Here is a 57,671-nt window from a genome sequence, read left to right on the forward strand (position 1 = left end):
GGCCACTTCTACATCCATAATGGCGACGATTCAGCCTTCGTTTGCGAACGCGGCTGAGTTCTTCAACAGCCTGCTAGTGCTCACTAACCGATCAAAGCAACGCCCCATCTTCCCATCCACATACTTGATGTGGCCTGGCAAGACTTCATCCGTCTTGCCTTGTAGCCCGGCAAAAGCGCAATTTTCGGATGCAAAGAGCACGAACCCATCATTCGTGTGCATAGCCTCCAAAGGTCGCACACCACATCGATTACGGAAGGCAATGAGATTGCCCCCTCCGTCCAGACATAGCGCACTGATGGCGCCATCGACGCGCTCATCAATCTCACGAAAGATGTTTTCGTAATCGACGGGCAGATCGTGCCGCCAATAGTTGCGCTCGCAGGATCGTTCTATCAATTTGAGCAAGAGCTCAGCATCTGTGGTGATGCCTGAGGTATGCCCCTCCGCAAGCAACTCTTCCTTAAGTTCACGGGCATTGACCAACGCACCGTCCAAAGAAATCGTCAGGTGACGGGCGCTGGGCCCATCCTTGTGAACCGGCTGAAAGTCGCCATCACCGTTGCTGCTGCGGCGGAGACTACGAATATGCGCGATTGCAACATGGGGTCTGAAATTCTGATCCCGCTCATTGCACTCAGTCGGTGCCAATTTGGCGGTTGATTGCAAGGATCTTGCAAATCGAAGACCTTTCTCGTGCATGAAAGCTGCAACACCGAAACCCGCTTGTCCGCGAAGTGCAAGCTTCGGAACCATATCCTTGAGACGATCGTAAACCGTGACCTGTGAACTGCTTAAAGGCGGGAGAAAAGCGGCAGCAACACCGGACATACGAACACTCTCGCTAAACACTCCATGTCCTCAGGAAGCGCGAGTATTGAGCTAACGCTATATGGGGACATGGTTTTGACTTCTTTAAGCAAGCCTCGTACCAGCGCTTAACAGACTCTGTTCGAGCCATCCGATCAGATAAGATCGAGAAACATCGTCAATTTGGCTAGCGGCGATGATCTCGGCTCGTCGGAATCGCGGCACGGATGTCTGGAGAACGACGCGTTCGTTCGAAAGTCGCCAAGCATTGGAGGTCAGTGCATTTCGTGGCGGGGCGCCGATGGCCAAACGATCTGCGCGCACATCAGGTTCGACCGCGCGACGAAATATTGCTCAGTGAAAGACACGAAGATCAAGGACGGATATTCTCTCACGGCATCATGCGGTGGTTAACCCGGCAAGGTCCATGACATCCGACTTGCCGGAAAGCTTCTGTCTCGTCTTAAATCCGGTTCACTCTTGCTTGCCGACCGTGGCTACGACGCCGACTGCATCAAAGAACTCGCCACGAGAAAAGGGACATGGGCTAATATCCCGCCGAAAATCAATCGCAGCAACCCGATCTGCTTCAGCCCTTATCTCTACCGAGCTCGCAACCAGGTCGAGTTGTTCTTCAACAGGATCAAACAATATCGGCGGGTAGCGACGCGCTACGACAGACTTGCCGCCAACTACCTTGCCTTCGTTCGACTCGCGTCGATCAGGCTATGGCTGCGCCTTCATGAGTCCTCTTCGTCTTAGTCGCTTCAATCGCAGCGCAGTACATGAGCGACTCCACGTCTTCGCGCCTCACTAGTCCACGTTCGATGGCGATCTCAAGAAAAGGTCGATGTTCATTGATCGCCGCTCTTACAGCCGCGGCGACACTGGCGTACCCGAACTCAGGTACCAGTGCTGTCGCTAGCGCACTCGACGCCAGCAAATTCTGCCGGGACCGCTCTTCATTTACCGTAAGCGAGCACACACACCGCTCGAGGAAGATCGTCGCCAAACGTTGAAGGAGGATGATGGACTCGATCAGGCGATCGCAAACCAGCATGTCGTAGCAATTGATCTCCAGCAGGCCGTGCTGGCAGGCCATCGCGATGGCAGCATCGTTCCCCAAGATCGCAAATGCTGCTTGGCAAACCGCTATAGGAATAACTGGGTTTACCTTGCCGGGCATAACCGAAGATCCAGCCTGGATCGCGGGCAAGGCAATTTCTCCGATAGCGCCGCCGGGACCCGACGAGAGCACAATGAGGTCATTTGCAATCTTCCAGAGGGAATTCGCTGAATTTCGAAGTTCGGCCGATAACCGCGCACACGCGTCTAAATTCTGCATCGCATCGAATGTATCGGTAGCTGGCTTGATTTCGTTACCAATCAAGGTCGACAAGTGTCGGAACACCGCCTGTTTGTAGCCAGGTTTAGAGTTAAGTCCGGTGCCAACTGCGGTACCACCGAGTGGAAGGACCAGGAGTTGGCGCCGCAACTCCTCCACTTGCTTCGCATGACGCTGTAGGACCGCCTCATATGCCCCGAATGTCTGACCGAACAACATCGGAACAGCATCCTGCAAACATGTGCGGCCAAGGCGCAAGGTTTCGGAATACTCCTTCTTCTTTTCCGAGAAGGCAGCGGCCAATTGCATCAAGGCAAGCGAAGTACCTTGCGACACACGAAAGATCGCGAGCCTTATGGCCGTCGGAAGCACGTCGTTGGTGGATTGACCGAGATTGACGTGATCGTTTGGATGGATGAAGGAGTAGTCGCCAGCTGGTTTTCCGCTCAGCCGCGTGGCCACGTTTGCGACCACTTCATTGACATTCATGTTGGAGGATGTACCACCGGAGCCTTCGAGCACATCGACAATCAAGTGAGCATCGTGCTTTCCCAAGAGGATCTCCTGGCACGCTTTGATGATGGCTTCGGCTCGCTCCGCTGAAAGCGCGCCGATCTCTTGATTGGCTCGCGCCGCAGCTTCCTTAATCATCGCCATTGCTGGGACGAACTCAGGCAGCGTCGCGATGGTACGGCCCGTTAGCGGAAAATTTTCCACAGCCCGAAGAGTATTGATGCCGTAGAGTGCGTCCGCGGGCAGCTCTCTCTCACCGAGAAGGTCTTCTTCGATGCGTATCTGCCCCATGACGACAACGCTTTCGTTTTCTTCGAGTGGCTATTGATATCAATGATGTTCATCGCCCAAGCAATTTGCGCCACGGCCGCGATCGGACAAAGGTCAATTCGTAGAGCGGCTCCGGTGAGCACCGCATTGATGATGCTTCATCGAAACCGGCCATTGTGCTCGTCCAGACAAAATGCAAGCCTTGCCGAAACTTTTCCGTCTTCCCTTGCCTGACGACAGGGGACCAGCAACATCGAACAACTCCGGACAAATGGCGCTTGCCGTCTGACAGCCTGCGGATCCTATCGCGACAGGTGTCCGCCTTAGCGTAGCGAGTATAGCGGACTCCGCAATTTTGCGATGGTTCTTCATAGGTTGATCTATGAGCGTCGACGCTCTCTTCGCGGTTAGAAGAATATCGACGTGGAGACCAACAGATTCAACGCATGTCCCGTTCGGGGGGTGTATGTGATGCTTGTCGGGTTATTGATATAGGTCAGTCCTATGCTTGAATATATGCCGGGTGCCAAATGCGCGGTATATGTTCCAGAAATCGCCGTACTGTCGCGATGCACAAGGTGTCCCTTGGCCAAGGCTGCATCCACTGCAAAGTTGCTCCACGCGGTGTTTGTGGCAACCACAGCAATCTGATCGTGTGGCCGGCTGTCAAACAGTCCTTTCGCATAAAGACGGAGCTCGTAGTACTGACTGACCCTGTTTAAGTCAGGCGGCGCGTACATCACAGAAAATCCGCCATAGATCCCGCGAGCCGCCGAGCCTTGGGCATCAGACTGCCAGAGTTGCCTGTCCGCCGCGACGTAATAAACGCTATTTGCGTTAGCTCTCGGTTGCGTCGGATACTGCAAGTCTTTGTAGCTGCTATTGTTGAAACCGGCACCTGCCCGCAACCAAGTCTCGGGCGAACCCGGCACGGCTCGGTTCTTGTAACCGGTTTCGTCAAGTAGAAGAACGCCCGCGTTGGTCGTGTCCCAATTTAGGCCGGTCGGATTTTCGGCGATCTGGGCAGATTGGCCGTCTGGACTGAGTGAACGCTGCAACGAGATCTTATTGTAGAAGCGATCACCAAAATTGTACTTCAGATTGATAGCTGGCGTTGGCGCGGCATTGTTGCTCATGCCTGCTTGGTATAGGATATTCGATGAGGCCCCAAAAACGTTTACTGCTGCGTTTCCTCCGACCACAGTTCCCACGAACTCATTTATGTTTCTGAGATAACCCATCTTGAGTTCAAGCTTGCCATCGAAAAACGTCTGATAATAGGCAAGCGTGTTAATCCCAAATCTGTCTGGGCCCCCAGGCTTCCAGGTCCAATATTGCTGCTGGGCACCTACGATAATCTGGCCATCGGGAATCCCAAAGCGGCTGAGATCATAGGTCACGATCATGAAGTTTAGGGTATTAAATGTCGGATTCTGGCCAATATATAGCTGATCGCGGATGGTGCTTCTGGCTGCATTCGGCAGGTGATTGGCCACGAATGTGTTTACTGTCCCGCCGACATAACCGATCCCGACTTCGGCCAACGCAGATCTGACGCCGCCGTAATCTTCGTCGATCGTATCGGCGGGGCCAGGAATGTTGAGCCACATGCCTTTTTCGCGCAGGTTCTCGAACCTTGCAAATGGATCGACTTTCAATTGAGTTGCTGTGTTCTTTGCAAGGACAACCGCGCTGCCAGACTTTGACGTAAGAGCGATCACTTTCTGTACGCGTGCAGAGCTACCGACGGGATGCACTACTTCTTCGGACCGGTAGCCTCGGGGCTTGATAGCATGATAGTCCTTCTTTTGAAGTCCTCCCTGAGCAATCTGAGTCGGAGTGCCGCCTTTGGGGTTAGGCACGTTGGCAGCGTGTGCCGGCGCCAAGCCGCCGATGGGACTCGCCGCGAGGGACAGCGCAACAGCAAGCCATCTCTGCGCATTGGCTTCATGAAGCGTCGTTTGTAGCGCGCTAGCCGCAAGACGATGCAATTGACCGGCCCGAAGCCTTGAGATCTTTGAAGCCTGAATACTCGAGACGGCGGAGATCGCATTGGGAGTAGACCTTCTAGATGCAGATGACGAGATAGTAGATCCCTCAGGCCCGACGGCGCAGCCAGATCTATAATGCATCCCGACTTCCTTAACGCGTGAAGAACGACTTGTTGCTGAACCACGATTGCCATGTGTTTGACGTTTGCATCAATTGCTAGGGTTGGTAGGTGACACCGGGCTCGCGAGCCATTGCTGCGCGATTCCGCTCCTCAACGCTCGAAGCTGTCGCCGCGACCAATCGTTACTCGTTTCGCTGGGATCTCGCGCGTGGATGAAAAGCTAATTCAGGTCCTGGGCTCGTCTACCGACAAAGGCACGCGCAAAGCCCATCCGACACCGTCGCCACGAGGTCAAGAAGACTGGAGTGGACCATCTGCTGGACGGGTATAACGACCGCGCTCGCCCACGCTTCTCAAGGTTAGACGCGCCTGTCGGGAGGCACTTTCAAAGCGGCAAGCCGCCATTGCTGATGGGGACGACGGCATCTTGCGACAAAGCCGATATGGCCTCACAAGAACCGGCCCTGCTTTTTATTTGAGAACGCGCGGCGCGCCGCTCGAAGACATCGTGGAAATGCGATAACGAAGCAAGCCGAATGCTGCATGCAGCAAATTGGCGAACAAAGGTAGGGTGTGCATCGACCGGATCCCGCGGCCACCCTTGTGAGGCGTTAGGCAACCTTCGGTTCCTTGGCTGCCTTGATGCGTGTTACGCTGCTCTGACCATCGATGCTGACGGGTACTTCACCGGCGACGGTGGCGCGACGAACGAGGCGATGCTGGTCGCCGTAATCGTTCACCGCGTAATGCTGCGTAGCCCGATTGTCCCAGATCGCTATATCGCCTTCCCTCCAGCTCCAGCGGACGGTATTTTCGAGAGCCGTGATATGAGACTGAAAGACATCAAACAGCTTCTGGCCGTCGTATTTTGGGATACCAACGAAATTTTGCACCAGAGCGCCGAGCACCAGCGCGCGTTCGCCGGTCTCGGGGTGCACGCGCACCACAGGATGCTCAGTCTGATAGATCGTCCTAGTGAAGACTTCGTCCAAGTGCTTTTTGTCGAGCTCGCTGACACGGTCCAGTATTGCGTAGTCAAAGGAGTTGCTGTGAACGGCCCAAAGCTTGTCTGCAAGCCGCTGCAACGGCGGTGCTAGGTCGAGGTAGGCCGCAACGGTGTTTGACCAGGCTGTGTCGCCACCGAAGGGTGGTATTACAACGCCTCGTAGCACCGCAATTTTGGGGTAGGCATCGACGAAGGTTCCATCGGTGTGCCACAAGTCGGCCCGGCTACCGGCGCGGGCAGAGTCAAGCTCGATGGTCGACGTCGTTCCCTTTATGGCACCGAGCGTTGGATGAGGTGCCAGACTTCCAAAACGAAGGGCAAAGCGCTCCTGCTCAGCATCGTCGAGATGACCCTGGTCGCGAAAGAAGATAACCTTGTGCTCCACCAGGAGCTCATTGATCGCGGCGATCGTCTGGTCCGGCAAGTCTCCCGACAGCTTGACGTTTCGGATCTCTGCGCCGATGCGCGCTGCGCGTTTGACGATGTCGGCACGAGGAATGATGCTATCCGACGATCCGGCTGCATCCATGGTGACACTCTCCAATTTGCAGGTTGTTCGCCAGACCAAGCTATTCAACTGCGACAGGAGTCGACGAACGCTAAATTGCGGACCGCAAAGCGCAAATCCGCCATAATGCGTGGCAACAGCGACGAGCTCTTGTGCTCTTCAGGCGACCTCGTAAAATTGACCGGGTCTGTCAATCCGATCAATTGCTAGCATTGGTAGTTGACCGGCCCAAAATGTCCGCACTTCGCTGGGACGTTGATGCAGATGTTGCAGTTCAGCGCCGACGAACAAGAAAACCGTCCGCCTTGGAATCGACAACGACGCTCCTCAAGGTCTCGTTGGCCGAGATCTATTTTGCTTCCTTCGTACTGTTCGATCGATGGCGATCTTGACGGCGGCGGAGGTCGACGCCATGAAGGTATAAGACGCACTTTACGACGCACTCGCACGTGTTAGGCGCGAGCTCGTCGAGCAGATCCTGCCGCGTGAAGCTTTGCGCGACGATTGCTCCGGACAGATGCGAAGGGCTCGATGCTTTCTTCGTTAAGACAGACCTGCCCGGCCAGAAGCCGCAGCAAAGGTAATCCGCAGAGGTTGACGTTACCCCTCTGGTGCAGATAATCGAAGTTGTCGAGGTTCTCCAGATCTCTCTTGATCTGGAGCTAAGAGGGAAGCCGGTGCGTCCTCGATCCGTTCAGGATTGAATCAATGCCGGCGCTGCCCCCGCAACTGTAAGCGGCGAGCCCGCATCCATACGTGTCACTGAAGCAGGCGCTTCGGGAAGGCCGGATGCAGGCGATGACTCGCGAGCCAGGAGACCTGCCCCGACAACATAATCGACCACGGGCGGGGTGTCCGGTGGTACGCCAAGCAGCAGGGCGCTTTCGCGGCCCTCCTGCCTGCGTCTCCGCCATAGCCTTTGCTCCAACCACAATGGGGTTAAAGCTATGTCTCTTCCCTCACTTCCTGTCGCAACCCTCGGCATGCCACGTATCGGGCCACGCCGCGAACTCAAACTGGCGCTCGAAGGCTACTGGGAGGGCAAGATCAACGACCGGCAGCTTCTTGAAGCTGCGGCCGGTCTTCGTGTCGCTAACTGGGCACGGCAGAATTCGCTTGGCGTCACCGTCATCCCATCGAATGATTTCTCACTCTATGACCAGGTTCTCGACACGAGCGTCATGGTTGGCGCGATTCCTAAAGCGTACGGCTGGGAGGACGGTCCGGTCTCGCTGACAACCTATTTCGCCATGGCACGGGGCTCGCAAGACCAGGAGCACGACGGTCAAGCCCATCATGGCCATGGCGCCGCTGCGCAGGAAATGACCAAGTGGTTCGATACCAATTACCACTACATGGTGCCCGAATTCCATAAAGGTCAGACCTTCAGGCTTTCCTCCCGTAAGCCGATCGAGGAATATGAGGAGGCGAAAGCCCTTGGCTATCAAACACGGCCTGTCCTGATCGGACCAGTCACCTTCCTTAAGCTCGGCAAGAGCGCCGACTTGGCGTTTGATCCGATTTCGCTGCTCGATAGCCTCGTTCCGGTCTATGTCGAGGTCCTCCAAGAACTGGCGAAACGTGGAGCCGAGTGGGTCCAGCTTGACGAGCCCTGCTTGGTGCTCGATCTGGACGAGACCACACGAAGCGCGCTGCAGCGTGTCTATCGGCGTTTCGCCAAGGAGGTGCCCGGCATCAAGATCATGCTTGCCACTTATTTCGGTGCAATTGGCGACAATCTGGCGACAGCTCTGGGGCTGCCAGTCGCCGGATTGCACGTCGATCTGGTGCGCGCTCCTCAACAATTGAGCCAGATTGAACCCGGCGCCCGCGCGGACCTCGTGATTTCACTCGGCATCATCGATGGCCGCAACGTGTGGCGCTCCGACCTGTCGGCACTCGTGGAGCGGTTCAGGCCCGTCATTGCAACGTTCGGCAAGGATCGCGTGCAGCTGGCGCCGTCCTGCTCACTCCTTCATGTCCCAATCGACCTTGAGCTGGAGACCGATCTCGATTCTGATGTAAAGAGCTGGCTTGCCTTCTCGGTTCAGAAGATCGGCGAGCTCGCGACCTTGGCAAAAGCGCTCGCGGTCGACGGAAAGGTCGTTGCCGCCGCGTTTGCCGAATCGGACTTTGCGGCGACGGCCCGCCGAGCTTCGCCAAAGATCCATGACACGGCCGTTGCCCAGCGTACGGCGGCGATTGATGCGGTTATGCGCCGCCGCAATAGCGCTTTTGAGAGCCGCGCCGAGCTTCAGCGCAAGCGTTTCGGCCTGCCGCTTTTCCCAACGACCACGATCGGGTCGTTCCCGCAGACGGCAGAAGTCCGCACTGCTCGCGCCGCGCGTGCCAAGGGAAAGTTAACAGACGCGCAATATGAACAATTCCTGAAGGATGAAACGGCTCGCGCCGTCCGATGGCAGGAAGACATCGGGCTCGACGTGCTCGTACACGGCGAGTTCGAGCGCAACGATATGGTCCAGTATTTCGCTGAGCAGCTCTCCGGGTTCCTATTTACTAAGCACGGCTGGGTGCAATCTTATGGCTCCCGTTACGTTCGCCCTCCGATCTTATTCGGCGATGTCTCCCGGCCGAAGGCGATGACCGTCGAATGGTGGAGCTACGCGCAATCGCTGACCAGGAAGCCTGTGAAGGCCATGCTTACGGGGCCGGTGACGATCCTGAATTGGTCGTTCGTCCGTGACGACATTCCGCGCAGCGAGGCCTGCCGTCAGATCGCGCTCGCGATCCGGGACGAGGTCGCCGACCTCGAAAAGGCGGGCGCGACCATGATCCAAATCGACGAGGCAGCGCTACGCGAAGGTTTGCCGCTCCGTCGATCCGACTGGAAGGCCTATCTCGACTGGGCCGTGGAGAGCTTCCGCATCTGCTCCTCTGGTGTTGCCGACGCAACGCAGATCCATACCCATATGTGCTATTCGGAGTTCAATGCCATCATTGATGGAATCGCCGCGATGGACGCTGATGTCATCTCGATCGAAACCTCCCGTTCTAAGATGGAACTGCTCGATGCATTCACCGCCTTCAAATACCCGAACGACATCGGCCCCGGCGTCTATGACATCCACTCGCCGCGCGTGCCCGAAGCCACTGAGATGAAGGATCTCATCGCGCTGGCCCGCCAACGGCTGTCGGACTCACAGCTCTGGATCAATCCGGATTGCGGTCTGAAGACTCGTCAATGGGAGGAAGTCCGTCCGGCGCTCATCAACATGGTTGCAGCGGCCCGCGAACTACGCGAGGCGGGCTGACGACAGCGTGACCTTGCGCCTGCAACAGCTCCTGCAGCAGCTTCTCCGGCGGGATTGGCGGCCGTCCAATCGACGAATAGAGCGCGACACACTCGCGCTCAAGGCTCGAACGCGTCTCCTTGACCATCCTCCGGGTTACTCGCAGCGGATGATCACGTCGCCCTCGCCTAGCTCTTACTGGCTCGACGGATAAGGCTGAATACTTCCATGGACATCGACGAAGGCGGGCCTTTTCTTGCTAGGCGGCGCTTAATGGAGGTTAGCGGCCGCTCCGCTAGCACAAACAATTATAGATCAGATTGTATATTCACTAAAACGTCGCCGGCCACGATTTCGGGGTCTCCAAGCTCAAGGTCATGCAGGCTCGCTTGAACAAACTCCAACACCTTCTGATTGGCCGCAATGGCGCTTTCGCGATCCTCGAAGATCATAACAGCGACACAGATACCTTCGCCTGCATCCAACACGTAGTAAGATCTGAAACCATGCGCTTCCCTTAGGATCTGACCGATACCGCTTTTGGCGCGGCGAGCAGCATCCGCAACCGAACGAACTTTGAGGTACTTGCGAATGACCATGTACATCGAAGCGCCTCGACTTTCAGTTCCACCTCACCCATCAAAGCCCATCGAGCCGCGCTTGGACGAGCTCCCACTCCCGCTGTGGCCACAACGCCCGCCCAAAGGGCCTGCGCTAGGGATTGTTAGTGGGCGACTGAGAGTGAGCCGACCCGCCTCGTTGCCGTACATGATGGCCCAGAGCTGCGGACAGCTCAACCAAAGCCGGCCGGTTACGTGTCAGCCGCTCGCAACTGAAGAACCCCATCATTCTGCCTCACAGAGCTAAAATTCCAGACGTTGATCACAACTCAACCTGTTAGCGCTATCACAATCCACTACCCGTTTAAATTGCCTACGTAAAGTTTTATGATTGAGCCGCTCCGCTACTGGAGCGATATGGAGTCGGAAATGTCTCAAGCAAAGTGGAAATTGACGAACTGGATGGCCGCGGCCTGCCTAGGCCTGTTCCTGGCGGCGCCTGCATCGGCGCAGCCGATCTGGACCTGGACCAACCAATACGGCTCGACTCTGGCGGTTGACAATTATAATGCCAACACAGGTGCGATTTCCGGCACTTACACCAACAATGCGAGCAATAGCTGCGATGAAGGTGCCCCTCAGGCGATGACGGGCTGGCTTGCGCGGTCTAATAGTGGCACGGCGATCAGCTTTTCGGTGAATTTTGCGGGCTGCGGGTCGACAACCGTATGGACGGGACAGCTGAACACTGCATCGGGATTTCAGGGGCTCTGGCTACTTTCACTCGCCGAACCGGTGATCTGGAATGGCATCAGCGCAGGCGCGGACACTTTCACCTTCGCAAGCGGCGACAAATCGAAATTGCTGTCCGCCGTCGGAGAGACGGCCAAGAGCGGTTCAGGCGAGAAGCTCTCGAATACAAAGAATCGCAAATGACCTGATCTGCCACGTGGCGAAGGAAGGAATGCCAAAACCCTGATCTTTCCCGCCCTCCTCTGCGCCGACGTTCGCTCTGGCTCAACCACGCATTTGGTATGGATCTCGAGATCGAAGTCTTGCCGAGCCTGAATGCCTGAACTGTTCAGGCTCGGCTTTATTCATTGGAGATACGCGCCGACTGAGCGTATCGTAGATCCAATGTGCGAACTAGTCTGCGAGAAATGGATCATTGGTTGCAGCTCAAACCGCCACCAATTAGCAAGACGCAGGAGCTGGCCGCATTCTGAATTTCCGTCCCAATCTAAAGTTTCCAGATTGCAATACGTTCGCTTGCATCGGGAGCGGGCATCGAGATCGCCTTCAAATTCGCGTGTCGCCAGGATCGAGTTGCGTCAGAGGACGTCGGTCCAAAAGCCGGTCAAGCCAAGACGGTCATAGCAAGAGCGTTCCACCAAATAGAATGAATTCATGTGCCTAGCGGTTCGTTGCCGGCACGCCATTCCTTGCCACCGATATGTCCTCGATCAGTTTACCACTCCGATCAACGTAGGCGATCCAGGATTCGCGTGCGATCTCATTCAGCGGGTCCTTCACCGCAGACACCGCATTTCGGTACACTTTAACGGGAAAGTCCTCTATAGGCGCTCGGTCAGCGAGCAACGTCAGTATGGTACAGGACCACCAGTCTAAGGCTGCCGGCGATGCCCGTTGCAACAATTAGCACGATTGCCATTGCGACCAAGCCAATGTCAAAGGATCCCGTCCTATCCTTAAGGAAGCCGACCATGTATGGGCCAACGAAGGCTCCAAAAGCACCAATGGAATTGATGAATGCGATGCCTCCGGCGGCAGCGGCGCCAGTAAGGAAACTCTGCGGGATCGTGTAGAGGATTGTTCGTGCCGAGATCGTTCCGATCAGAGCGAGCGTCATGCATATGAGCGCCGGCACGAGCGAGGTGAGTACGACCGAAAAGACGAGTCCGGTGGCGCCAAGCATCAATGCGGCGATCAGATTATAGATTTTTTGCCCCTTACGATCGACAAGGCGCGCCCAGAACAACATGCCTATTGTCACAAATAAATAGGGCACTGCCGAGAGCCAACCGACCTGCATATTGCTCAAGTTGCGGCTCTTTAGGATCAGAGGGAGCCACATACCGATCCCATAAGTGCCGATCGTGAAAGCGAAGGTAATGCCCGTCAACATCAGCACGCGGACGTCCTTCATCGCCGCCAACAGATCCTTTTTGACCTTGCTGTACTTCTCCCTTGCGAGTTCATCCAGCAGCGCGTCCCGCTCTCGGGGCGTCAGCCACGAGGCCCTGTCAGGCGTGTCGGCTAGCAGAACGAGACATAGGACTCCGAGCAGACAGGCCGGAAGACCTTCGATCAGGAACATCCACTGCCAGCCGGCCAATCCCCACACTCCATCCATTCCCAATAGCGAAGCCGATAGTGGATTGCCGATCAACGAAGACAGCGGTGTTGCTGCCATGAACCAGGCGAGGACGCCTGTCCGCGATCGCTCTGGAAACCAGATGGAAATGTACCAGATGACACCGGGGAAAAAGCCTGATTCGAACAGGATCCCGTAGAAGCTGTATGGTCCTACGGCGAATGCCGTCGCCGCGGCTGCAAGACCCCAGGTTATCATGATGCGGGCGAGCCAACGGCGCGCACCGAAGCGGTACATCATCATGTTGCTGGGAACTTCCAGCAGGCAGTAACTAAAGAAGAGCGTCCCGGCACCCCAGCCGAACTGGGCGGCACTTAAGCCGATGGCTTCGTTCATCTGCAGCGCAGCGATGCCGACGCTGGTCCGGTCGAGGTCGTTGACGAAATAACCCAGGCCCAAAAGTGGCACGAGCCGCCGCGTGTTCTTGCTGACAGCGCTCGCGACCAAACCAGACCTTGCCTCGTCATGACACTGGGGGGCAGCGGCGTCCAACAATTCGTTCTGCTCCTGCAATTGGTCACTGACCAGACGCCGATTCTTGCTTAGGTGCTTGAGCTGCACGGCGAAATCAGCCCAAAACTTTGGGAATCACTGCCGCAATCGAGAGCATCGGATCGGCTATCCGCGCTATTTGCGTGGCGCGAGCCCAAGCATTGCCCGAGCTTCCACTGCGGTGGCGGGCTCGTACCCAAGTTCTCGGATAATCCTAACCGTCTTCTCGACCAGCCGCACGTTCGTGGCAAGTATGCCTTGTTCGAGATAAAGGTTGTCCTCCAGGCCGACACGAACGTGGCCGCCTGCGAGCACCGCATGAGTTGTTGCGAGCACTTGTGCTCGACCGACGCCGCTAACGCAAAACATAGCTCCTTTGGGAAGATTCCCGATGAGCATATTGAGGATCTGCGGCGTGTACGGCAATCCGCCCTGAATTCCGCGATCGGCACCAAGAACGAAGTTGATCCAATAGGGAGGCTTGTCGAAGCCCTTATTGATCAGGCGTATGGGATCTTGAAGAAGATGGGAAAGCGAGAAACATTCCCATTCAGGTTTGATGCCCTTCTTTTGGAATCGTTTTGCCATGATGTCGCAGCGGCTGGGCGAGGTGTTAACGACAATCGCGCGGTCGCCAAAGCAGGCTAGAACGGTGTGGGCGTCAAATGTCGCCATGTCAGCACCGGCCTCGAGGCCTTTTAGACGCTGTTCGAATACAACCTCATCGAGACCGGGCTCTATGGATCGCACCATATCTCCATCAATGCCCCCGCCCGTGCTGTTGTTGATGATGATGCCGCACTTTGCGAGGATCCGGGAGTTGATGTCCTGGTATATTTCCGGATTACAGGTCGCGCCATCGTCCGGCCTGCGCGCATGCAGCGCCACGATAGATGCACCCGCATCGTAGCACCGGTACACATCCTCGGCGATTTCGTTAGGCTGCGTCGGCAGGTGTGGGTTTTGCGATTTTTTCACCACACCTCCCGTCGGGGCGATCGTGACGATGACCTTGCTCTCAAATTTCATACTGCGTCTCCTTTCGAGGGCTTAAGTCATAGGTGGGAGCCGTCCAGCTCGCGTCGATAGGTGAGCGGCAACCACGGCGTTTGGTCGAAATCGGCATTGTTCTGGTCAATCCGTTTCCGTATTGGGTTCGATTTCGGCATACGCGATGCCCGTGAAATTGCCCTGGGACCAAAGGACATTGCGTTTATTCCCTCCATCAAGATCGGCGGAATAGATCGAGCCGGCGAGGTCGGTGATGAACATCTGGTTGCCGGGAACGTCGAGTGCGATGCCGATTCCCTCCATCAGATGAGTGATCAGAATTTCCGGCTCCGTCTTCGAGTCGACGCTTGCGCGACTGGCTGTGTTGCCTCGCGGAGGGTCGCCGCGGTCCATCCAGTAGAGGACGCGGTGCGCGAGATCGAATTCAAGGTGAATTGGTTCCGGCAAGCCATCGAACAATAGCTCGATATCGGAGCGGTTTGCTGGGCTCTCATCCTCCGGCATGTCGATGTTGGCGCGGAAGATTCGGCCCAGGCCGCCATTGTCCGGACCCTTTTGCGTCCAGTAAATCTGGTGACGCGCGGTGTCGATGGTGACGCCAATGCACCATCTGGTCGGATCGCGCCGGTCCACGTCACCGCGGCCCGCCTCGATGAGCGTCTCTATTGCAGAGCCATCGAGATTACACCGCATAACCCGCATCCCTTCGCGGTCGACCAGTACAGCTTGCCACCTTTTTGATCGAGCTGAATCTGCTTCGGCGTGAATGTGGCGCCGCGCGGAACGACGACTTTGCGAGCACTTCCATCGATATCGGCGCGCTCGATCGAACCATCGTTCACGGCAACACCGGAGCCCATATTGGTCCAATAGATGTGACCCGCGCCGACATCGATGGCGATTCCGTCAGGAAGCTGACAATCCGTAACAATAACTTTTCGATCGGAACCATCTGGATTCATCCTTGAATACGGTTGGTGCTCACCTCGAGAAAGAATAACCGACGAACTGCGATCGGCGCGTCGGACGAGAGTTGCGATTTGACCGCACTAGCGTCGGTCATGGAATTCTCCCTCACGGCTTGAGGTGGTGTCGCATATGTTTGGCTTATGATTGCCTTCCAAGCCGCAACAGCGATTGCCGATCCGAATCTGACTTGTGCTGGCAACGGATAGGGTACGCGCTCTCGATAGTTAGTGTTGATACGCCGAAGCATCTCGCGTGCACGCACTACTGCGGACCAATCAGGCAGATCTGCACGGTAAGCAGTGGAGCAAGGGCCGAGCAACTGCCAAACCATTCTTGCGGCAGATGGTCGTTTGACGCTTCCACGACACGCCACGTGGCATCGGCGCTGCTGCGCGATCCTTACTTGCGAAGGTCAGTATTGCGAGCCCCGTCACTCCAGTGGTAGTTCACGCGAACCAACCCGATGTCAACGTCTTGACCGATGCGGGCGGTCCCTGCACGAGCGCTCGCTGGAGCGCCTGTGAAACCGCTTGAGAAAAAGAAGTCGACATCCCGACGGCCCATGAACAAGTGGTCGTACTCAACGCCGATAGACCAATTCGGAGCGAAGCCGAATTCAACACCCGCGCCAACCGCACCGCCCCAACGAATTTCGCTGCCATTGTCGATTGTCAGCTCGCTCGCAAGATCGAAGACCCGGTATTTGTCGCGGACGGCTGCAGCGCCACCCTTCATATAGAGCAGCACGTTATTCCAGGCATAGCCGACCTGACCCGTGAACAGGCCAAATGCATTAATTTTTGATTCATCTTTGACGCCTGCGAAGGCGAGGTTGGTGTTGGAGCCCTTGAAATCGGCCCAGTTGCCCTGCGCCTCAAGGCCGAACACCCAGTTCGCCGCCTGCCATCGATAGCCGATTTGACCGCCGGCGGTGCCTCCTGTCGCACTATGGCATCCCATGATGAGCGGCGGAGCGACGACCAAGCCGCCAGCATTGACGACGTCCCAGCACTGATGCGCGGAGCCTCCACCTCCATCAATGCCGGCGTAGAAGCCGGTCCAATCGTAGACCCGAGTGACCGTTGCGAGCGCTTTGACGTGGGGCCGCACCGTCAGATCAGCGGCGGAGACTGAAGCGGCCATCGCAATCAGGGCAACTATGCCCAGCAGCATTTCTTTCATTCTTTTTGGCTCCGTTCCGTGGTTCGCTTGATCGTCTATCGGTCACGATAGCCATGTGTTCGTCCTCTCCATCAATTGACAAGGTTGGTAGTTGACTGCATCGCAGGCAATATCAAATCTGCCGCAACAGCCCCGCAACTTCATGAGTAGGTCGATAAGCCCGGGGGCGAAGTTCTGCCCTAGACAGGCGCCGCACAAGGGCGTTCGCAGAACCGAAAGGTCGGGAGCTGGGCAGTACCCCATCGGTACGAATATCGCGGTCCAGGCGGTCGCGTCATTTTAGGATCGTCACCTCTGTCCGGTTGAAGACATGGATGTCGAGCCTGACGAAGGTCTCCAGCAGCGGTGGCTGCAAAACACGAGATTTTCTCTTCACAGAGGGACGCGCGCAACCTCGTTAGTGGCACGGCGATTGCTGGGATGGATTAGAGGTGATGGCACCGGTGCGCTCCTACAGTCTTCCCAAGGGTCCAGATGAGGCCAGCCCGATTGATGAACGAAAGCTATTCTGGTGTCCTCTGTCAGATCGGCAGAAGTGCTTGGCGCGGCGCCGAGCTGAGCGATCATGCTGCTGTGCAACGGGCCTGAGAGCGCACCGCGCGGCGCATGCTGCACGTTTCGACGCGGGCATCCCATCGGCCCCCTTTCTCATCCTGGACGATTCGAGCGCCGGCGCTAGCAATCAAAACTCAGGAGATGGTGATGACGAAGGAAGATGGACTCAACGATGACATAGGCATTGCTACAGGCGCATTTCAGGACTTTGCCAAGCGAGCCATTGAGACGCAGACGGAGTTCTCGAAAAGAGCTTTCGATATCTATTGTCATTGGCAGGAACGAATTCAAACCGAATCAACACAGGCGATGGAGCTCTTCGGGAAAGTCACTTCCACGAACTCCGCAACCGATCAGATCCGTTTTCTTCAGGTCTGGATGAAAGGCGCCACGCAGCGGGCCTCGCAGGACGTGATCTATTCCATTGAAACCGCAAAACTTCTCGCGAATATTGAACTTCCACTCTTCGTCGGCTCTGAGCTGTTCAAGCCTGCAGTCCTCTTCCCTCTCTTGACGACGCTCAACTTGCCAGCGGGCGCTGGCATTAACTTTCATTGTGGTTCCTGGCAGCTGCCGACCCTGCGGATTGAAGGAGGTCGACCGGAACGATGAAGATTGGATTTCCCGACCAATAGGCCATGGGGATGGAGAGCTTCTTCGCTCGAAGCAGCGTAAGGCTGGCCGTGACGCTGGCAAATATTGTGCGTTCCGATTTTTCCTTCCTCCAACGCTAGAAAGGCCATCAGCATCCGTTCGGCTCGGCTATAACCGTCCGACAAACGGGAGCGAGTGCGCATTACCGGGGTAAGCCAAAGCCCCGTGGTCGCATTACGGGCGCGCTCTACGCTGATATTCTTCGGACCAATCGCATGTCGGCAACGACCGAAATCCAACTATCTTGTCTCCCGGCCGTCCTGCCGCTTGCGGCACATCGAACCAGGAGTGCAAATGACCAAGAACTCCAAAGCCGAAGACCAAGACCTTCGACGCTAGGAAGAGCTCAATGTCGAATTTGTCGCGGATCTGACACCGGACGACTCGTCCTCCGCGAGCTAGAGAAAGCCGGCGGGTACCCTCACCGATCGGCACCTCCACCACGAACGAAAAAAGCGGACGTTGGCAAATGTGCGTCGTTGCGGTCGACTGTTATGTTCAGGACGCTTGTTAGCTTTTTGCTAACTCCGCACGGCGACCATCGACGTCCCGATGATGCCCTTCGACGCCAATTGCGCGATCTCGGTGCCGGAGAGCCCTAGAAGTCCTGTTAGGATCTCGCTGTTGTGCTCTCCCAGAGTTGGCGCTGCCATGCGGATCGCAAGAGGCCGAGAACCATCCCAAATCGGCATTGACGGCTGTGGATGCACGCCAGTGAACGCACGTTCCACTTTCTGCAGAAATGCACGCGACCGGAGATGCGGGTCCGTAAGCAGGTCAGTTGGCTGCCGGGCTACGCCAGCCGCAATTCCTTCCGCCTGCAACATCGACATCGCCTGCTCGGCATCGCGGGTGAGCGTCCAGGCCTCGATGACCTTCTCTATCTCATCCTCGATGCCGCGGCGCGCTTCCGCAGATTGCAGCGATGCGTCTTTCGACCAGTCTGCCCGTCCAATGATAATGGCAAGCCTCTGCCACATGGTCTCGTCGCTCACCGCTACCATGACCCAGCTGTCCTCACCTGCGCACCGGAAGCAGCCATGCGGCACGAACTGCGGATGTCGAGTACCATACCTAGGTGGCGGCACGCCGCCGATCGATTGAACGGTGATCCAAGGCGCCGCAAACGGCATCATGCATTCGATTTGCGACAGGTCAATGAACTGTCCTAGCCCGGTATCGCGGGCGTGAATCAGCGCGACCAGGACCGCTGCGCAGCCGTTCAACCCACCGACGGCATCCCCAAAGGCAACGTGGCTCATCACGGGAGGGCCGTCCGGATTTCCGACTACCATCGGCAGCCCAGAGCCCTGCTCGAGGGTCGAGCCGTAGGCCCGACAATCGCGATTGAGGCTGTTTGCTCCAAAAGCTGACATCGACAACATGACAAGCCGAGGATTGAGCGTTCGAAGCACCTCGTAGCCAAGCCCGAGCTTTGGCAGCACGTCAACCGAATAATTGTCTACGACGACGTCGGCTCCCGCCAGAAGACGCTTGGCAAGAGCGAGTCCTTGGGGCTGCGTGAGATCGAGCGTGATGCCTCGCTTGTTGCGGTTCATGACGCAGAAGGCCGGCGTCTTTTCGTACATCTGAGCGTCGATGTAAGCAGGCCGTCGGTCAACACCGCGCCACCAATCGGGGTACTTGGTGGACTCGATCTTGATGACGTCTGCACCAAGATCAGCCAGAGTGCGCGTGCACAACGGACCTGCCCAGCCCATCGTGAAGTCAATGACGCGGATCCCACGCAAGGGCTGCCGTCCGGCATCAACGCACCTGGACGTCTGCGACATAGCCAAGGATCGCTGCTTTGGGATGTCCGCAAAAGTTTGCTGCTCGCCCGGTTCCGGAACCTTGCCGCCTCGTCGCGGCGGCGTCATGGTGAGCCGCTGCATCGATCCGGCGGTCATGCCTTCTTCTTGGCCAAGCACGACAGGCACGGTTGCGCCGCGCACCTTTTTTTCGGTATCGCGCAGCAGATCGGACATATCGGGTACTGGCACGATCGGGATCTTCCGCTTGCGTCCCTCCGCAAACCACTCCTGCGCTGTCCGCGCTTTCAGCCTCGGCACGAACTGTTGTTCGATCCTCTCAATGTGCTTCAATCGCTCTTCGCCGAGGACCAGAGCCGGATTGTCGCGCAGTTCGGACAGGCCGAGCATATCGCAGAATGCGCGCCATTGTGCCGGTGTGAACGTCGTCACACCGAGCCATCCTTTCCTGGTCTCGTAAATGCCGCCCGGAAAAACCGGCCAGAAGCGATTAACGCCAATCCGGCGCATGACCTCGCCGCGCGCCGATGCCTCGAACATGAGATATTCGCTAAGAGCCAGGCTCGATTCGAAGATACTGACCGACCACGACGCCCCTGCTTCCCCCTTCGTTCGCGCAACCGCCGAAGAAGCCGCGGCGATGAACCCCCACAAACCGCCGAGGATACCGGTCTGGAAATCTGGTGCGTGCAACGGCGGGCCCTCGACTGGTCCGACCAGCTTGACGAGGCCGGCGAGCGCGCGGATGGTGGCATCGGTTGCGGCAAATCCTGCATAAGGACCCTCGCTGCCGAACCAGCTCGCCTCGAGGCAGATCAATCTGGATCGCCGCTGGCGGATCGCGGCGATGTCAATGGGTGGGCAATCCGCTGCATCAACGTCCCTGCCGTCAATGAGTATATCGCAGTTTTCGATCATCGCAGTCAGCCGGGCGATCGCATTGGGGGCAGCGGGGTCGATGATCGTGCTTGACTTGTTGAAGTTCAGGAACGCGAACCAAGCGCTCTGCCCCATCGGAGTGAGCGGCGCACAGTCGCGAAGTGGATCGCCCGCCGGCGGTTCGACCTTCTGAACATCCGCGCCGAAGTCGGCCAACAATCGCGCGCAATAGCTAGTTGCCGCCGAACTGCCAATCTCGACGACCCGAAGATCTGACAGCACTCCCATCACGGCTCCATTTTCCCAGATAAAGGGGCCATCAATCGGGAACTCTCGCAATCGCTCGCATCCGATTCGTCTTAAGTATGGAGCTAGTGCATAGCAAAGCCCTGATAGCCGCTTGCGGCGACCTCGTCGCATTTTTGTCGATAGCTGCCTACCCCGCCGGTGTAGGAGAGCACCCGGCGCGGTTTCCCTTCGACGTTCGATCCCAAGTACCAAGAATTGGTCTTGGCGACTAACATCTCATTGGCAGTCTCATCATGATGCGCCACCCATTTTTCTTCCGCCTCTTTGGTGGGCTCGATTACGTTCAGGTTCTTGTCACGGAGATAGCTGATGCATCCGGTTATCCACTCGACCTGCTGCTGCAGGCAGGTGGTCATGTTGCAAAGCGCTGCCGAGGGAGCAAGCGGCACGGCGGTCGTGAAGAGATTGGGATAGCCGTGCACCTGCAACCCCATAGTGGTCCGAATGTCTCTGCCCCATTCTTCCTTCAGTGATCGTCCGTCGCGACCGCGGATGTCGATACGAGTCAAAGCGCCAGTTCCTGCGTCGAATCCGGTCGCCAGGATGATAACGTCAAGCGGGTGAACCGTGCCATCCGCCGTCTGGATGCCTTCGGCCGTGATGCGCTCGATTGGGTTGGTCTTGACACTGACAATCTCCACATTGGGTCGCTTGAACGCCTCGAGGAAATTCTGCTCCAAAGGTACCCGGTGGGTGCCGAATCCGTATTCGCTTGGAATCAGCAGGTCGCACAGCTTAGGATCCCTAAGGCGCTCGCGCATTTTCGCGCGCACGAACTCGGATATCTCCCCGTTAATCGTTTCATCGAAAAACAGCTCAACGAAGGATGAAATCCACAACTTTACAGAACCGTCGTTCCAGCAATCCTCTATCACCTTGCGACGCTGTTGAGGGGGTAGATCGGCCCAGGCATATTCGAAGTCATACTCGAAGCCCGTGAAGGTATGCGGCAGCCGCTCCGCAAGGACTTTGAACTTTGACTTGTAGGCATCGACGTCCGCGGCCGCGTACTTGAAGTTCTTCATAGGGATGATGTATTGTGGGGTGCGGACGAACACCTTGAGATGGCCAACCTCTTCCGCGATCGTCTGGATAACTTGGATCCCCGTCGCTCCGATACCAACCACGCCCACACACTTGCCAGCGAGATCGACCAGCTGATGCGGCCATCGCGCCGTATGAAACACCTGGCGCTTGAAGGTCTCCTGCCCCGGGAAGGATACATGGGGCGCCGAGAGCATGCCACAACAAGTGACGAGAAACTGGGCGTCTATCACATCACCATTGTCGGTCGTGACCACCCATCGTTCCACCGTTTCATTGAAATGAGCGCTCTTGACCGTCGTGTTGAACTGAATGTCTCGACGCAGATCAAGCTCGTCCGCTACGAAATTCAGCCAGCGTTCGATTTCCGGCTGGCTCGGAAACTTTTCGCTCCAGCTCCATCCTTTATAGAGATTTTCCGAGAAAAGGTATTGATAGATGTAGCCTTCCGAATCGACGCGCGCACCGGGATATCGGTTCCAATACCAAGTGCCGCCGACGCCGGAGGCCGCGTCGATCGCCCTGACGCTCAGCCCGAGCTCTCGCAGACGGTAGAGTTGATAAAGGCCCGCAATGCCCGCTCCGATGACAACAGCGTCGAATTTCGCGGTCGCATGCGCGCCCTTACCACCATTGGGTCTAACCGTGGGCTGGATCATTTCTCCTCCTGCGTGCCGTTGAGGCCCCAGCGAGGAGAACAGCAAGTACCGTACCAGAGAGTAAGCGTCGCGCTCGTATCAGCGCTAAGCATGTGAAGAAGTGCTCCGCATTGCCGCGTCTTAGATAACGCCTCTCACGAATAATCGCACGGCATGGGATTGTCGGGGCCGCTACTCCTACAACATCGTGCGGCATGCAACATTTGGAAAAGGTCAACTACCAACACTAGCAATTGATTTAGATGACAGGCATGTGTCACTGATTGCTGGCTGAACATCGCATCAGAGCTCGCCGAGCTTCAGCAATAGCTCATCCATTGATACAAATCGTTCTGAGAAGGACTTGCGGCAATGCAATCGTCTGCACTGACGTCACGCGGCGATATCGCTGAAGCCGCCCCTGTCTATTCTCCCGATATTGCACAAATCATCAAGTGGCGCGATAGCTCCTATGCCGCTGATCTCTATATCGCCGCAGTCTCATGGCTTGATCTCTTTACTTATCTCGATGGTCATCCGGTAACGGAGGAGGAGCTACGACTTCATTTCTCTCTCCGCGAGCGGCCAACGCGCACCATGGTTCGACTCTTCGAATCGTAGGGCCTCATCTCCAACGAATCCGGCCGGCTGCACGCAACGGCCCCAGCCGTTCAGTATTTGAGCGGCAATTCCGCAGACAACGTCGCCTCGTATATTGCAACCATGAAGTATAAGCCTTCTGTTCGGGAACTTTATGAGATCTTACGGCAGGATGGTTCTGACACCTGGCACGTCGAGCGCGGCGTAACCAAGAGCTGGGACGCATTCGCACCTCCTGCCAATCAGAACACATGACGGGAGCTACGGGCGACACGACAACTACGGATTCGCGCTCTCAGCGCAACCGGGCGAGTCGCAGAGGCGGCCAGCTACTAACTCGAGCTCGCGGCTCATCGTATGCATCGGCCTGCCCGCACCTTCGTGCTCCCGGTGCCTCTGTCCCGATGGTCGCACCATACGCTACGATCTTGAATATCGCAGCGGAACATCGGCACCGAGAAATCTCATACCGGTTACCAATCCGCTCGAACGCGTCAACGGCGAGATTAAGCGGCGGACCGAAGTGGTCGGCATCTTCCCCAACGAGGACGCCATCATTCGCCTGATCGGCGCCATCCTGCTCGAACAGAACGACGAGTGGGCCGTCCAGCGCGGCCGCTACATGACGCTGGAAACGATCGCGCCTTTGGGCGATGATCCCGCCGTCAGCTTCCCGGCTATCGCCAGCTGACCGATCCGGCCCATGCCGGCGAACGTGGTGACACCCACTCAGCTACACCACGCCACGGGACACGATCTTCGATATGGCCTTGTGCGGCGGCTCTCTGCTCTTTGCATTGTCGACGGCTCGGTGACCTCACGAAAGAATTGCTACCATCATTGAGAAAGAGACTGACGTGTCATCCGTTGCACGGACTGAGTTTTCGCACGCTGCGGTTCAAGTGATCAAAGATGTCGAGCCCGAGAAGAACCTTCGATTTCATGACAATCGACAAAAGTACCTAATGTTCGTCAATACGTGCAGCGAGAAGCGCGTCGTATCAGAACGAATAGCACTCGAACTCGATCAGATTCGTCCGCGTCCGCCTGCTGTGCGGGTCTTTGATGCGGGCGTTGGCGATGGAGGCTCGCATGCTCGAACGCCGTGATTGAGACTCACCTGGCTGGCCGGCCCCTTCGGGATGGCCGCCCGGCGCTTCGGCTTTTGCCCTGCGGAGCCGGGAGTAGGTCACTCCCGACGCTAGTCTTGGCCCGTATGTCCTATTAAACCGGCCTCGGCCACGTCTCACTGAACTGTCGCGTTCATGGTGATTACCGACGTTCCCGAACCCGAAGGGCTCTTTCCCGTGAAGCTGACGGCAAACGCGTCGTTGGCCTTGCCCACTTTGGCGGTGTAGGTGTAAGTAGATATGTTCAGCTTCTTCAGAGTCCCATGTGCGGGCTTTTTGAGAGATTGGTCGAAGCGGCAATCACCCGTCCAGCTTGAGCGGCAATAAATGTACCGCCGGCCGAAACATTGAAGTAGCCGCTAGAGTTTACTCCCCAACTCGACTGGAAACGTAACCGGACACTCTGAACCGGCCTCCGCAGAGATCGGTATCAAGCGAAGAACGGCCACCGCGGCAATCGGTGGTGTACGAAAATGCATTTCTGTCTTCACAATGTGAAGGCGATCTCAACCGCCGACCTGAACCTTTGTTGACGCACCTCAAAGAACCCCGTCGCGCTCACTCGCGACCGGAACTCCAGTTGAAGTCGAGATACGGCGGCATACTGCAGACCGGCGACGCATTTCTCCCTCAAGGGACTTCAGCGCGCCGGAAATCGTTGACTTTGCCTCGCTCGGTTCGTGAACCTGGGCAGAATGCCAGGCCATGGACTGCCAGCCATTGAACCAATTATCCCTAGACTGCTTCGGATCTAGATCAAAAAACCGCGAGATTGACGGTCTTACGATTCGTGTAAATGCTACAACCGTCATACTGAGAGTCCCTGAACGCTGCTAGACGTGCCAGCGACACTGAATTCTGTTTTGAGAGTTTTTGTTCGGGTTGATTTTTGATTCAGGAGCCGGCTGATGTTTGTTCGCATCACCACAGACCACGCGCCTCGCCCAAATTCGCTCAAACACTTCCGCTTGGCGAGCGACTCAAACCCATCGTCAACAACGGGGAAGCAACTCTACGGCGAAAAGGAGCCTGCCGAGTACGTCTATCTCGTAAGCGAGGTGCGGTGCGGAGCTACAAGCTACTCTCCGATGGTCAGCGCCAGATCGGCGCATTTCACTTGGTCGGTGACATTTTTACCCGAGAACGGTGAGATGCACCGGGCTACAACGGGCGAGATGAGCGAAGTTTACGACGGGTTGGGCGCAGCGCGCATAAGCCAACGAGTGTCAAATGCAAGTGCGCGCGTTGGGTTATCAGCGACTTGCATGATTTCGTCACCAACCGGCGCGCGTTGGTCGTTTTTCTGCGCGCAAATATCAACGCGTCTACTCGAAAAATACGAAAGGCTGATTATCTCCACTCTGTCAAAAAGAGTTTGTCTTGGACTCGCGCATACGAAGATTGTCTGAGAGGATTTAGTCATTGGACGACGATGTCAGAACGACCCGCTGCTCTGCTTTCGCTGGTCGCCATCGGGTTTGTGCTGATCTATAGGACATCCGGCGTCCTAAACTTCGCCAAGGCGCGATGCTGCTGTTCGCGGCGCGGATCTTCGTCAGTCTGGTCGAGCGTGGAACGTCCTTTGCGCTCGCGCCGGTTGCGATGCCCGCCGATGCACCAGGTGCATGTTGCTTGAGCTTGGAGGAGGATCACATATGGTGACCACGCGCGAAGTGTCTGTCGACGACGCCCCAACGGTGACCCACATGGTTGCTGCCCTAGTCGCCGAACTCGGCGCCGGCCAGGTACTGGCCGAACCAGATACCCAGCTTGTGGCTGAACTTCTTGCCATGAAGGAACGTATCTATGGGTTTCTAGCTTTCGCGGAGGACCGCCCGGTCGGCGTCATTATGTTGTCGGAAAGTGCAGCCCTTTTCGCGCGCGGGACCTACGCCACTATCACCGAACTCTACGTGGTGCCGGACCAGCGATCGTCTGGGGTCGCGATGCGCCTCATTGAGGCTGCCGTACGCTTGGGGGCGGCAAAAGGCTGGGGCCAGCTTGAATTGGCGGCGCCCAGGCAGCCGATGTGGAGCCGCAATTCCAGCTTGGCATTGTACTTCAAGGCTGGTTTTGCAGAGATCGGCCCACGTCTAAAGCTGCCACTGCAATGCCTCAGTACCCCGCGTACGCAAGGCGCTCCTAAGGGGCGATCGCGATTAGACTCTCGGCGGCAACGCGCACTATCCCGCTCTAGCCGGATTCAACTGCTGTAGGGCTTGCATTGGAATCCGTGGGGCACTCTTTCGGCCAATTGGACTACGCAATACTACTGGCGCTGGCTGGCTCCGCCGCTTTTCGAGCAGCCTAGTGAGCATCGTTGAATAGGCGAAAGCCACGACAGCGAGACAGCTGCGGTGGTCACGTAGCGATAGGATGCGCGAGACACGCAATTCGATCTGATTTTCAACTATTGCTGATTCTTAGCGAATTAGCTGGCTTTCGCGAAGTACTCTCGCGGCGAGCGAACAATACCGCTCCGGGTGCCGGATCGTCCTGCCCATCGCTGCTACGCATGATCCGCGGGAGGCCCGGCAAGCCTATGATGTCATCTTGCCCGCACCGAATGCCTGGCTAAAGACGGCCGCGAACATCTTTTGAGAGGATACTCCAAGTCGTTAACTAGACCTATTTCATATCTTTCGTTTGCGCTTTCGTAGCCGATGCTTGGGTTGTATCGCAAGCAAAAGACTTTCTTCGAGGGTGTTGAGAGAGCGCTACCGCGCGCTTTACAATCTTGTCGATCAACTTTCGGCTGTGGATATGTTCGGGCACCCCCCGTTTGGGAGTTGCTGAAGGAGATCGACCCTCAAATACTTTACGCATTGCATTTGGCTTGCTTATTCCTTCACGTGGGGGCGCGTGTGAGATGATTGACTTGCCGTCACGGGCGTATCTCGCCTGCTGTCTACCGGCTCGAACTGCTGCCTCAACGGCGCGGGGGTCTCGAAGGCGCGCTTATTGGTTGCAGGCGATGGCTGACAGTCTTGACAACAGCTGCCGTGGGCCTGGCTGGATGCAACTGGATTGGTTCTCTCTCGAGCCCGAGCGGGTAACGCCAATCGCTAACCAGGTTGTCGAGATGAAGGCGCATGCGAAGAGCTACGCCGAGGCATTCAGAGGTTTGCCATCGGGCCAGACGGTCGCGCGCAACAATGTTGTCGATCGCCACGGGCGTGGATGCAACACCGGCGAAAGCAGCGGCCGCCACAAACTAAATTGCGGCGGCATTCAAGGCGCCAGCTGGCACGGAGGTCGGCTACTCCTCGCCTCAACTGAAGAACGCAATGGCCGAAAGAAAAGATGCGGCCGGTTCGACCTGTGTCGCGGGGCAGCAGCCCGGCTCGAAGCGAGCCCTATAGCCTGAGGAGGATCATCAATCAGTTCGGTCCCCCCTTTTGTTTGAAACCGCGCGTCGACTTTAGCTCAATTTTAGAAAGAGAGTTAGACCATGAATGCGGTTCAGTGGCTTGAAGTAGTCAGTCTCGGCATCGTGTTGGGAGCACTCGGCCAAGGCGCCCGCACGATCGTTGGGATCAAGAAGCTCAATGATTATTCCGACGATGCTAGCTCGACGGCCGCACTCATCAACGGGGTGCGGCTCCTGATTTCCTTTTGGCATTGGTGGCGTGGCCGGCGCCTTTTCCGCAATCACCCTCATCACGGATATCAGCAAGGCTATTTCTCCCGAGCAGCTGTTTACGATCGCGGCAGCCGGCTACACCGGTGCCGATTTCATCGAAGGTTTCATAACGCGGATTTCAGGCAACCAGCCGGATGCTCCCGCAGTGAAGCACGTTGCCACTAATTATTCCGATGACGCCGTAGGATAAATGCCATGGGATCAGCTGTTGAATTGCCTATTAACGGCCAAGCCACCGCAAATGTCAGGGTCAATCTGAGACAGGGCTCGCCAAGCCTCCAATCTCCGGTTCTGCGAAAGCTGAATGCCGGGACAACAATTTCGATCGAAGGCCTTGTCATTGGCGATGCCGTCCAGGGCAACGCGCATTGGTACCGGACAGCGGACAGCGCCTATGCGTGGGCCGGCGCTTTCTCTTCCATCCAGCGGATCGAGCTGTCGCCCTCCCCGTCTCCTGGCGAAGCGGCTGTGGATACAGGGCTGGACCGCGTTCCGCTGGTGGTCGACATCTTTCACGGAGACAGTGTCGTCAGCTTCGATCAGGCATTCGCCGCGGGGCTGCGTGGGGTCATTCACAAGGCGACCACTGGCGCGTCCGGCAGGGACGATGCGTACAAGCGTCGGCGTGATCTTGCAAATCGTGCAGGGCTGCTTTGGGGTGCAACGCATTGGGGTACGACCCATGCACCGATAAGCGATCAGGTGAACAACTTCCTTGACTGGGCTAATCCCGACAAGGACACGCTCGTTGCCCTTGATTTTGAGCGCGACGATGGAAACCAGATGACACTCGAGGGAGCACGTGAGTTCCTGGAGCTTGTCTACAACGAGCTCGGACGGAAAGCGGTGCTCTACAGCGGAGACACGCTAAAGACCGCACTTGGCAACAGGAGCGATCCGTTTTTCGGCTCGCACAGGCTTTGGCTGGCACAATATGGCAACCATCCAACCGTGCAGCGGAGCTGGCAGACGTATTGGCTGTGGCAGTACACCGACGGCGAGAAGGGGCCCGGGCGCAAGACTGTACCGGGAATTCCCGGAGACCGGCGCAACCGCCTCGACTGCGACCAGTTTGCAGGTAGCGTCGATGATCTGAAGGCCCAGTGGGCGGGGTAGCTGTACTCGCGGCGGGGGCGCGCAACTGTTGGAGTACGCCCCCGTCGCATCGTCAACGAGCAGCCGGGCTGAAGGCGAGAGTTCAAACAAAATTCAATTCTTCAATCTGGATTTGCTCCTGCGGTGAGGAAAGCCGACATGCCGAGACGAATCGTCCTCCTTTCCGACGGCACGGGCAATTCGGCCGCCCAGGTCTGGCGCACGAATGTCTGGCGCTTATTCTGCGCACTTGACCTCTCGAACGACGATCAAGTCGCCTTCTACGATGATGGTGTCGGCACCTCTTCATTCAAGCCGCTTGCGCTGTTAGGCGGCGCATTCGGCATCGGACTTCGCCGCAACGTGCGCGAGCTCTACAAGTTTGCTTGCCGCAATTACCGCGGCAAGGATGACCAACTCTTTGGTTTCGGCTTTTCGCGCGGCGCCTTCACGATCAGGGTCTTGACGGGGCTGATCCTGGACCAGGGGCTGATCGATGCGAGTAGCATCTCGGAAGAGGAGCTCGATCGGCAGGCCCGTCAGGCCTATCGCGATTACCAGCGCAAGCACTTTCATACCAACTGGTATTTGCTCTATCAGGGATTCCGAAAGCTCATCGGTCGGCCTATCCTCGCATGGGATTCAGAGGTCCCAGCTCGCCGACATGCCGTTGAGATCCGTTTCCTCGGCCTCTGGGACACGGTGGCGGCTTACGGGTTGCCGATCGACGAGATGACGCGTGGAGTGAGCCAATGGATCTGGCCGCTCGAGCTCCCCAATCACACGCTTGGCAACGCGGTGAAACGCGCCTGCCACGCACTTTCACTCGATGATGAGCGGACGACCTTTCATCCCATTCTCTGGAACGAGCGCGATCCGGAATGGATGGCGCCGGCAGAGACGGAAAAACCGGGCTTTACCGCCAGCGAGCGGATCGTGCAGGTCTGGTTCGGCGGCGTCCATGCGAATGTGGGCGGAGGTTATCCCGACGACTCGCTGGCCCAAATCCCTCTTTGCTGGATCATGGAGGAGGCTCGAGCGTGTGGCCTCAAATTCAAGACCGAGAACCCGGCTGCGTTGGCCGAGGTGAGACAGGCGCAGGACAAGGACGGCAGGCTCTACGATCCACGCTCGGGCTTTGGCGCCTACTATCGTTATGGCCCTCGTCGGCTTTCACGGTTGTGCGACCAGCGGTTTTCCAGAACTACGGGGGACGAGGTTTACATCGAAAGACCCAAGATCCACGAGACCGCGCTACGTCGTATCAAGAATAACGCGCATGTCTATGCGCCGATCGGGATTCCGCACGAATACGATATCGTGATAGCTAAGCCGGTCCCGCATCCAGAGAATGCCGACTACTGCACCTTCGAAGTCAAGAGACTTCCAACCAAGCCGGGAAACGGCGTCTACGAGACCGCTAGCCAGGCCGCTGCGCGCGTCAGCGCCGAGCGAAAAGCGGTTTGGCCGAGAGTGTACTTACGCGCTGCCCTGTACTTCTCAACTCTCGCGTCGACCGCCTTTGCGATCATTTTTCCACTGGCTGGACGCGGCAATTCGATCAATGCAGATGCGAACCCGCTTGGCATCGTTTCGGACATCATTCGGACGGCCAGCGGCTTCGTTCCAGGCTGGGCCTCCGGCTGGCTTAGCTCATACGCGGATTACCCCTTCACATTCTGCGTGTTGGCCCTCGTGCTGACCGCCCTGCTGTATGGAAGCAGTCGTGTTGCTTCCAGCGTTACCGGAGAGATGCAGGGGCTCTGGAAGAAGGCTTTTGACGAAAAACTGACTCCCGTGTCGATCAAGCCGGAGCGCGATCCGAAGAGCGGCCTTCTGTTTGTGCAATCGATCTGGAAGTACTACGTTGGTCCAGCAATTTCCGCGGCGATCTTAGCCTATCTGACAGTCACGGTCGCCGCGAAGTTTCTCTTTACGTCAGTCGACCAGGCCGGCCTCATTTGCGAAAAATCTGCAGCGCCCACAGACATTCCCGACGGTGGCGTCCTGATCTCGTTCGATGCCAGCAAAGTATGTCATGCGACCGGCTACAAGATCGGACGGCTGGACAGGTATTTCATCTGGACCACACCAGACCTTGGCGAGCTCAAAAAGCAACACCCGAACTACAGGGATGATCACGCGGCCTGTACGCAGCCGGGTGTCCCGCTGGGCGGTGCAGGCGTCACGACGGATGGCCGTGGCTACAGCACCTTCGGCGACCCGGCGGATGCGACACGGCTTAGTTGGTATCAAATGGCTCTACACGTGCTCAAGCTGCCGCTACGACGCTACTATGGCGAGCCGTGGTTCCAGCCGATCGCACGCTACGGCCAATTCGGTGATCAGGTCGATTTCCTCGAGCCCGACCCGAATCCGGCTTTCAGAAAGATTTCCGAGTACGTATCTCCGAAGGTGCCGGGAGAGCTCATCTTCTATGTCAATGAAGCAGCTCTGCCGGTGCCGCAGAGCTTGCAGTGGTTCTACAACAATCACCAGGGCTGCATCTCGTTCTTCGTCAAGCCATCCAAGTAGGACGTAGCGCCTCAGATAAATAATGATTTCAAACGTCTCCCCGCGCTGGCATGGATCGTGTCCCGTGGCGTGGTGTAGCTGAGCTTAGGCCACCACGTTCGCCGGCATGAGCCGGATCGATCAGCTGGCGATTGCCGGGAAGCTGACGGCGGGATCATCGCCCAACGGGGCGATCGTTTCCAGTGTCATGTAGCGGCCGCGCTGGACCGCCCACTCGTTTTGTTCGAGCAGGATGGCCCCGATCAGACGGGCGATGGCGTCCTCATTGGGGAAGATGCCGACCACTTCGGTTCGTCGCTTGATCTCGCCGTTGACGCGTTCGAGTGGATTGGAGTGGTCCGCAGGTGCTTCCAACGCTCGGCCGGGAAGTCGTAGAAGGCCAGCAGCGCGTATCGATCCTTACTGAGGCAGTCGGCCGCCTTCTCGTATTTGGGCGTGTAGCTCTCGATGAAGGCGTCGAACGCCAGCTCGGCGGCGGCCTTCGTTTCGGCCATCCAGATCTCCTGCAACGCGCGTTTGGCCTTCGGGTGCTGGCTCTTCGGCAGCTTGGCGAGAACGTTGGCGGCCTTGTGCACCCAGCAGCGCTGCTCGCGCGTTTTCGGCCAGACCTCACCGGCGGCCTTCCAGAACCCGAGTGCGCCATCGGCGATCACGAGCTGCGGAGGTACGTCGAACCCGCGCCGCTTCAGATCGAGCAGCAGATCGCGCCAGTCGTGCGCGCTCTCGCGGGCGCCATCGGTGAAGCCGACCAGTTCCTTGCGGCCTTCCGGCGTCGCGCCGATCAGCACAAGGATGCACTGCTTTTCGTCTTCGAGGCGTGCTTCGAGATGGATGCCATCAGCCCAGATGTAGACGTAGCGCTTCGCCGAAAGATCGCGTTTCTGCCACGCGGTGTGCTCGTCGAGCCAGCCCTCCTTCAGCCGGCCGATGGCGGATGCCGACAGCCCGGCAGCATCCTTGCCGAGCAGCGCCGACAACGCCTCGGAGAAGTCACCGGTCGAGATACCCTTCAGATAGAGGATTGGCAGCAACGTCTCGATCGACTTCGATCGGCGCATGTAGGGCGGTAGGATCGACGGTGAGAACCGGATGCGATCGGGGTCGGTAGCGTCCACCTCGCGATCGCGCACGCGTGGCTGGCGGACGACGACCGGACCGATACCGGTCATCACCTCGCGCTCCGGCAGGTGACCGTGGCGGACCACGCGCTGATGGCCGTCCCGGGTTTTCAAATCGGCATGCTTACCGAGAAAGTCCGCGACCTCCGCCTCGACCGCCTTGGCCAGCAGGGCACGCGCCCCATCGCGCAAGATTTCGGTGAGTGGATCGTCGAACCCTCCTGGCTGAATCAGCTTGGTGACGTTATCGTTGGACACGGCATATCGCTCCTTCGGTGGAGAAGTGGAGGCGTCAAGCACCCCCACGATATGCCGCCTTCCCGATTCCCGCCGTCACCAACTTTCGGCGATAGCTCGGTTACCGGCTTTCAAAGCTTAAGACTCGCGATTTAACTGCTTTCACTTCCGAAATTCTGCGTGTGATTGCGAGACTGCGCAGCTTTTTGACACGACGGTCCGCCCATTGAACGACGCGAGCGGGGCGCGAGAGGCGCTAAGCGTCCGCACGATTTAGTTGGCATTACACAGAGCTGAACCAGACGCCACATTTACGCCAGGGTTTTTGCGCCCACACTGAGGGGGACGATCGCAAAAACGGGTTACTTTCCGCCAGTGGTTCTCAAGCGACGATGAGGATCGAACGAAACGAATGCTGGGCATTCGCCCACCAATAGGTAGTGGTTGTACGTCATCCCCCCTGACGCTCGATAACCGCTTCTGGCACTTCGCGATATATTGTATCGCTGCACAACCTCAGTCGCTTTGTGACATGGTCATCATCGCATCGCGCCGCCAAGTTTTTAGTACACGGCCTAACATTCTCGTGATTCAGTCATCGGCCGTGTTCGCGGGATGAAGCGTAGTGGACGCCCGCTGGATATGCTTGCCCAATCCCGGTGCGCGCGCTAACGCGGCGAACGGTGTTGATCAGATAGGCCTCACGGGTGTTCGTCCTTCTCAACACACGACAGTCGGTGATCTCTTTTCTTCCACATGCGGCGGAGTGCATTGGACCATCCAATCTGGCTATCAGAGAAACGCTTTCCCCAAAAAGCCGGATTTGCAGTCCGGCGTAGCGTCCCCTTCACTCACACGGATCTTGGGGCGAGACCGCCTCTCAGGAGCTATCTCTACTTCCACAACTAGCGCAACCAGTTTTGGTTCTCTGATGTCCGCATGCAGTGTCCGTTCTTCGCCAGTTCGGATTTTGAGTTCGAAGCCCGGCCTGTTTCGATGAGCTCAAAGCCTCTTTGCGAAGGCGCGAGCAGGAGCTAGAGTTGGCAGAATTGCTTTTACTGAGCACGAAGGCGCACGTGAGCAGATTTCCGAACCCATCAAAGCGCCGGCCACAGGAACGAAATCCAATAGCTATAATTTGGCCCGCAGCATTGTCACGCAGCTGAACTAGAATGATTGCCTGATTTTTCGCGCGGAACCGGCACCGTTCCTTTCCCGCGACAAAAAAATTGATCGAGGAGCTTTTTAATCATGAGTACGAGCCCGGCAACGATTTATGTGGTTGATGATGATGAGAAAATCAGGAGTGCTCTCGGAAGTCTCTGCGAGGATGCGGGACTTCAGGCGAGACTGTTCGGCTCGATTGACGAATTCATGACGGAGGCTCTCTCTGATGGCCCGTCGTGTCTGGTGCTGGACGTTCGCTTCCCCGGCACGTCACCGACCGGTTTGGAGTTGCAGAAAACACTCGCCGATACAGGCATCTTGATTCCGATCGTATTTATCAGCGGCGTTTCGGATATTCGGGTTTCCGTGGAAGCGATGAAACGCGGGGCGGTGGACTTTCTGCCCAAGCCTTTCCGCGAGCAGGAATTTTATGATGCGGTGCGGCTTGGCGTTGAACGCGACCGAAGTCGGCTGGAGCGCGAGCACGTCGCGCGCGAAGCCCGGCTACGTGTCGAGGGTCTCACGGCACGGGAGCGTGACATCTTACCGTTGGTGGCAGACGGCTTGCTCGCCAAGCAGATCGCGATCAGGCTGAATGTCAGCGAGGTGACGGTGAAGGTCAATCGTGCTCGGATGATGAAAAAGCTGAAACTTCGTACCCCCGTAGAAATCGTGCGGCTCGTTGACAGCATCAGAACCGATGCTGCGACGATACGTCCAAGCCTCGTGCGATCAAATGTAACTCACTTTCAGGCCAGATCGAAAGCGGGACCTCTCGAGAGCAGTCCCCTCTCCTCGCAAAGGTATGCGGCGAGCCTCTTCAGGAAAACGTAACATCCTCCGGGAGCCTGGTGCAATCTTGCTCAAGGACTCCTGGGCGGCGCTCTTATCGATGCGTCACTGCACTCATTCTGTGAACTCCAGCTCAAACCGATTCATCTCCGTCGACCGGGTATGGAAAATGAGCGACCTTCCCGACAATGTCGGCCAAAGCGCCCCGAAGCAAATTTGGCGAGTTGCGCTGGGCGCAATGTTGCCGCACAAATCACTTATTGCGGAGAGAGGTCGCCTCTCGCCACCTGTGGGGCGGCGATCCGTCGAACCACTTTGGCGCGCGGCGTCAACACTGCGATCTGATGCGGAGATGCCAGCGATCTGATGCGGAGATGCCGGCATTCCACCAAGCGTAAACCGCGGGGTGGCGCCTGTTCCTCGGCGTTGGCGGGGCCCAACGTCGCAAGCTGGTCGGGCATGATCGGCATGACAAACCCGTGACTGCGTAAACGGGTAGCTCTGCGGCTGTGGCGCCGCCACGCGCCAGCAAAACCGCTGCGGCGCAAATAAAAATCGCTTTGACATTGCAGTCTCCATTCTTCAAATATTGGAGTTCATCAAAATGCAGCGTCATTTCCAATCCTTTCATTCTAGGCGACGAAGCCGCGAGCCGCGCCTCCCAAAAGGGAGGCATAGGCACAAAATTGTCGAGGCGCGGTCCACTCCCCAAAGACCGATGGAGGCACCCTGACGATGCATGTCAGCTCGGAGGGGGCATGTTCGACATTTATGTGAACGATAAACGTGATTTGCTGGTCGTCACGCAGGGTTCGTCATTGCCGCTAAGTGGCGCGTTGGGGAAGTGGCCGAGGAGGAAAAGGCGAGTCGCCAGCATTAGCGATGAGATCAGGTTGGCCATAGAGGAGCAGGGCTATTACATGCGCAAGCTGAGCGATTTGAGGAAGCATTAGGGCAAGTTTTGGTGACCCCTTCCCGTCGGCGATCCGTCAGCTGCGACAGCGGAATTATGCGACCGCGGCTAGCGTGACTGCGATCGCGTGCAAGAGACCTATTCAATGGGAGATTAGGAACGTCGCACTTCGCACAATAGGACCATCACTTCGGTCTCGCCTCGCCGCGGGAGCAGGCGCAGAGTTAACGGAAGACACAGCTGTCGCCAGCAACGATCAGGAATCGTTCGAGAACTGAGACTGCAGTTGATGCCCGCCCTTGAGCTGGCTGTGAGCAGGGAGAGCGACATTTGCGAAGAAGAAGTCGCCCGGCGAATTAACTTTGCAAATCAAAACTCGCAAGCTGCCGACGGTCGCGGATCACGATCTCGCGCTGATTTCTCCCTATAAAATCGAGGATTCCCCGTCTGTGAAGATAGGACACGGCGCGCGAAACGGTTTCGAGCGTCAAGCCAAGGTAGTCGGCGATATCCCGGCGGGACATCGGGAGGGACAATGCGCCGGCCGCAGCGGATCGCTCGTCCATTTCAAGCAAAAAGGCCGCCACTTTTTCCAGCGAGGTTTTTCGTCCAAGCAGTAGCATATGGTTTTCGGCGTGTTGTAGACTTTGAGCGGTCATTCTGAGCAAATTGTGAAAAACGACTGCATCATTCTCGGCTGCGTCTTCAAGGCTGGTGCGCCTGATTATTCGAACGGTGGTCTCCACGACCGCTTCTGCGGTGAACCGATGGTTCTCACCGTTCTCTAGTCCGAAGATATCGCTGACCAGATGAAACGCGCCAATTTGGCGTCGACCATCCGAGAGCAGTTTGTAGGTTCGGACCGCACCTTTGGTAACCTGATAGACGTACGCGGCGGGTTCTTTCTCGCCGTAAATCTCCTTCCCCTTCCTGTAGGTGAACTCACTTAAGTTGACGCTCAGATCGGAGCTGCTTGTAATCCCGAGGTCGGAAAGCGAGTTGGGGCGGGACGTTCTGACTTTGTTGGTGCGCACGAACATGGGGCACTCCTGTGATTCAAGCCACTGATAGCGCCGTCCACAGGCGCAAGCCGAACAGGTGGAGAAGTCCGCCTACTCGAACCCGGAATGATTCAGATTTGAACGTCGGCGCGCTGAAGGGGGATGCGTTCGAAACCTGAACCGCTCGCAAATGTCAGATCCGGTGAATGTCTTTTCCTTCTGGGTAGCCGGCAAAGAGACCATCTAGCAGCTCCGCCAATCATCAGATCGATGGGTTCCATGACAATGTCACTGTGTGCCGCTTGCGGAATTTTCGATCCGCTCGATAAATCCGGCATGCTCGGCCATCTTTATGCATCCATAGTCCATGCGTTTTGCCAAGCCGTCCATGGTTACGAAGTAGATCGGCAACGTCCTCATTCCTGTTTGCTCGGCGCGACGAACAAGATTTCTATAGAATGCCGACCCACGGGCCGTCTGCTAGGCTGGAGCATCAATAAATTGACGCGCGGAACGGGCTTGCCGAGATCATTTAGAGTCTTCGCCCCCCTCCTCCCATTCGAAATGCAAGACCAGGGGCATGACTTGGATTTCTTCAATCATCGCCCGGCGAACTAACGAGAATTGACAGCGGCTCATCTCGCTCGGTCCGCCGCGTCCGTCCGCAGGCATCACGTCGATCAAGCGACAATTGGACTGATACTTCAATACGGAATAACCCGCAGACCCAACTCCGCTCCGAAATTCGGCGTTCCGCCACTCATTCTCGATGAATTCCGGCTCCTTAGCCCAGTGAATGATGGATGTTCCGCTCAGGCTGTCCCTATAACTAAGAGGTGCCGCGTTTTCGAGTTGAACTCGGCAGGTGACTTCGTTCCGTCAGGCTTTCGTAAGCCTGCTGTGCAATCATTGATTGTCGTCAGTCAGCCCCTGCACAGGATTGGCGACTCAGAGGCCCGGCCGGATTCGCCTCCAATGCCGGGCCTCCTCGCTTTGGGGAGTGCCTTAGATATTGCGTACCGGCGCGCTTCGCTGAAGCTTTGATCTTGTCGTTATCCTCGCCCTTACCTTGCTTCTATCACCCATCCTCAGCGCAGACAGCGGCCCGGTATGCAGACGACACCATCAAGCCCCGTCACTACAAAGGCTCCGGCGCGTGCTAAATCATTAAGGACATAGACCAACTTGGTCAGTGCCTCGATCTCGCCTTCAAGAAACGCTCAATCTCTGCACGTCCTCGAGCAATCGGCGATGTCACGGCAAGTCTTTAATGGGATTGAGCGCCGTAAATCCTTCGACAGGTTCAAGCTGCGAAGCGCCAGAAGTAAATTAGACTTTTCACTCTCGTTTCGACCAAGGATCGACGTGATCCGTGCGAGTTTGATGTCTCCGCTGTCCTGAATGGACCTGAAATTGGATACACGAAATGAAGTAAGCAGCATCATCCCCCCGAAATTTGTATTTAATATACAACCCGCGACTGGAACTCGCCAAAGTAGAAATAGTGGCTCCAGCCTTAAAGGGACTTGCTCAGGAAGCACGAAGGGGAAGTCGCTGATCACAACGGGGGTGAAGGCCGCGCTAGAGGCGCGCGATAGCCCGCGTCAGACGAGTATGGTTGATACTCCTGCTCACTCGTTTGCATCGAGTTTCAGGTGATAACGCGTATGCTGGAGCTCGCCCGTCCTGGTCAATGCGCCTTTGGCGACGAGGTCCTGCAGGTCACGAGTGGCGGTCGCGCGAGCCGCCTTGGTAATGCTGATGTAGTTCTCGGCGCTGAGGCCGCCCTTGAACCCATCGATGCCCTCCTTGAACATTCGAGCCAGAGCCTTCTCCTGGCGTTCGTTGAACTGACGGCGGAGACGCTCATAGAACTTTGTCTTCGCAATGTAGAAATCGACGCGCTGGTTAGTGTTATCCTGCGCCTCAAGAATGGTATTGGCGAAGTACAGCAGCCAATCCGTTATCTCCATGCGGCGGTTGTTGCGCTCAAGCGCATCGTAGTAAGCCTTCCGCTTGCGCTCGATCGTGTAGGCGAGCGCAATTAGCGTCGGTTGGCCGAGATTTTGCGCAAGCGACTTTTCCGCGACCGCGTGGGCAATGCGGCCATTCCTGTCTTCGAATGGATGGATGCTGACGAAGTACAGATGGGCAAGAGCGGCGCGCGTCATCACCGGCAGCTGTTGACGGGTGTCAGGGCCCGTGTCGTTGAACCACTGAACGAACGCAGCCATTTCTTTCGCCATGTTTTCAGACGGCGGCGCCTCAAAGTGAACCCTGCGCGGGCCGATTGGGCCAGAGACCACCTCCATGGGCTCTGCATGAGTGCGAAAGCACCGATCGTTCTGATGGTCCGGTCCCCGCTCATCAACATGCTGTGCCAGCCGAACATGTCTCGTCGGTCAGAGGCTTTTGGAAATTGAGGTATAGGTCGACCATCATCTGCGCGATACCTCTTTCAGCAGAAGGCACGCCGGCCTGCTGTTCGCCAAGGCCGAATTGGTAGCGCAAGGACGATTGAATGCTGTCGCGGTTCAGTATGTCGCCTTCAATTTCCGAGGTCTTCAGCGCCTCATCGCTGATGAGCTCGATCCGCAGGTTTTGCTGATCATCCTGGCTGACGTGCCTGAACGCACCAATGAAGTCGCCCCAGCGAAGGCAGCTTCCAACCGCTCAAGGGCTGCCCGCGTCATAGGTAAGTGGGGCCAGGTCGGTTCCTCCCAGTTCCAAGGCATGAGCTATAGCACTGCTTTCTATAACTCAGCGTGGGATTAATAATGAGCTATAGCAAGCCATCCTATAACTCACTGGAGAGTTGCGAGGCTTTTCGGTCATCCGCGAATTAGACCGCGCGACCTGGACCGATGTCGTCCGGCAGACAGCCGACGTTTATGTGAGCCTAGGTCACATTATCGATATCGCTATTGCGTTGCCTTCAGGACCTCGCGAAGCGTCGCTGCGAGGCGCTGATATTGCTCGGGCTTCGTCTCTTTGAGAGTAGCAAGGTCAGCCGCGATGTTGTTGAGGCGTCGCGCTGCAGCTCGTGCCTTGATTTCATTGATATCGCGATGAATCTTGGCAAGTTCTTCGAAAGCCGGCGCATCCTGCTTCGCCTTGGGCAACTCGGCGATAAGAATGGCGAGAGCGTCCATGACGCGGCCTAGCTGGCGACCGTAGCTCTGCGCGGCAACAATCTCTCGTTCGGTATCAGGCGCGCTTGAATTCTGCTCTGTGATGTTGGTTACGCTACCAAACACCCAACCAGGCAGTATGGGCTGAACGAAGTTCCGAGGCGCCGCAAAGAAATCGAGAGGATTGGGCATGCTGCCCTTCATCCAGGATGGCCAATCCCATCTGGGCGCATTCGCAGGCTGAGAGTCGCTGCTCATGAGGTAGCTTCCTTCCGGCGATGTCGACAGGGAACGATGTTCGCTGTGCTCGCAAGCCCAATGTAGGCCGCGCGATCATCTCTCATTGTGAAGGATTTCACATCCAACGCTTTAATGCCCAGCTACGTACAATATCGCAGGCTGGTCCTGACCGTCGCGCGTCGGCAATAGTGCTGCGTCCCAATTTTGCTCCGTACAGTACAATCAGTCCGACTGCTTTGAGGAGGCTGCGCCTAGTTGAAAGCCCTAGCGTGACTTCAGCGCCGGTCCGTAGACGCCATGTCCTTTGTGCTTTGACCTTCTCGTTGGTTCAATACCAGTGGCATTGTCCGCATTTTTTGCTCGCCTTAAAAGTGCTCCACCTGTCGAAATCCGCGGTGGCCCAATAAGTGGCGGCAGTTGGCGGGCAATAGCATCGGCAGTGACGTGCGAACGACCAGAGCGCCCCACCTTCGTTCGGCATCCGTCGCCGAGCAGGGAATGGTTTCGCTTGATCGTGTCCCTTGACAACGTGGGAGCAGGCCAGGGGGGCGCGTTGCGAGCCCATCCTAAGTAGAAAACCCCGGCGTGGCCGCCGAGGTTTTCACATTTCATGGTTCGATGTGACGGCTAGATCAGAAGTCCATGCCGCCCATGCCACCCATGCCGCCGCCAGGAGGCATGGCGGGACCGGCAGCTGCCTTCTTCGGTAGCTCGGCGACCATGGCCTCGGTGGTGATCAAGAGCGCAGCCACGGAGGAGGCGTTCTGGACTGCAGTTCTCACGACCTTGGTCGGGTCGATGATGCCCTTGGTGACGAGGTTGCCGTACTCGCCGGTCTGCGAGTCGAAGCCGTAGGCGTACTGATCCTTCTCGAGGATCTTGCCGACGATCACCGAGCCGTCTTCACCGGCATTGATCGCGATCTGGCGAGCGGGCCAGGACAGCGCCTTGCGCACGATCTCGACGCCGGTCTTCTGGTCGTCGTTCTTGGTGCGCAGACCCTTGAGCGCTTCGGTTGCACGAAGCAGGGCGACGCCGCCGCCCGGAACGATGCCTTCCTCGACCGCCGCGCGGGTCGCATGCATCGCATCATCAACGCGATCCTTGCGCTCCTTGACCTCGACCTCGGTCGCGCCGCCGACGCGGATCACCGCGACGCCGCCCGCGAGCTTGGCGAGACGCTCCTGGAGCTTCTCGCGGTCGTAGTCCGAGGTGGTCTCCTCGATCTGCGCCTTGATCTGGGCCACGCGCGCCTCGATGTCGGCCTTCTTGCCGGCGCCGTTGACGATCGTGGTGTTCTCCTTGTCAATCATCACCTTCTTGGCGCGACCGAGCATGTTGAGCGTGACGTTCTCGAGCTTGATGCCGAGATCTTCCGAGATCGCCTGGCCGCCGGTCAGGATCGCGATGTCCTGCAGCATGGCCTTGCGACGATCGCCGAAGCCCGGAGCCTTGACGGCTGCAACCTTCAGGCCGCCGCGCAGACGGTTCACGACGAGCGTGGCGAGCGCCTCGCCCTCGACGTCCTCCGCGACGATGATCAGCGGCTTGCCGCTCTGCACCACGGCCTCGAGCAGCGGCAGCAGCTCATTCAGCGAGGAGAGCTTCTTCTCGTTGATGAGGATGTAGGCGTCGTCCATTTCAACGCGCATCTTGTCGGCGTTGGTGACGAAGTAGGGCGAGATGTAGCCGCGATCGAACTGCATGCCCTCGACGACGTCCAGTTCGGTCTCGAGCGACTTCGCTTCCTCGACGGTGATGACACCCTCGTTGCCGACCTTCTTCATGGCGTCGGCGAGGAACTTGCCGATCTCCGCGTCGCCGTTGGCCGAGATGGTGCCGACCTGGGCAATCTCCTCGTTGGAGGTGACCTTCTTGGAGTTCTTCTCGAGGTCCGCAACGACGGCCTCGACGGCGAGATCGATACCGCGCTTGAGGTCCATCGGGTTCATGCCGGCGGCAACCGCCTTGCCGCCTTCACGGACGATCGCAGCCGCGAGCACGGTCGCGGTGGTGGTGCCGTCACCGGCCGCGTCAGCGGACTTGGAGGCGACTTCGCGGACCATCTGGGCGCCCATGTTCTCGAACTTGTCGTCGAGCTCGATCTCCTTGGCGACGGTGACGCCGTCCTTGGTGATGCGGGGAGCGCCGAACGACTTGTCGAGGACGACGTTGCGGCCCTTCGGACCGAGCGTGACCTTCACGGCGTTGGCGAGGATGTCGACGCCGCGCAGCATGCGGTCGCGGGCGTCGACGCCGAATTTCACTTCTTTGGCTGACATATTGGTTTCCTGAGTTGTCTTGGTCTCATCTCACCCTTGGCGTGGCGCCCGGCAGGCGCTCCTCAGGGGTGAGCGGTGCGAGCAGTTGAACTAGGCGGCCTTCTTGTTGGAAGCGGGAGTTTCGAGCACGCCCATGATGTCGCTTTCTTTCATGATCAACAGCTCCTGGCCGTCGATCTTGACCTCGGTGCCCGACCACTTGCCGAACAGCACGCGGTCGCCGATCTGGACGTCGATCGGGATCAGCTTGCCGCTTTCGTCGCGGCCACCGGGGCCGACGGCGATCACTTCGCCCTGGGAGGGCTTTTCCTTGGCCGTATCGGGAATGATGATGCCGCCAGCGGTCTTCTCTTCTGCGTCGATGCGCTTGACCACGACGCGGTCGTGAAGCGGACGGAATTTCATGCAGTCCTCCTAAGCATTTGCATTAGATGGAGATTTTGGGTTGTTAGCAATCGATGCCCGCGAGTGCTACGCAGGCGAGATGGAGATAGGACAGGTTTTTTACGGGAGCAAGGGGCTCGTGGCAGAAAAGTGGGATACTTAGCCACCCGATCTGATAGTTGCGTTTACGATCATTAGCTGGCCTTAACACCGGCCTCGGACCACCTAGCCAAAACCGCGGCTGAGGCACTGAATGTCAGCAGGTTCTTAAACTCGTCGGCCTGAGGTGAGTTGGTTGACGTCGCGCCGGCCATCTCTGGTGCGCTCGAAGTAGTTCGCGTGCACGAACGTCCTGTTAACGTAGCTCGATCATTCCGATGTACTGATCGATTTGCGCCAACGTGCGCGAACAGTATGGATGCCTCTCTATGATAGCGGCGTGTTGGAACGAGAAAGCTTCGTGCCGCTCGTTACACTTGAAGTCCGCCTTCGCCCTCGGCTAAATTGACTGGCTTCAACTTGGAGAGACTGCATTGGCACTTGGTACTGTGAAGTGGTTCAACCCGACCAAAGGATACGGCTTTATCCAACCAGACGACGGAGGTCCCGACATCTTCGTGCACATTAGTGCCGTTGAAAAGGCGGGCCACACCGGCCTGGCGGAGGGCTCCCGAATTAGCTACGAGCCGAAGACCGGTCGCTCCGGGAAACTTTCCGCTGAAAATCTCCGAGTTGGTTAGGCTCGTCGGTAGGCCGGCGGTGAACCGATCGACGGTGTCCGACTCTCGTTCGAAACGATAGCAATCCGGCCTCTCAGCGCGCACACGCGGCGCTGCTGAGGGCCTCTCCTTGTCGAGCAACCTGATTGCGTTGTAAAGACGACGCCTAGAGCCCTAGAGGATGTGACGATCTTTTGCGGCGGCGATCAGACCTGTCCCCGGATGCAAACCGGCTTTGCAGGGTATCCGATTCCGCGCCCTCCCTGAAACAGCTTATCTCAATTCGTATTGCAGGCTCTGGCGTTTCCATCGGTAACCGGAAGCTCAAAAAGGCCCGGCGCTATAGGCTTCCCGTCAAAGAACACACCCATCTGCTTTGCAAAACCGGCCGTGCTGTCAGATGCGCGCCGTTTCGCATTGATGATTTTGACGATGTTCCACTCGTCGTGCGATCCGTAGCTGAAGCTGACGGAGCCACGTAAGCCGTAGTAGTTGCGAAAGGAATGCTTATCGACCTTTGCCGCGAGGTCAGGTTTTATCTTGACGAGATTGTCGTAGGCTGTGTCGAGTTTCTCGAGATCGGCGTGACCATCAAGACCGAAGTGACGCGCAAAGTCAGATGGCCCGGCAAAATACACAAAGTCGAACGCGCCGAGACCTTCAGGTCCCTCGCCTTCGAGAATCTGGGTCCACATCCACATGTAGTCAGCGCCGTTGGCGTCCAGAGGGAGCGAAAACTGTGGTGCGGCCGGGTTGAGGATCCATACGTCGCGCGGCCCCCACTGCTGCTCGATGCGTTCCTTGGCCTCTTGTGCTACGAGCGCATTGATTGCCGAAACTCCGCCCGCAATCCCGCTAATCGGAACGCTGAGATAGCCGATCGCCTTACCTTGTGTCCGTTGCCCGCTGATCAAGTTCCGTATCTCGCTAACGCGCTGTCTGATCGCATCGTTTAGATAGTCGTGCGTGCAGTAGCAGATGCCATTTGTCGAGCAGGATGTGGTGTTTCCCGGGGCTGCAGATGCACCCGCGAGCGGAATCGACAATGCCGTTGCGGCCAATAGCGTGAGCGCCTTCATAGCGATAACCCGATACTCTGTTACTGGCAGGCTGCCGAGGACAGCGTCTCCTTGAGCAGCTGCGCACGCCGTATCCCGGCAAGGGCGAGTTGGCGGTCAACGATCGGCGATGCTTTGGAAAAATACTGAACGCCTAAAACCCCGTCGTCAGGAATGTCATAAGCAACTTCGTGTGCAAGCCTATGCGCATCGACCGCCCAATCGGCCGGCGAGCCCCCCTTCAACTCGGCCAAGTCACGCCCCGGAAACCAGGTCGCTTCAAGCCGAACGACATAGGCGCCCCAATTGTAAACGGTGCGCATAATCAGACCGGTATCCCAAAGCGCATGCAGGTTCGTGGTCTGTCCGAAGAATGTCACCGGGAGAAGATTGCCGCCTTGATCGTCTTTTCCTGTGTAGGCATCCCACCGATCCGATGCATGAAGAGGCTGGTGAACGTCGCCAACGAAGTGAACAATGAACTTCAAAGCCTGGAGCCGTTCGGGTGCAGGTTTCGAGCAATCAGCAAGGACAGTTCGGAAGCGCGCAATCGCCGCGATGACACAGTTGCCGTTTTTGCAATCAGCATCCGGATCGAAAGTTGTTCGATCATCCGGTATGTCCACGAAATGCCATCCTGCCGTATCCTTATGGTCGGCACGGTAGTCGTCAGCCCAACTGGCGATGGAAGCGAGCGTTGCGTTGGGATGATCAAGAGTAGGGGCTTCCAAGGCAAGCAGGGGCGCGATTTTGTCGAGCGTGGCGGGATCGAGCCGCCGCTGCGCGATCTCAGCGACGATTGCATGGCCTTCCTGTCCCCAGGACCGAGCCTGCGACACCGACATAATGACCACGAGCCACGCGAGCCAGATAGCTCTCATAGCTTTTCCCCACAGCCTGCCATTTGGTCTACCATAAGTCGGGAGCTGCCATGATTGCAACTATGTCCAGTCGAGAGACCGACAATTTTATTGACGGTAGCACCGGTAAGGTCCCTGGTCGCGTTGTATCGGGTTCGGATCAGCCATGGTCGCTTGCCACTCAGCTCAAAATAAGGGATCGACAAACGCCCTTTCAAATACAAAATGTGAGGGCTCTTGTGGAGAGCCTTCGACAAAGCCCTTCGTTATCAAGAGCTCTCGGGCATCGTGGACCAGGGCGGGGCTGCCACAGATCATGGCGCGGTCATGCTGCGGCTCGAGTTTCGGCAACTCGATTTCCGTAAACAGCTTGCCTGACGCGATCAGGTCGGTGATCCGACCGCGGTTGTGGAAGCGGTCGCGCGTCACGGTCGGATAATAGATTAGTTGATAGCGAACGAAGTCGCCGACCAGCCCGTCGCTTGGCAGCGTTTCTGTGATCATCTCGCCATAGGCGAGTTCGGCGACGCGGCGGCAGCCATGAAGCAGCACCACATTCTCGAATCGCAGATAGGTTTGCGGATCCTTGATGACACTCAGAAGCGGCGCAAGACCGGCGCCAGTCCCAATCAGATAGAGATTGCGCCCGTCCTTAAGATTATCAATGACCAGCGAGCCAGTCGTCTTGCGGCTAACAATGATCTGGTCACCCTGCTTAAGCTGCTGCAGACGCGAGGTTAAGGGATTGTCCAGCACCTTGATCGCGACGAATTCCAGCCGGTCTTCGTAATGAGCGCTGGCGATGCCGTAGGCCCGCAGCAGAGGTTTTTCATCAACCTCGAGCCCGATCATGGTGAATTCACCGCTGCAGAAGCGAAACGAGGGATTCCGTGTGCTGGTGAAGCTGAAGAGATTGTCAGTCCAGTGATGGACGTTCAGAATGCTTTCCTGGTTGAAATTACTCATTTCATCGCTACCGCGAAGCTTGGAGCGCGATGCGGACCCGCAGCCGCTCTAGCGGAAAATTTGCACTGGTTTTCCAAACAGATGTTCGGTGTTCAATTTCGGACTGGGACTTTTGGAAGGATGCCGGCTCAGCTCTGGCTTACATCGGCTCTCAACGCGAAGCGGCACTCCTGTCCTTCCAAGCTCATGCTAGGCTAAACATGCTGACGGTGAATCGCATGTGATGGGCGCAATCATGCTTAAATTATGCATTTCGTCGGCCTTCTGCGATGGATTTCACCGCACGCATCCTTCTCTGCTGCCGACCAGCAGTTCGGACATCAGTTCAGACACGAATATTTTACGAAGCTTTTTCCCGCCTCATTTCTCACAAGCGGAGACTTCCTGTCGCTCCGCACCAAATTGGTCTTGCCGCCAAAGACATACCGCCATCCACACGCAACCGATGGCCACCAGTGATCCATGTGCAATGCGCAGGGGCTGCGCGCCGAAGAATTGCGGAATGTACAGCGACATCCCGATGGCGAAGGGAACGCCACTTGCCTTCGGATAGCGACAGGAACGCCAAAGCGCCGTGGCAGTCGCGATTGCGGATGCGGCAAGAAGAAGCAGACCGGCGAGGAACATGATAAGGCCAGGGCCGGAGCGGATGATCTCGACCAGACTGAGCAGTGAATCGGAGTGCCTCCGCAAAGCTTCCTGCCCCAGCGCGTGAAGACCATAGGTTTCGGCCCCGTAGAATGGCAGTGTAAAGCCTGTGCCAATCACGATCAGGGCAACGGCGACAAAGAACAGGCGCTCGGACTGTGTCCCCAGTAAAGAGCGTTGCATTCCGAGCAGCCCAAGTGGGAGCAGCGCGAACGCCACAATGGCAATCATGTGCGACGCCAGCCATGCCTCAGACCCGAAGGCAGCGGCACCTAGCAGCGATCTTTCGTCCGAGAACGGGCGAACTGCCGGGTAGACTGCGAACAGAATTCCGGAGGCCAGGAGCGCGACAGTGCCGATACGAATATGGTTGGCAAACATCGGACCTCCGGAGGCGATGATACAAACATGACCACGCCGCGCATCAGCTACGGCTCAGGAATAACGATCTGATCAATGAGGCTGGGTGCCCGGCTCGGAAATCAGCGGAGCGCCCCCGATTGAAACTGGCCCTTCCGGTCTAGAAGGCTGAATGGCTCTCGCGGCCGGCTTCGAAACAGTACGGGCTGGCGGTAGATTAGGTGCTGGCGATGGAGGCGTAACGACGGGCGGATTCTGCAAAGACTGGATGTTCGAGATCAGTGCAGCGATTTGATCCGATATCTGTTTTAGACCCTCTTGCTGCGCACTGATGTTACGCTTGAGCTCGGTGATCTCCTCGCTTATCTCCTGTTGCCCCGATCTAATCTCTGAAAGAACCGCCTTGTCCTCGGGTGACAAGCCTTGCATTGGCAGGGCTTCCGGCGCGACTGACGAGCCGAGAAGCTTGTCTATACCGCCCCCGAAATAGACTCCTCCCGCGCACAGCCCGAAAATAACGGCGAGGAGTCCAACAACCCACGGCAAGCGACTTGCCGGCTTATGCAAGACGGGCAGCAACTCAGAGCTGTTTGTAGGATCGGTCAAATTCATCTTCCTAGGCACGTCATAACGATTCGTTGCCTTTCGCGACGCGATAACAGATGACGGTCAAGAACTCCAGGGAGTCGCAACCAGAGCACTCGGGAAACCTTGTGCATAGAGATCAAGGAGCGCGCAGCTACGCATGTGATCATTCGATCTGTAGATGCTTCCGGGCGCCAAAACTAGTTCAGCGCACAAATACTGCATGCTCCACGCAAAACCGCACGATGCGAACGCAGTTGCGGCTCTAACTTTTCGCACGATGGAGAGGACCGTGTTGGCGGGCAATATGTGAGGTGTTACGCGGAATAGTCCCTCTGCGCATGCTTGGCGGAAACGGCGTTGACATGGTCTGTTAGGTAGACGTCATTGTCGGCCGTTGTCGCGATGATATAGCCCTTGAGATTGGATCGAATTTCTTGGCCTTCCCGATTTCAGCGATCGTGGGTTTGGTCGGCGGACAGTCGCGCTTTGCCTTGCTCTGTACGCCGGAGTCAGCACCGTTTTCCTTTTCCGTAGATGTCGACACTGTTTACCCGACGGCGGCAAAGGTGTCCGACACCGACAAGGAAGCGCTGTTCAAGCAATTCCAGGCTTGGGAAGCGCAGAACAACGGCTCGCGGGCGCAGGCGAGGTCGGACAAGAAGTAGAACGGGGACTCTCACCGGTGGTCGTCCTGGAGCAGCCCATGTCGAACGGATGTCGGCGACGCTCTGCACCGAGCCGCGGCCGACAATCGGCAGCACGCGCAGCTTGTTGCCGTCATCGAGCACGGAGTTGCTTTTCTTTTAATTCAGGAAAATCATCAATACGGCGCGTGAGCTCACGCCAGCAAAACAGTTACGCGAAAAAGCCCTTCTGCGGCATGTCTCTCGGAAATCGCATTGACGTGGTCCGTGACAGCGACGTCGTTATCCGCGGTGGTCGCAATAATGTGGGTCTCGAGGCGCGGCGGAATTTCTTGGCTTCCTGATCTCGGCATTAAGTTCCGCAATCGTCAGCTTGGTCGGCGGCCAAATGCGTTTTCCTTTGCATTGAACGCCGGAGTCGGCGCCATTTTGCTTTCCGTATATGTCGAAGCCCTTTTGCCTCTGGCCGCTTCGCCCCGTAACGGACGAGTTCTGGGTCGTTCCAAACGCGCGAAAAGAGATCGGCGCAGATCTCTTCGAATTTATCCCAGCTTGCCCGGCGGACGAAGTTGTTCGTCAGACATGGACCGATTGTTTCGACTCCTTATTTGGGTTCGAGGATGGACCCAAAGAACATTTTGAGAACAATTTCAATGTATTGGCGAAGATCGAAAAAACTCAACCATCGAGAGTCCGGTCATTCATGAGGACTTAAGTCGACTCAATTCCGTAGATGAAATCTATTTATCTATATGATATAATTGCGTTTATGACAAAAGCTTCAGAGGACAAAAAAGAGGACATTCCTGCGGCTACTGACCGCGGCGACGCGGTTTTCTCAATGGAACCGCTTCTCATCAGAGAGGACTCCCGCCATCGGAGCCAGCTGACCGATTTGGCGGTTGAGCTAGTCGGCAAGTCGGCCGGTTTCAAGAGGAGCTTACCGCAAAGCCTCCTGGGGTCCTTGGCCGATCTCGTCCGAGCTATGAACTGCTATTACAGCAACCTCATCGAGGGGCACGACACACACCCGGTCGACATCGAACGGGCCTTGAAAAACGACTATAGCGCCGATCCCAAAATGCGCGATCTTCAGCTTGAGGCCACGGCGCACATCGCGGTGCAACGATGGATCGACGAAGGTCACCTCCGCGGTCGCGTTGTAACCATAGACGGTATCCGGGATATCCACCGTCGCTTCTGCGAGCACCTTCCCGACGCGATGTTATGGATCGAGGAGCCCGACACAAAAGAACGAATTCGTGTTGTGCCCGGCGAACTACGGCTTCGCGACGTCAAAGTGGGACGTCATATCGGTGTCAGCCCCGGCGCCGTTCCACGCTTTCTTGCTTATTTCGAGAAAGCTTACAGCCGTGTTGGAAAGGCCGACGCCATTTTAGCTGCCGCAGCCGCGCATCATCGTCTTTTGTGGATTCACCCCTTTCTCGATGGCAATGGCCGAGTGACGCGGCTGATGTCGCACGCAATGCTGTTGGAAGCGCTCGATACCGGGGCTGTTTGGTCAGTGGCTCGCGGGCTTGCTCGAAGCGACGGCGCGTATCGGCAGCATCTTACCCAATGCGACCTTCCGCGGCGGAATGACCTGGACGGCCGTGGCAACCTCAGTGAGGAAGCGCTCGCATCGTTCACGCGTTTCTTTCTTGAGACTTGCATTGACCAAGTCAACTTCATGGAATCGCTGATGCAGGCAGATCGGCTGCGCACACGCATATTGCTATGGGCGGAGGAGGAAACGCGCCTTAGCAAACTCCCCCCCAAAGCGAGCGCGGTGGTTGAAGCAATTCTCTATCGAGGCGAGCTTCCGCGCGGCGACGTTGCTAGTCTTCTCGATCTCACGCCGCGTCACGCTCGGCGCATCGTATCGGAACTCCTCAGCCGAGGCGTCCTTACCTCAAGGGGCCCGCGCGAACCATTGCTGCTGGCTTTCCCTGCCACCCTCGCCTCGCGATGGATGCCGGGACTATTTCCGGAACACGACTAATGACTGAAAACGGCTTGAGCTCGTCTACAGACAGAGGCGCGCAAAGCGGCTCTGGAGATCGTTGCTACGCTCGCTTACGTCAAGAGGATCGCCGCAGATCGCCTACTAAGACCCGCGAGAATCCCCGACAATCTCATCAAGTGCTTTCTGAAAGGCAAAGATGCGACAACGGGCGGAGCGCTCTCAAAGCGCCAAGCGGCGTCGCTGATCTTGGACGAACTTGCGCAGATCGGCCGAGATGGTGCCGTCATTCGCTGTCTGTTGAAGATCGCGGCTGATTGGACGGCGTTCGAGCTTGCCCAAGATGGGACAAAGCCTGCGCCGTGGTTCAAAAGGCGCGGGAACTGGTCGGTACGCTTGCCGAAGCTGATGCGCGTGAGAAGGGATCGCGACGCAAAGGCGACGGCAGTGGCTGCGCGCCAGCGCTGCGCAAATCACACTGCGCGATCGGATGCAGATGAATCAATGCCGCGATCAGGAAGGTCTAGGACAGCCGATGCAGTCCGGCTCTGCCGCCTTGACCGACAAGTTTTTGAGCGCGCACCGCAGGATACGTTTTAATTCTCTAGCCTTGCGAATCCATCAGCGTGATTGTGATCTGTGCCGCTCGAAAGCATAGACCGGATTAATTCCGCAATAAGCGTCTGTACCGGACGCGCTGGCCATGCATTGGCCATAGCTCGAGAACTGGCAATTGCCCGGATATCCCCAGATGCGCCCTTGCAGGCAATAAACGTCTTGTCGAGCGGCGGGCATGTATCCCGAACGATCACGCGGAGCGGCGATCGAACACGACCCAGAGCCAACGAGCATGGGGACTGTGAGGATAACAACTAACAAGAGAAAGTAGCGCATGGGACCCTCTTGTCTAACTTAACTTTGGCGAAGCTAACGGATCCGACTTGAGTTTTCTTGATCTCAGTCAATCCTTAGCCACCGTTTGCCGGCCCCAACCTGAAGCCGCATGGCGCAAACGCTACTATGACTTCAAATGAAGGCAAAGGCGAGCAGGCTCGAGCAGAGCAACGCAAGGCCCGTCGCGGTCAGCGCCAGCAGGCTACCGGAAATAAGGTCGTGAGTGTTCATTTATTAGCCCTCAATTGCAGAGCAAGAGGGAAAGCGGTGCCGTGGTTTGCTCGGTCGACCGCGTGATAATCAATGATTGTATTCGAATCCGGCGCAATAATCCTGCTGTTGCCGGCAGGAGGTGCAGTTTTTCGGCGCGATCTGCAGTCGGTTTGCCGTCTTACAACGAGACCACCGAGAATCAAGTTGAGAACTTTGCAGGAGCTGGCCAATCAAATACCTGGCCTTTCCGTGCCGATATTGTTCAGGCCCTATTCAACGCAGGATGCTATAAGCATCACAATTTCGATGCAGCTTCCGGAATGACTTCTTCGAATGGGCAGGCTCTTACTTTTCATTATGGCATTTGCAATCATGGTGGCGGCACGGGGCCGCCACCAAGATCCTTTCGTGCCCCGCGCGACCGAATCCATGCCACCGGTCAACGTGCCCTAGCCGGATCTGTGTGACCGCAGCGTTCCGAACTTGCATGCCTGAGCCTCAGCAGATGCGCGGCAGTTGCTCGCCCGATAGCCAGTCGACGATGCAGCCGCCGCCAAAGCTGGTCGCCATCTGTACGAAACGGTGGTTATCGGCAATTGCCTCGCCGATGTCGGCGGCATCGGAGCCGAGGGGATGCGCCCGCATGGCAGCGAGCACGGCATTGGCGACCTCGGGTGACACGATCGCAACCAGCTTGCCTTCATTGGCGACATGGAGCGGATCGAGCCCCAAAAGCTCACAAGCAGCGGTCACGCCGGGCTTCACCGGAATTGCCTCTTCCTGCAAGCGAAATCCGAGGTCGGATTGCTGGGCGATCTCGTTCAGGCTGGCGGCAAGCCCGCCGCGCGTGGGGTCGCGCATCAGACGGATGCCGTGACCTCCGACCTCAACCATCTTCACGACGAGGTCGGCCAACGCCGCTGAATCCGATACGATCTCGGTGTCAAAAGCGAGGTTCCGCCGCTTGGACATGATGGCAACGCCATGATCGCCGAGCGTACCCGAGATCAGCACGCGGTCTCCGACACGCGCGTTCTGCGCGGAGAGATCGAGCCCGTCAGGCACCACACCGACGCCAGCTGTCGAGATGAACAGGCCGTCGGCCTTGCCGCGCTCGACTACCTTGGTGTCGCCAGTGATGATGTGGACGCCGGCCGATCGCGCTGCTTTTCCCATGGACTCGGCGATCATCTTGAGGTCGGAGAAACAAAACCCCTCCTCGATGATGAAGCTCGCGGCCAGGTAAAGCGGCCGCGCCCCGGCCATTGCGATGTCGTTGACCGTGCCGTGCACGGCCAGCGAACCGATATTTCCGCCCGGAAAGAACAGTGGCGAAACGACGTAGCCATCGGTCGTCATCACCATACGCCCGGCCCTGACGTCGAAGGCCGACTGATCATTGCCGCGTGCCAGCCATTCATTGCCGAAGGCCTCGTGGAACAGCCCCGAAATCAGCTGTGCCATCGCACGGCCGCCGGCGCCGTGAGATAGGTCGATGCAGCCGTTCCTGATATCGAGCTTGCGCTGATGTTCTCTCATGACGCTCGTCTCTGCCGATGATCGCGGAAGCGACCGTAGGTCCAATGCGCAGAGCAGGTGCCTTCGGAGGAGACCATGCAGGATCCCATCGGCGTGTCCGGCGTGCAGACCGTCCCGAAAAGCTTGCAATCCACCGGCTTCTTTACCCCGCGCAGGATGGCGCCGCATTCACAGGCCGGATTGTCGGCAACGCACAGCTCGCGCATGTCGAAGCGTACTTCCGCATCGTATACGGCGTACGCGCGGTTCAGCTTCAGCCCGCTGTAGGGAACTTGACCGAGCCCGCGCCATTCGAACCGGTCTCGCAGCTCGAAAATGTTGGAGATCTCCTCCTTGGCGCGCAGATTGCCGTCGCGGGTCACCGCGCGGCGATACTGGTTTTCCACTTCGTGGCGATGATCGTTGACTTGCCGGACCAGCATCAGGATGGCCTGCATCATGTCGAGCGGCTCGAAACCGGCGATCACGATCGGCTTGCCGAACTCCTTCGCGAAAAACTCGTAAGGCGCCGTACCGATGATGGTCGAGACGTGGGCCGGCCCGAGGAAACCGTCGATATTGACGCGGCCGATATTGCGGATGTCGGGGCTCTCCAGAATGTTCTGCATCGCCGGCGGCGTCAGCACGTGGTTGCAGAACACGCTGAAGTTCGAAAGCTGCTTTTTTTTGGCCAGACGTATCATGACGGCCGTCGGTGGCGTCGTGGTCTCAAAGCCGATGGCGAAGAACACGAGCTCGCGGGTCGGGTTCTCCTCTGTGATCCGGATCGCATCGATGGTGGAATAGACCACGCGGATATCAGCGCCGCGGGCCTTTGCCTTTAGCAGTGAAGTACCTTGCGAGCCCGGCACACGCATCAGGTCGCCATAAACGCACAGGATGACCTCGGGCCGCTCGGCGAGCCGGATCGCCATGTCGATCCGTCCTGCCGGCAGCACGCAGACCGGGCAGCCGGGGCCGTGGATCATCCGCACATTGCTCGGCAGCATGTCCTCGAGGCCATAGCGCGAGATCGCATGCGTATGGCCGCCGCAAAATTCCATGAAACGATAGGCTCTTTCCGGAGCGGCCTCGGCGCAGATGGCCTTCGCCAGGCCAAGCGCGATCGCCTTGTCGCGAAACTCGTCGACATACTTCATTGCGCGGTCCCCTGCACATCGATGCTGAACTCGCGCAGAAGGTCGAGCGTGCGTCTCGCTTCTTCCGGATCGATCTTGGTCAGAGCGTAGCCGACGTGGATGATCACGTATTCGCCAATGGCGATATCCTCGATCAGCGCTACGGATATCGCCTTGCTAACGCCGTCGATGGAGACCACGGCGATGTCGTCAGCAAGAAGCTTCGTGATCTCAGCGGGTATGGCGAGACACATCAGACTCTTCCTTCCAGGCCTTGGTGTTCGAGCAGCGACAGGGCCGCGATCCAAGCCTGCCCGAGGCTCAGGCCGCCATCATTGGGTGGCACCTGGCGTGGAAGCAATGGCTTGAGACCGGCGGCAAGACAGCCGCGCTCGATCTGCTGGGCCAGGATGGCATTAAGGAAGCAGCCGCCGCTCAGAGTGATGGTCGTGAGGCCGGTCTGCTGCACCGCACGCGCGATCCAGTCAACACAAGCGACGGCAAACGTGCCGTGGAAGAGCTCGGCTCCTTCCGTCGGATCGAGCGTATTGGCGCTGAGGTAATCAAGCAGCGGATGCATTGACAGCACGCCATCCTTGATCCCCCAGCCACCGTCCGCAACGCGGGAGCTGCGCACGGGGGCCTCCAGCTTCAATGCCGCCTCGCCCTCATAGCTCTGAACGGAGGAGAGACCGAGCAGTCCTGCCGCAGCGTCGAATAGCCGGCCGGCGCTGGTCGTCACGGGCACGTCGGATTGGTCGAGCAACGCGGAGAGGCTCTCGGCCTGCGGTCGGCTAGCGAACCGGCGCGGAATCACCTCGCCGCGCCCCAGGGAATGCAGCACGCTCGCCGCCATTCGCCACGGCTCACGGGCAGCGCGGTCGCCACCAGGCATCTTCAGCGGCGCCAGATGTCCGATCCGCTGGAAGCGCGCTCCTTCGCAGAGCAGGAGCTCCCCGCCCCAATTGCCACCATCGCTTCCATAACCGAAGCCGTCGAGCACAAGCGCGAGCGCCGATCCCTCGATACCGTGCTCCGCCATCACCGAGGCAGCATGGGCATGATGATGCTGGACCGCAATCAGCCGCTGCCCGCTCGCTTGGGCAAAGCGGGTCGATGCCATATTGGGATGCTGGTCATGTGCGATAACCACGGGCTCGACGCCCAGTGTCGAGGTCAGGTGCCGCACCGTTTCCTCAAAGAAGCGGATCCCTTGCCGGGTGTCGAGATCGCCGATGTGCTGGGAGACGAATGCCTCATCGCCGCGCGTGACCGCAACGGTCGACTTCAAAGCGCCGCCGACGGCGAGCACGGGCGGCACTGACCGCGCAAGCCGGACCGGTTCGGGAACATACCCTCGAGCCCGGCGGACGAACTGCGTCCGTCCTGCCGCAACCGACGCAACGGAATCGTCTACGCGGGTTACGATGTCGCGATCATGGGTGACGATGAGATCCGCAATGGCAACAAGGCGCTGTTCTGCCTCCCGGTTGTCGATCAAAAGCGGCTCGCCACCAGGATTGGCGCTGGTCGTCACCATGACCCAGCTTCCGTCTTTGCGCAGATACCTCGAATTCAGCGCATGGAACACCAGATGTTGCAGCGGCGCGACCGGCAGCATGACGCCGATTCGCGATAGCTCCGGCGCGATAGCACGTGCAAGCCGATGACGTGACGTCATCAGCACGATCGGCCGCGGCGTAGATTCCAGCAGGGCAAGCTCAGCCTTATTGGCTTCGGCGATCTCCGAGACCGCATCCACGCAGCCGACCATGACGGCAAAAGGCTTCTGGTCCCGCTGCTTCCGCCGCCGCAGGCACTGCACGACGTCATCGTCGCGGGCGTCGCAGACGAGCTGATAGCCGCCGAGCCCTTTGATCGCGACGATCTTGCCCGCGGCGACCGCGGCTGCGACCTCCTCCACGCCATGGCTGAGCCTCGGACCGCATTGCGGGCAGGCGATCGCCGCGGCATGGAATCGCCGGCTCGTGGGATCGGCATAGTCGCTTGCGCAGGCCGCGCACATGGCGAAATGCTTCATCGTCGTGGTCGAGCGATCATAGGGTAGCCGCTCGGAGATGGTGTAGCGCGGCCCGCAATGAGTGCAATTGATGAAGGGATAAAGGTGGAAGCGGCTGCTGGGATCGAACAGCTCGCTCAGGCACTGCGGACAGGTCGCGGCGTCCGCGACCATCCGCGTCGACACCTTGCCCTGCTCGCTGGCACGGATACTGAATTCGTCGCTCAAGACAGCACCGATGCTCTGGACGGAAATCTCATCGATCCGCGCGAGCGGCGGCTTTTCCGCCGGCAGCGCGGCGACGAAATCAGACACGCGCTCGCCCTCGACCTCGATCACCACGCCGTGCGGATCGTTAGCGACGAAGCCGCCGAGGTGATAGCGTGCGGCGAGGCCGTAGATATATGGACGAAAGCCGACGCCCTGCACGGCGCCGCGCACATGCAGGCGCAGTCGCTGTCCGCTCTGAGCCGTGGCCTCACCGTGCACGATCATCCCGCAGTGGCCAAATCGACCGGCGTCATCTTCGCCGCTTGCTTGCAGATCCAGGCATAGAATGCCGCGAACCCTTCACCGGTGCGCGCCGACATCGTCAGCACCTCGAGCCTGGGATTAACCCGCAGCGCGTATTCGATGGTCCTGGCGAGATCAAAATCGAGCACGGGGGCAAGATCGATTTTGTTGATCAGCAACAGGGACGAGACAGCGAACATGTCCGGATATTTGAGCGGCTTGTCTTCACCCTCGGTGGTCGATAACACCACGATCTTGCAGGCTTCGCCAAGATCGAAGGCGGCAGGACAGACGAGGTTGCCGACATTCTCGATAAAAAGGATGCCGCCGTTGAGCCGAGCCAGCCGGTCATAGGCCTCGTCCACCATCGCAGCATCGAGATGGCAACCCTTGCCGGTGTTGACCTGGATAGCCTGTACGCCGGTTGCGCGGATCCGCTCGGCATCGTTCGATGTCTGCTGATCGCCCTCAATTACTCCGATCGGAAAGCTGTCTTTCAATTCGCGGACAGCGCGAACCAGCAGCGAGGTCTTGCCGGCCCCCGGGCTCGAGACCAGGTTGAACGTGAGCACATTGTCGGCATGGAAGCGTGCACGGTTCTCGTTGGCAAGCCTTTGATTCTTGCTCAGGATATCGCGCTCGACCTGTATGATACGATCGCTGCTCATGCCGGGCGCCTTCTGGCCAACCGGATTTGCGCCGCGATCGGGCAGCCCGACGTGGCCATGCCCATGATCACTGGCCGCACCATGGTGATGATCGAAATCGTGGCCAGGTCCATAAAGTTGATGATGACCACGATCAGGATGGTGATCATGCGCATGCTCGACGACCGACTTTCCGTCACCGCAGCCGCAAACCGTACACATTAGTCGACCTCCAGTTCCTTGACGCGCATTTCTTCCCCCCCGGTTACCTGCAATTGATGGTTGCCGCAGGAAGGACACGGCTCATAGCGTTGCCTGATCTCGACGCTCGTCGAGCAAGCCATGCACCAGGCTATTCCGGGCATCTCGACGATCTC

At 57.7% G+C, this 57,671-nt stretch carries 41 protein-coding genes, 7 pseudogenes and 1 riboswitch (1 of these 49 running past the window's edge); of the genes and pseudogenes, 17 read left to right on the forward strand and 31 right to left on the reverse strand.

The window, feature by feature from the left end:
* Positions 1–30: 30 nt before the first annotated feature.
* The gene (locus tag SO140_RS28585; RefSeq protein WP_498543467.1) at positions 31–831 is read right to left on the reverse strand and encodes a class II glutamine amidotransferase; all 801 of its coding nucleotides are present in this window, start codon (positions 829–831) and stop codon (positions 31–33) included.
* Between the two features lie 393 nt (positions 832–1,224).
* Here SO140_RS28585 and SO140_RS28590 point away from each other — a divergent pair.
* Positions 1,225–1,572, forward strand: a pseudogene (locus tag SO140_RS28590) (transposase); the annotation flags it as partial.
* Here the strand turns inward: SO140_RS28590 and SO140_RS28595 are convergent.
* The 3 genes from SO140_RS28595 to SO140_RS28605 all read right to left on the reverse strand — a co-directional run bounded on the left by SO140_RS28595 (position 1,532) and on the right by SO140_RS28605 (position 6,586).
* Positions 1,532–2,959 (reverse strand): aspartate ammonia-lyase, encoded by a 1,428-nt coding sequence (locus tag SO140_RS28595; RefSeq protein ID WP_498543468.1) that lies wholly within the window; start codon positions 2,957–2,959, stop codon positions 1,532–1,534. The pseudogene SO140_RS28590 and the gene SO140_RS28595 overlap by 41 nt on opposite strands.
* A 386-nt stretch (positions 2,960–3,345) precedes the next feature.
* Positions 3,346–4,929 carry a carbohydrate porin gene (locus SO140_RS28600; protein WP_498543469.1) on the reverse strand — a complete coding sequence of 528 codons (1,584 nt, stop codon included), beginning with the start codon at positions 4,927–4,929 and terminating at the stop codon, positions 3,346–3,348.
* Between the two features lie 733 nt (positions 4,930–5,662).
* Positions 5,663–6,586 (reverse strand): TauD/TfdA dioxygenase family protein, encoded by a 924-nt coding sequence (locus tag SO140_RS28605; protein ID WP_498543470.1) that lies wholly within the window; start codon positions 6,584–6,586, stop codon positions 5,663–5,665.
* 595 nt (positions 6,587–7,181) lie between these two features.
* A riboswitch (cobalamin riboswitch) is annotated at positions 7,182–7,406 on the forward strand.
* A gap of 106 nt (positions 7,407–7,512) precedes the next feature.
* On the opposite strand from SO140_RS28605, the gene metE reads away from it, so the two are divergent.
* Entirely contained in the window at positions 7,513–9,837 is a 2,325-nt protein-coding gene (gene metE, locus SO140_RS28610) for a 5-methyltetrahydropteroyltriglutamate--homocysteine S-methyltransferase (RefSeq protein ID WP_498543471.1), read from the forward strand.
* Positions 9,838–9,859: 22 nt separating this feature from the next.
* On the opposite strand, the pseudogene SO140_RS28615 reads toward metE, so the two are convergent.
* Together SO140_RS28615 and SO140_RS28620 are read right to left on the reverse strand one after the other, a co-directional pair.
* A pseudogene (locus tag SO140_RS28615) lies at positions 9,860–10,003 on the reverse strand (transposase); the annotation flags it as partial.
* A 121-nt stretch (positions 10,004–10,124) separates the two neighbouring features.
* Positions 10,125–10,421 (reverse strand): hypothetical protein, encoded by a 297-nt coding sequence (locus SO140_RS28620; RefSeq protein ID WP_498543472.1) that lies wholly within the window; start codon positions 10,419–10,421, stop codon positions 10,125–10,127.
* 342 nt (positions 10,422–10,763) lie between these two features.
* On the opposite strand from SO140_RS28620, the gene SO140_RS28625 reads away from it, so the two are divergent.
* Entirely contained in the window at positions 10,764–11,312 is a 549-nt protein-coding gene (locus tag SO140_RS28625) for an avidin/streptavidin family protein (RefSeq protein WP_449379876.1), read from the forward strand.
* 652 nt (positions 11,313–11,964) lie between these two features.
* Here the strand turns inward: SO140_RS28625 and SO140_RS28630 are convergent.
* From SO140_RS28630 to SO140_RS28650, 5 genes are all read right to left on the reverse strand, one after another.
* Positions 11,965–13,332: an MFS transporter gene (locus SO140_RS28630; RefSeq protein ID WP_498543473.1), complete on the reverse strand. Its 1,368-nt coding sequence runs from the start codon at positions 13,330–13,332 to the stop codon at positions 11,965–11,967.
* 66 nt (positions 13,333–13,398) lie between these two features.
* Positions 13,399–14,292 (reverse strand): beta-keto acid cleavage family enzyme, encoded by an 894-nt coding sequence (locus SO140_RS28635; RefSeq protein WP_498543474.1) that lies wholly within the window; start codon positions 14,290–14,292, stop codon positions 13,399–13,401.
* A 105-nt stretch (positions 14,293–14,397) separates the two neighbouring features.
* Positions 14,398–14,907 (reverse strand): hypothetical protein, encoded by a 510-nt coding sequence (locus SO140_RS28640; RefSeq protein WP_498543475.1) that lies wholly within the window; start codon positions 14,905–14,907, stop codon positions 14,398–14,400.
* Positions 14,908–14,936: 29 nt separating this feature from the next.
* On the reverse strand, positions 14,937–15,236 hold the full coding sequence (locus SO140_RS28645; protein ID WP_498543476.1) for a hypothetical protein: 300 nt from the start codon (positions 15,234–15,236) through the stop codon (positions 14,937–14,939).
* A 406-nt stretch (positions 15,237–15,642) separates the two neighbouring features.
* Positions 15,643–16,425: an outer membrane protein gene (locus tag SO140_RS28650; RefSeq protein ID WP_498543477.1), complete on the reverse strand. Its 783-nt coding sequence runs from the start codon at positions 16,423–16,425 to the stop codon at positions 15,643–15,645.
* Positions 16,426–17,127: 702 nt separating this feature from the next.
* Between SO140_RS28650 and SO140_RS28655 the strand changes: the two genes are divergently transcribed.
* Complete coding sequence (locus SO140_RS28655; protein WP_498541165.1) at positions 17,128–17,592, forward strand: hypothetical protein; 465 nt, start codon at positions 17,128–17,130, stop codon at positions 17,590–17,592.
* A gap of 563 nt (positions 17,593–18,155) precedes the next feature.
* Here the strand turns inward: SO140_RS28655 and SO140_RS28660 are convergent.
* Together SO140_RS28660 and SO140_RS28665 are read right to left on the reverse strand one after the other, a co-directional pair.
* Positions 18,156–20,573 carry a CaiB/BaiF CoA-transferase family protein gene (locus tag SO140_RS28660; RefSeq protein ID WP_498543511.1) on the reverse strand — a complete coding sequence of 806 codons (2,418 nt, stop codon included), beginning with the start codon at positions 20,571–20,573 and terminating at the stop codon, positions 18,156–18,158.
* 83 nt (positions 20,574–20,656) lie between these two features.
* Positions 20,657–22,297, reverse strand: a complete 1,641-nt coding sequence (locus SO140_RS28665; protein WP_498543478.1) for a flavin-containing monooxygenase — start codon at positions 22,295–22,297, stop codon at positions 20,657–20,659.
* A gap of 351 nt (positions 22,298–22,648) precedes the next feature.
* Here SO140_RS28665 and SO140_RS28670 point away from each other — a divergent pair, with 351 nt between their 5' ends.
* The 8 genes and pseudogenes from SO140_RS28670 to SO140_RS28705 all read left to right on the forward strand — a co-directional run bounded on the left by SO140_RS28670 (position 22,649) and on the right by SO140_RS28705 (position 31,279).
* Positions 22,649–22,897 (forward strand): hypothetical protein, encoded by a 249-nt coding sequence (locus SO140_RS28670; RefSeq protein WP_498543479.1) that lies wholly within the window; start codon positions 22,649–22,651, stop codon positions 22,895–22,897.
* Positions 22,898–23,348: 451 nt separating this feature from the next.
* Positions 23,349–23,567 (forward strand): annotated as a pseudogene (locus SO140_RS28675) (transposase); the annotation flags it as partial.
* Between the two features lie 226 nt (positions 23,568–23,793).
* A pseudogene (locus SO140_RS28680) lies at positions 23,794–23,976 on the forward strand (hypothetical protein); the annotation flags it as partial.
* Positions 23,977–25,010: 1,034 nt separating this feature from the next.
* A pseudogene (locus SO140_RS28685) lies at positions 25,011–25,150 on the forward strand (cyclic nucleotide-binding domain-containing protein); the annotation flags it as partial.
* 511 nt (positions 25,151–25,661) lie between these two features.
* Complete coding sequence (locus tag SO140_RS28690; protein WP_449379886.1) at positions 25,662–26,222, forward strand: GNAT family N-acetyltransferase; 561 nt, start codon at positions 25,662–25,664, stop codon at positions 26,220–26,222.
* A gap of 1,413 nt (positions 26,223–27,635) precedes the next feature.
* Positions 27,636–27,839 carry a hypothetical protein gene (locus SO140_RS28695; RefSeq protein ID WP_498543480.1) on the forward strand — a complete coding sequence of 68 codons (204 nt, stop codon included), beginning with the start codon at positions 27,636–27,638 and terminating at the stop codon, positions 27,837–27,839.
* Between the two features lie 5 nt (positions 27,840–27,844).
* Positions 27,845–28,765, forward strand: a complete 921-nt coding sequence (locus SO140_RS28700; protein WP_498543481.1) for a GH25 family lysozyme — start codon at positions 27,845–27,847, stop codon at positions 28,763–28,765.
* Between the two features lie 138 nt (positions 28,766–28,903).
* The gene (locus tag SO140_RS28705; protein WP_498543482.1) at positions 28,904–31,279 is read left to right on the forward strand and encodes a T6SS phospholipase effector Tle1-like catalytic domain-containing protein; all 2,376 of its coding nucleotides are present in this window, start codon (positions 28,904–28,906) and stop codon (positions 31,277–31,279) included.
* Positions 31,280–31,399: 120 nt separating this feature from the next.
* Here the strand turns inward: SO140_RS28705 and SO140_RS28710 are convergent.
* Positions 31,400–32,655 (reverse strand): annotated as a pseudogene (locus SO140_RS28710) (IS256 family transposase).
* 1,230 nt (positions 32,656–33,885) lie between these two features.
* Here SO140_RS28710 and SO140_RS28715 point away from each other — a divergent pair.
* Both SO140_RS28715 and SO140_RS28720 read left to right on the forward strand, forming a co-directional pair.
* Positions 33,886–34,635 carry a response regulator transcription factor gene (locus SO140_RS28715; protein ID WP_498543483.1) on the forward strand — a complete coding sequence of 250 codons (750 nt, stop codon included), beginning with the start codon at positions 33,886–33,888 and terminating at the stop codon, positions 34,633–34,635.
* Positions 34,636–35,351: 716 nt separating this feature from the next.
* The gene (locus SO140_RS28720; RefSeq protein ID WP_498543484.1) at positions 35,352–35,546 is read left to right on the forward strand and encodes a hypothetical protein; all 195 of its coding nucleotides are present in this window, start codon (positions 35,352–35,354) and stop codon (positions 35,544–35,546) included.
* Positions 35,547–35,862: 316 nt separating this feature from the next.
* Here SO140_RS28720 and SO140_RS28725 read toward each other — a convergent pair whose 3' ends face one another.
* The 5 genes and pseudogenes from SO140_RS28725 to groES form a co-directional block, all read right to left on the reverse strand.
* Positions 35,863–36,546, reverse strand: a complete 684-nt coding sequence (locus SO140_RS28725; RefSeq protein ID WP_498543485.1) for a helix-turn-helix domain-containing protein — start codon at positions 36,544–36,546, stop codon at positions 35,863–35,865.
* Between the two features lie 1,592 nt (positions 36,547–38,138).
* A pseudogene (locus tag SO140_RS28730) lies at positions 38,139–39,242 on the reverse strand (Fic family protein).
* A gap of 186 nt (positions 39,243–39,428) precedes the next feature.
* Positions 39,429–39,842 carry a hypothetical protein gene (locus tag SO140_RS28735; protein ID WP_498541170.1) on the reverse strand — a complete coding sequence of 138 codons (414 nt, stop codon included), beginning with the start codon at positions 39,840–39,842 and terminating at the stop codon, positions 39,429–39,431.
* 668 nt (positions 39,843–40,510) lie between these two features.
* The gene (groL, locus tag SO140_RS28740; protein WP_498543486.1) at positions 40,511–42,160 is read right to left on the reverse strand and encodes a chaperonin GroEL; all 1,650 of its coding nucleotides are present in this window, start codon (positions 42,158–42,160) and stop codon (positions 40,511–40,513) included.
* 90 nt (positions 42,161–42,250) lie between these two features.
* Positions 42,251–42,565, reverse strand: a complete 315-nt coding sequence (groES, locus tag SO140_RS28745; RefSeq protein WP_498543487.1) for a co-chaperone GroES — start codon at positions 42,563–42,565, stop codon at positions 42,251–42,253.
* 512 nt (positions 42,566–43,077) lie between these two features.
* Here groES and SO140_RS28750 point away from each other — a divergent pair.
* Complete coding sequence (locus SO140_RS28750) at positions 43,078–43,284, forward strand: cold-shock protein (RefSeq protein WP_449384556.1); 207 nt, start codon at positions 43,078–43,080, stop codon at positions 43,282–43,284.
* 257 nt (positions 43,285–43,541) lie between these two features.
* On the opposite strand, the gene SO140_RS28755 is transcribed toward SO140_RS28750, so the two are convergent.
* The 5 genes from SO140_RS28755 to SO140_RS28775 all read right to left on the reverse strand — a co-directional run bounded on the left by SO140_RS28755 (position 43,542) and on the right by SO140_RS28775 (position 47,767).
* A complete protein-coding gene (locus tag SO140_RS28755) occupies positions 43,542–44,342 on the reverse strand; it encodes a hypothetical protein (RefSeq protein WP_498543488.1) in 801 nt (266 codons plus the stop codon).
* Between the two features lie 20 nt (positions 44,343–44,362).
* Positions 44,363–45,202 carry a S1/P1 nuclease gene (locus SO140_RS28760; RefSeq protein WP_498543489.1) on the reverse strand — a complete coding sequence of 280 codons (840 nt, stop codon included), beginning with the start codon at positions 45,200–45,202 and terminating at the stop codon, positions 44,363–44,365.
* A 165-nt stretch (positions 45,203–45,367) separates the two neighbouring features.
* A complete protein-coding gene (locus SO140_RS28765; protein WP_498543490.1) occupies positions 45,368–46,147 on the reverse strand; it encodes a ferredoxin--NADP reductase in 780 nt (259 codons plus the stop codon).
* A 360-nt stretch (positions 46,148–46,507) separates the two neighbouring features.
* Positions 46,508–47,176: a hypothetical protein gene (locus tag SO140_RS28770; protein WP_498543491.1), complete on the reverse strand. Its 669-nt coding sequence runs from the start codon at positions 47,174–47,176 to the stop codon at positions 46,508–46,510.
* A 72-nt stretch (positions 47,177–47,248) separates the two neighbouring features.
* Entirely contained in the window at positions 47,249–47,767 is a 519-nt protein-coding gene (locus tag SO140_RS28775; RefSeq protein ID WP_498543492.1) for a hypothetical protein, read from the reverse strand.
* Between the two features lie 410 nt (positions 47,768–48,177).
* Here SO140_RS28775 and SO140_RS28780 point away from each other — a divergent pair, with 410 nt between their 5' ends.
* Together SO140_RS28780 and SO140_RS28785 are read left to right on the forward strand one after the other, a co-directional pair.
* On the forward strand, positions 48,178–48,408 hold the full coding sequence (locus SO140_RS28780) for a hypothetical protein (protein WP_498543493.1): 231 nt from the start codon (positions 48,178–48,180) through the stop codon (positions 48,406–48,408).
* A gap of 712 nt (positions 48,409–49,120) precedes the next feature.
* Positions 49,121–50,389, forward strand: coding sequence for a Fic family protein (locus SO140_RS28785; protein WP_498543494.1), 1,269 nt, complete (start codon positions 49,121–49,123; stop codon positions 50,387–50,389).
* A 582-nt stretch (positions 50,390–50,971) separates the two neighbouring features.
* Here SO140_RS28785 and SO140_RS28790 read toward each other — a convergent pair.
* From SO140_RS28790 to hypA, 7 genes are all read right to left on the reverse strand, one after another.
* Positions 50,972–51,202: a DUF3551 domain-containing protein gene (locus SO140_RS28790; RefSeq protein WP_498543512.1), complete on the reverse strand. Its 231-nt coding sequence runs from the start codon at positions 51,200–51,202 to the stop codon at positions 50,972–50,974.
* A gap of 753 nt (positions 51,203–51,955) precedes the next feature.
* Entirely contained in the window at positions 51,956–52,996 is a 1,041-nt protein-coding gene (gene hypE / locus SO140_RS28795; protein WP_449383616.1) for a hydrogenase expression/formation protein HypE, read from the reverse strand.
* Positions 52,993–54,135 (reverse strand): hydrogenase formation protein HypD, encoded by a 1,143-nt coding sequence (gene hypD / locus SO140_RS28800; protein WP_498543495.1) that lies wholly within the window; start codon positions 54,133–54,135, stop codon positions 52,993–52,995. The genes hypE and hypD overlap by 4 nt, the downstream gene beginning before the upstream one ends.
* Positions 54,132–54,368, reverse strand: coding sequence for a HypC/HybG/HupF family hydrogenase formation chaperone (locus tag SO140_RS28805; RefSeq protein ID WP_498543496.1), 237 nt, complete (start codon positions 54,366–54,368; stop codon positions 54,132–54,134). The genes hypD and SO140_RS28805 overlap by 4 nt, the downstream gene beginning before the upstream one ends.
* Entirely contained in the window at positions 54,368–56,629 is a 2,262-nt protein-coding gene (gene hypF / locus SO140_RS28810) for a carbamoyltransferase HypF (RefSeq protein WP_498543497.1), read from the reverse strand. Before hypF ends, SO140_RS28805 begins: the two co-directional genes overlap by 1 nt.
* Positions 56,626–57,516 (reverse strand): hydrogenase nickel incorporation protein HypB, encoded by an 891-nt coding sequence (gene hypB, locus SO140_RS28815; RefSeq protein ID WP_498543513.1) that lies wholly within the window; start codon positions 57,514–57,516, stop codon positions 56,626–56,628. The genes hypF and hypB overlap by 4 nt, the downstream gene beginning before the upstream one ends.
* Positions 57,516–57,671, reverse strand: the final stretch of a protein-coding gene (hypA, locus tag SO140_RS28820; protein WP_498543498.1) for a hydrogenase maturation nickel metallochaperone HypA. The gene runs 186 nt beyond the window's last position; 156 of the gene's 342 nt are visible here — the last part of the coding sequence; its start codon lies off the right edge, out of view — the gene reads right to left on this strand; it ends in the stop codon at positions 57,516–57,518. Before hypA ends, hypB begins: the two co-directional genes overlap by 1 nt.

The organism is Bradyrhizobium sp. UFLA05-108, assembly GCF_059803455.1.

Bases quoted from the DNA above. Each gene is read 5' to 3' on its own strand.
- SO140_RS28650 (WP_498543477.1), bottom strand. From the start codon at position 16,425: ATGAAAGAAATGCTGCTGGGCATAGTTGCCCTGATTGCGATGGCCGCT.
- SO140_RS28785 (WP_498543494.1), top strand. From the start codon at position 49,121: ATGAAATCTATTTATCTATATGATATAATTGCGTTTATGACAAAAGCT.
- SO140_RS28620 (WP_498543472.1), bottom strand. From the start codon at position 10,421: ATGTACATGGTCATTCGCAAGTACCTCAAAGTTCGTTCGGTTGCGGAT.
- SO140_RS28655 (WP_498541165.1), top strand. From the start codon at position 17,128: ATGACGAAGGAAGATGGACTCAACGATGACATAGGCATTGCTACAGGC.
- groL (WP_498543486.1), bottom strand. From the start codon at position 42,160: ATGTCAGCCAAAGAAGTGAAATTCGGCGTCGACGCCCGCGACCGCATG.
- SO140_RS28775 (WP_498543492.1), bottom strand. From the start codon at position 47,767: ATGAATTTGACCGATCCTACAAACAGCTCTGAGTTGCTGCCCGTCTTG.
- hypF (WP_498543497.1), bottom strand. From the start codon at position 56,629: ATGATCGTGCACGGTGAGGCCACGGCTCAGAGCGGACAGCGACTGCGC.
- hypE (WP_449383616.1), bottom strand. From the start codon at position 52,996: ATGAGAGAACATCAGCGCAAGCTCGATATCAGGAACGGCTGCATCGAC.
- metE (WP_498543471.1), top strand. From the start codon at position 7,513: ATGTCTCTTCCCTCACTTCCTGTCGCAACCCTCGGCATGCCACGTATC.
- SO140_RS28770 (WP_498543491.1), bottom strand. From the start codon at position 47,176: ATGTTTGCCAACCATATTCGTATCGGCACTGTCGCGCTCCTGGCCTCC.
- SO140_RS28665 (WP_498543478.1), bottom strand. From the start codon at position 22,297: ATGATCCAGCCCACGGTTAGACCCAATGGTGGTAAGGGCGCGCATGCG.
- SO140_RS28625 (WP_449379876.1), top strand. From the start codon at position 10,764: ATGATTGAGCCGCTCCGCTACTGGAGCGATATGGAGTCGGAAATGTCT.
- SO140_RS28735 (WP_498541170.1), bottom strand. From the start codon at position 39,842: ATGAAGGGCAGCATGCCCAATCCTCTCGATTTCTTTGCGGCGCCTCGG.
- SO140_RS28635 (WP_498543474.1), bottom strand. From the start codon at position 14,292: ATGAAATTTGAGAGCAAGGTCATCGTCACGATCGCCCCGACGGGAGGT.
- SO140_RS28670 (WP_498543479.1), top strand. From the start codon at position 22,649: ATGCAATCGTCTGCACTGACGTCACGCGGCGATATCGCTGAAGCCGCC.
- SO140_RS28715 (WP_498543483.1), top strand. From the start codon at position 33,886: ATGAGTACGAGCCCGGCAACGATTTATGTGGTTGATGATGATGAGAAA.
- SO140_RS28720 (WP_498543484.1), top strand. From the start codon at position 35,352: ATGTTCGACATTTATGTGAACGATAAACGTGATTTGCTGGTCGTCACG.
- SO140_RS28585 (WP_498543467.1), bottom strand. From the start codon at position 831: ATGTCCGGTGTTGCTGCCGCTTTTCTCCCGCCTTTAAGCAGTTCACAG.
- SO140_RS28805 (WP_498543496.1), bottom strand. From the start codon at position 54,368: ATGTGTCTCGCCATACCCGCTGAGATCACGAAGCTTCTTGCTGACGAC.
- SO140_RS28595 (WP_498543468.1), bottom strand. From the start codon at position 2,959: ATGGGGCAGATACGCATCGAAGAAGACCTTCTCGGTGAGAGAGAGCTG.
- SO140_RS28760 (WP_498543489.1), bottom strand. From the start codon at position 45,202: ATGAGAGCTATCTGGCTCGCGTGGCTCGTGGTCATTATGTCGGTGTCG.
- SO140_RS28755 (WP_498543488.1), bottom strand. From the start codon at position 44,342: ATGAAGGCGCTCACGCTATTGGCCGCAACGGCATTGTCGATTCCGCTC.
- SO140_RS28725 (WP_498543485.1), bottom strand. From the start codon at position 36,546: ATGTTCGTGCGCACCAACAAAGTCAGAACGTCCCGCCCCAACTCGCTT.
- hypD (WP_498543495.1), bottom strand. From the start codon at position 54,135: ATGAAGTATGTCGACGAGTTTCGCGACAAGGCGATCGCGCTTGGCCTG.
- groES (WP_498543487.1), bottom strand. From the start codon at position 42,565: ATGAAATTCCGTCCGCTTCACGACCGCGTCGTGGTCAAGCGCATCGAC.
- SO140_RS28705 (WP_498543482.1), top strand. From the start codon at position 28,904: ATGCCGAGACGAATCGTCCTCCTTTCCGACGGCACGGGCAATTCGGCC.
- SO140_RS28645 (WP_498543476.1), bottom strand. From the start codon at position 15,236: ATGAATCCAGATGGTTCCGATCGAAAAGTTATTGTTACGGATTGTCAG.
- SO140_RS28765 (WP_498543490.1), bottom strand. From the start codon at position 46,147: ATGAGTAATTTCAACCAGGAAAGCATTCTGAACGTCCATCACTGGACT.
- SO140_RS28660 (WP_498543511.1), bottom strand. From the start codon at position 20,573: ATGGGAGTGCTGTCAGATCTTCGGGTCGTCGAGATTGGCAGTTCGGCG.
- SO140_RS28700 (WP_498543481.1), top strand. From the start codon at position 27,845: ATGGGATCAGCTGTTGAATTGCCTATTAACGGCCAAGCCACCGCAAAT.
- SO140_RS28605 (WP_498543470.1), bottom strand. From the start codon at position 6,586: ATGGATGCAGCCGGATCGTCGGATAGCATCATTCCTCGTGCCGACATC.
- hypB (WP_498543513.1), bottom strand. From the start codon at position 57,516: ATGTGTACGGTTTGCGGCTGCGGTGACGGAAAGTCGGTCGTCGAGCAT.
- SO140_RS28790 (WP_498543512.1), bottom strand. From the start codon at position 51,202: ATGCTCGTTGGCTCTGGGTCGTGTTCGATCGCCGCTCCGCGTGATCGT.
- SO140_RS28690 (WP_449379886.1), top strand. From the start codon at position 25,662: ATGGTGACCACGCGCGAAGTGTCTGTCGACGACGCCCCAACGGTGACC.